The sequence below is a fragment of the Burkholderia semiarida genome, from assembly GCF_029268935.1.
Lineage (GTDB): Bacteria > Pseudomonadota > Gammaproteobacteria > Burkholderiales > Burkholderiaceae > Burkholderia > Burkholderia semiarida.
The window spans coordinates 727,193-782,308 of record NZ_JAHLCL010000005.1 but is presented as its reverse complement, the minus strand read 5'-3'; the positions used below and the strand labels follow the sequence as shown (position 1 = coordinate 782,308).

Annotated in this window: 56 protein-coding genes and 2 pseudogenes (2 of these 58 only partly in view); 28 read left to right on the top strand and 30 right to left on the bottom strand. The window is 68.2% G+C overall.

Features of this window, described 5'->3' with window-relative positions:
* On the bottom strand, positions 1-1,695 hold the 5' portion of the coding sequence (shc, locus tag KPB06_RS10290; protein WP_275905474.1) for a squalene--hopene cyclase. It extends 366 nt beyond the left edge of the window; the window shows 1,695 of its 2,061 coding nt (coding positions 1-1,695); it begins with the start codon at positions 1,693-1,695; its stop codon lies off the left edge, out of view.
* 52 nt (positions 1,696-1,747) lie between these two features.
* On the opposite strand from shc, the gene KPB06_RS10285 reads away from it, so the two are divergent.
* Positions 1,748-2,434 carry a TetR/AcrR family transcriptional regulator gene (locus KPB06_RS10285; RefSeq protein WP_275905475.1) on the top strand — a complete coding sequence of 229 codons (687 nt, stop codon included), beginning with the start codon at positions 1,748-1,750 and terminating at the stop codon, positions 2,432-2,434.
* Positions 2,435-2,478: 44 nt separating this feature from the next.
* Here the strand turns inward: KPB06_RS10285 and KPB06_RS10280 are convergent.
* Positions 2,479-2,619: pseudogene (locus tag KPB06_RS10280) on the bottom strand (NADPH-dependent FMN reductase); the annotation flags it as partial.
* Here KPB06_RS10280 and KPB06_RS34480 point away from each other — a divergent pair.
* Positions 2,608-2,685, top strand: a pseudogene (locus tag KPB06_RS34480) (transcriptional regulator); the annotation flags it as partial. The pseudogenes KPB06_RS10280 and KPB06_RS34480 sit on opposite strands and share 12 nt — an antisense overlap.
* A gap of 48 nt (positions 2,686-2,733) precedes the next feature.
* Here the strand turns inward: KPB06_RS34480 and KPB06_RS10275 are convergent.
* The 3 genes from KPB06_RS10275 to KPB06_RS10265 all read right to left on the bottom strand — a co-directional run bounded on the left by KPB06_RS10275 (position 2,734) and on the right by KPB06_RS10265 (position 4,985).
* Positions 2,734-3,099, bottom strand: a complete 366-nt coding sequence (locus KPB06_RS10275; RefSeq protein ID WP_104013092.1) for a hypothetical protein — start codon at positions 3,097-3,099, stop codon at positions 2,734-2,736.
* On the bottom strand, positions 3,096-3,863 hold the full coding sequence (locus KPB06_RS10270) for an alpha/beta hydrolase (protein WP_275905476.1): 768 nt from the start codon (positions 3,861-3,863) through the stop codon (positions 3,096-3,098). The genes KPB06_RS10275 and KPB06_RS10270 overlap by 4 nt, the downstream gene beginning before the upstream one ends.
* A gap of 228 nt (positions 3,864-4,091) precedes the next feature.
* Positions 4,092-4,985 carry a LysR substrate-binding domain-containing protein gene (locus KPB06_RS10265; RefSeq protein ID WP_099318248.1) on the bottom strand — a complete coding sequence of 298 codons (894 nt, stop codon included), beginning with the start codon at positions 4,983-4,985 and terminating at the stop codon, positions 4,092-4,094.
* A gap of 168 nt (positions 4,986-5,153) precedes the next feature.
* On the opposite strand from KPB06_RS10265, the gene KPB06_RS10260 reads away from it, so the two are divergent.
* The 4 genes from KPB06_RS10260 (at position 5,154) to KPB06_RS10245 (ending at position 8,745) form a co-directional block, all read left to right on the top strand.
* Positions 5,154-5,684 (top strand): hypothetical protein, encoded by a 531-nt coding sequence (locus KPB06_RS10260; protein ID WP_060009135.1) that lies wholly within the window; start codon positions 5,154-5,156, stop codon positions 5,682-5,684.
* Positions 5,677-6,003: a hypothetical protein gene (locus KPB06_RS10255; protein ID WP_059579280.1), complete on the top strand. Its 327-nt coding sequence runs from the start codon at positions 5,677-5,679 to the stop codon at positions 6,001-6,003. Before KPB06_RS10260 ends, KPB06_RS10255 begins: the two co-directional genes overlap by 8 nt.
* Positions 6,004-6,021: 18 nt before the next feature.
* Positions 6,022-6,867: an MBL fold metallo-hydrolase gene (locus tag KPB06_RS10250; RefSeq protein WP_275905528.1), complete on the top strand. Its 846-nt coding sequence runs from the start codon at positions 6,022-6,024 to the stop codon at positions 6,865-6,867.
* 312 nt (positions 6,868-7,179) lie between these two features.
* A complete protein-coding gene (locus KPB06_RS10245) occupies positions 7,180-8,745 on the top strand; it encodes a methyl-accepting chemotaxis protein (protein ID WP_059579277.1) in 1,566 nt (521 codons plus the stop codon).
* A 154-nt stretch (positions 8,746-8,899) separates the two neighbouring features.
* On the opposite strand, the gene KPB06_RS10240 is transcribed toward KPB06_RS10245, so the two are convergent.
* Genes KPB06_RS10240 through KPB06_RS10225 form a run of 4 tightly spaced genes read right to left on the bottom strand, consistent with a single transcriptional unit; the run spans position 8,900 to position 14,597 of the window.
* Positions 8,900-10,177: an MFS transporter gene (locus tag KPB06_RS10240; RefSeq protein ID WP_060009126.1), complete on the bottom strand. Its 1,278-nt coding sequence runs from the start codon at positions 10,175-10,177 to the stop codon at positions 8,900-8,902.
* Positions 10,178-10,205: 28 nt separating this feature from the next.
* The gene (locus KPB06_RS10235) at positions 10,206-13,028 is read right to left on the bottom strand and encodes a molybdopterin-dependent oxidoreductase (protein WP_275905477.1); all 2,823 of its coding nucleotides are present in this window, start codon (positions 13,026-13,028) and stop codon (positions 10,206-10,208) included.
* Entirely contained in the window at positions 13,009-13,863 is an 855-nt protein-coding gene (locus KPB06_RS10230; RefSeq protein ID WP_089466022.1) for an FAD binding domain-containing protein, read from the bottom strand. Before KPB06_RS10230 ends, KPB06_RS10235 begins: the two co-directional genes overlap by 20 nt.
* A 56-nt stretch (positions 13,864-13,919) precedes the next feature.
* Positions 13,920-14,597, bottom strand: coding sequence for a TetR/AcrR family transcriptional regulator (locus KPB06_RS10225; protein ID WP_059579268.1), 678 nt, complete (start codon positions 14,595-14,597; stop codon positions 13,920-13,922).
* Positions 14,598-14,930: 333 nt separating this feature from the next.
* Here KPB06_RS10225 and KPB06_RS10220 point away from each other — a divergent pair, with 333 nt between their 5' ends.
* The 3 genes from KPB06_RS10220 (at position 14,931) to KPB06_RS10210 (ending at position 17,546) form a co-directional block, all read left to right on the top strand.
* Positions 14,931-16,313, top strand: coding sequence for a sensor histidine kinase (locus KPB06_RS10220; RefSeq protein ID WP_089465948.1), 1,383 nt, complete (start codon positions 14,931-14,933; stop codon positions 16,311-16,313).
* Positions 16,314-16,610: 297 nt separating this feature from the next.
* Positions 16,611-17,000, top strand: a complete 390-nt coding sequence (locus KPB06_RS10215) for a BON domain-containing protein (protein WP_059579260.1) — start codon at positions 16,611-16,613, stop codon at positions 16,998-17,000.
* 27 nt (positions 17,001-17,027) lie between these two features.
* Positions 17,028-17,546, top strand: coding sequence for a DUF3331 domain-containing protein (locus KPB06_RS10210; RefSeq protein WP_226094161.1), 519 nt, complete (start codon positions 17,028-17,030; stop codon positions 17,544-17,546).
* 5 nt (positions 17,547-17,551) lie between these two features.
* Here the strand turns inward: KPB06_RS10210 and KPB06_RS10205 are convergent, their stop codons facing one another.
* The 3 genes from KPB06_RS10205 to KPB06_RS10195 form a co-directional block, all read right to left on the bottom strand.
* A complete protein-coding gene (locus tag KPB06_RS10205) occupies positions 17,552-18,001 on the bottom strand; it encodes a universal stress protein (RefSeq protein WP_226094162.1) in 450 nt (149 codons plus the stop codon).
* Positions 18,002-18,082: 81 nt separating this feature from the next.
* Positions 18,083-18,619: an RNA polymerase sigma factor gene (locus tag KPB06_RS10200; protein ID WP_275905478.1), complete on the bottom strand. Its 537-nt coding sequence runs from the start codon at positions 18,617-18,619 to the stop codon at positions 18,083-18,085.
* 96 nt (positions 18,620-18,715) lie between these two features.
* Positions 18,716-18,946, bottom strand: coding sequence for a DUF4148 domain-containing protein (locus KPB06_RS10195; protein WP_226224395.1), 231 nt, complete (start codon positions 18,944-18,946; stop codon positions 18,716-18,718).
* A gap of 479 nt (positions 18,947-19,425) precedes the next feature.
* On the opposite strand from KPB06_RS10195, the gene KPB06_RS10190 reads away from it, so the two are divergent.
* The 4 genes from KPB06_RS10190 (at position 19,426) to KPB06_RS10175 (ending at position 23,065) form a co-directional block, all read left to right on the top strand.
* On the top strand, positions 19,426-20,097 hold the full coding sequence (locus tag KPB06_RS10190; RefSeq protein WP_059638998.1) for a response regulator transcription factor: 672 nt from the start codon (positions 19,426-19,428) through the stop codon (positions 20,095-20,097).
* Positions 20,098-20,242: 145 nt separating this feature from the next.
* Positions 20,243-20,626, top strand: coding sequence for a response regulator transcription factor (locus tag KPB06_RS10185; RefSeq protein ID WP_089465946.1), 384 nt, complete (start codon positions 20,243-20,245; stop codon positions 20,624-20,626).
* Between the two features lie 133 nt (positions 20,627-20,759).
* The gene (locus KPB06_RS10180; protein ID WP_099318243.1) at positions 20,760-21,839 is read left to right on the top strand and encodes a sensor histidine kinase; all 1,080 of its coding nucleotides are present in this window, start codon (positions 20,760-20,762) and stop codon (positions 21,837-21,839) included.
* A 32-nt stretch (positions 21,840-21,871) separates the two neighbouring features.
* On the top strand, positions 21,872-23,065 hold the full coding sequence (locus tag KPB06_RS10175) for an MFS transporter (RefSeq protein ID WP_089465944.1): 1,194 nt from the start codon (positions 21,872-21,874) through the stop codon (positions 23,063-23,065).
* Positions 23,066-23,075: 10 nt separating this feature from the next.
* Here the strand turns inward: KPB06_RS10175 and KPB06_RS10170 are convergent, their stop codons facing one another.
* A complete protein-coding gene (locus tag KPB06_RS10170) occupies positions 23,076-23,558 on the bottom strand; it encodes a cupin domain-containing protein (protein ID WP_089465943.1) in 483 nt (160 codons plus the stop codon).
* 307 nt (positions 23,559-23,865) lie between these two features.
* Here KPB06_RS10170 and KPB06_RS10165 point away from each other — a divergent pair, with 307 nt between their 5' ends.
* The 3 genes from KPB06_RS10165 (at position 23,866) to KPB06_RS10155 (ending at position 27,047) form a co-directional block, all read left to right on the top strand.
* Positions 23,866-24,414: an RNA polymerase sigma factor gene (locus KPB06_RS10165; RefSeq protein WP_275905479.1), complete on the top strand. Its 549-nt coding sequence runs from the start codon at positions 23,866-23,868 to the stop codon at positions 24,412-24,414.
* A 20-nt stretch (positions 24,415-24,434) separates the two neighbouring features.
* Positions 24,435-25,277 carry an anti-sigma factor gene (locus tag KPB06_RS10160; RefSeq protein WP_275905480.1) on the top strand — a complete coding sequence of 281 codons (843 nt, stop codon included), beginning with the start codon at positions 24,435-24,437 and terminating at the stop codon, positions 25,275-25,277.
* Between the two features lie 306 nt (positions 25,278-25,583).
* Positions 25,584-27,047, top strand: a complete 1,464-nt coding sequence (locus KPB06_RS10155) for a catalase (protein ID WP_275905481.1) — start codon at positions 25,584-25,586, stop codon at positions 27,045-27,047.
* 119 nt (positions 27,048-27,166) lie between these two features.
* On the opposite strand, the gene KPB06_RS10150 is transcribed toward KPB06_RS10155, so the two are convergent.
* Positions 27,167-28,072: a ketopantoate reductase family protein gene (locus tag KPB06_RS10150; RefSeq protein ID WP_059579231.1), complete on the bottom strand. Its 906-nt coding sequence runs from the start codon at positions 28,070-28,072 to the stop codon at positions 27,167-27,169.
* Between the two features lie 255 nt (positions 28,073-28,327).
* Between KPB06_RS10150 and KPB06_RS10145 the strand changes: the two genes are divergently transcribed.
* Complete coding sequence (locus KPB06_RS10145; protein WP_059639005.1) at positions 28,328-29,620, top strand: MFS transporter; 1,293 nt, start codon at positions 28,328-28,330, stop codon at positions 29,618-29,620.
* A gap of 66 nt (positions 29,621-29,686) precedes the next feature.
* Here the strand turns inward: KPB06_RS10145 and KPB06_RS10140 are convergent, their stop codons facing one another.
* Positions 29,687-30,583 (bottom strand): LysR substrate-binding domain-containing protein, encoded by an 897-nt coding sequence (locus KPB06_RS10140; protein ID WP_059579224.1) that lies wholly within the window; start codon positions 30,581-30,583, stop codon positions 29,687-29,689.
* Between the two features lie 132 nt (positions 30,584-30,715).
* Here KPB06_RS10140 and KPB06_RS10135 point away from each other — a divergent pair, with 132 nt between their 5' ends.
* Positions 30,716-31,348: an FMN-dependent NADH-azoreductase gene (locus KPB06_RS10135; RefSeq protein WP_060309953.1), complete on the top strand. Its 633-nt coding sequence runs from the start codon at positions 30,716-30,718 to the stop codon at positions 31,346-31,348.
* A gap of 125 nt (positions 31,349-31,473) precedes the next feature.
* Here the strand turns inward: KPB06_RS10135 and KPB06_RS10130 are convergent, their stop codons facing one another.
* Complete coding sequence (locus KPB06_RS10130) at positions 31,474-32,091, bottom strand: LysE family translocator (protein ID WP_275905482.1); 618 nt, start codon at positions 32,089-32,091, stop codon at positions 31,474-31,476.
* A gap of 67 nt (positions 32,092-32,158) precedes the next feature.
* Between KPB06_RS10130 and KPB06_RS10125 the strand changes: the two genes are divergently transcribed.
* Positions 32,159-33,082 (top strand): LysR family transcriptional regulator, encoded by a 924-nt coding sequence (locus tag KPB06_RS10125; RefSeq protein WP_275905529.1) that lies wholly within the window; start codon positions 32,159-32,161, stop codon positions 33,080-33,082.
* On the opposite strand, the gene KPB06_RS10120 is transcribed toward KPB06_RS10125, so the two are convergent.
* On the bottom strand, positions 33,004-33,495 hold the full coding sequence (locus KPB06_RS10120; RefSeq protein ID WP_275905483.1) for a hypothetical protein: 492 nt from the start codon (positions 33,493-33,495) through the stop codon (positions 33,004-33,006). The two genes, KPB06_RS10125 and KPB06_RS10120, sit on opposite strands and share 79 nt — an antisense overlap.
* A 128-nt stretch (positions 33,496-33,623) precedes the next feature.
* On the opposite strand from KPB06_RS10120, the gene KPB06_RS10115 reads away from it, so the two are divergent.
* Entirely contained in the window at positions 33,624-33,956 is a 333-nt protein-coding gene (locus KPB06_RS10115; RefSeq protein WP_226094168.1) for a cupin domain-containing protein, read from the top strand.
* A gap of 173 nt (positions 33,957-34,129) precedes the next feature.
* Here KPB06_RS10115 and KPB06_RS10110 read toward each other — a convergent pair whose 3' ends face one another.
* Positions 34,130-34,429 (bottom strand): H-NS histone family protein, encoded by a 300-nt coding sequence (locus KPB06_RS10110; RefSeq protein WP_059579211.1) that lies wholly within the window; start codon positions 34,427-34,429, stop codon positions 34,130-34,132.
* 226 nt (positions 34,430-34,655) lie between these two features.
* On the opposite strand from KPB06_RS10110, the gene KPB06_RS10105 reads away from it, so the two are divergent.
* From KPB06_RS10105 to KPB06_RS10095, 3 genes are all read left to right on the top strand, one after another.
* A complete protein-coding gene (locus tag KPB06_RS10105; RefSeq protein ID WP_099318237.1) occupies positions 34,656-35,144 on the top strand; it encodes a RidA family protein in 489 nt (162 codons plus the stop codon).
* 791 nt (positions 35,145-35,935) lie between these two features.
* A complete protein-coding gene (locus KPB06_RS10100) occupies positions 35,936-36,187 on the top strand; it encodes a hypothetical protein (RefSeq protein WP_059639011.1) in 252 nt (83 codons plus the stop codon).
* A gap of 272 nt (positions 36,188-36,459) precedes the next feature.
* Entirely contained in the window at positions 36,460-37,551 is a 1,092-nt protein-coding gene (locus tag KPB06_RS10095; protein WP_089465934.1) for a helix-turn-helix transcriptional regulator, read from the top strand.
* Positions 37,552-37,586: 35 nt separating this feature from the next.
* Here KPB06_RS10095 and KPB06_RS10090 read toward each other — a convergent pair whose 3' ends face one another.
* Positions 37,587-37,781, bottom strand: a complete 195-nt coding sequence (locus KPB06_RS10090; RefSeq protein WP_081066444.1) for a hypothetical protein — start codon at positions 37,779-37,781, stop codon at positions 37,587-37,589.
* Between the two features lie 546 nt (positions 37,782-38,327).
* On the opposite strand from KPB06_RS10090, the gene KPB06_RS10085 reads away from it, so the two are divergent.
* The 5 genes from KPB06_RS10085 to KPB06_RS10065 all read left to right on the top strand — a co-directional run bounded on the left by KPB06_RS10085 (position 38,328) and on the right by KPB06_RS10065 (position 44,155).
* On the top strand, positions 38,328-39,314 hold the full coding sequence (locus KPB06_RS10085) for a TRAP transporter substrate-binding protein (RefSeq protein WP_089465933.1): 987 nt from the start codon (positions 38,328-38,330) through the stop codon (positions 39,312-39,314).
* Positions 39,311-39,883, top strand: coding sequence for a TRAP transporter small permease (locus KPB06_RS10080; RefSeq protein ID WP_059579196.1), 573 nt, complete (start codon positions 39,311-39,313; stop codon positions 39,881-39,883). The genes KPB06_RS10085 and KPB06_RS10080 overlap by 4 nt, the downstream gene beginning before the upstream one ends.
* 4 nt (positions 39,884-39,887) lie before the next feature.
* Positions 39,888-41,240 carry a TRAP transporter large permease gene (locus KPB06_RS10075; protein ID WP_006481162.1) on the top strand — a complete coding sequence of 451 codons (1,353 nt, stop codon included), beginning with the start codon at positions 39,888-39,890 and terminating at the stop codon, positions 41,238-41,240.
* 94 nt (positions 41,241-41,334) lie between these two features.
* Positions 41,335-42,426, top strand: a complete 1,092-nt coding sequence (locus KPB06_RS10070; RefSeq protein WP_275905484.1) for a lactonase family protein — start codon at positions 41,335-41,337, stop codon at positions 42,424-42,426.
* 169 nt (positions 42,427-42,595) lie between these two features.
* Entirely contained in the window at positions 42,596-44,155 is a 1,560-nt protein-coding gene (locus KPB06_RS10065; protein ID WP_275905485.1) for a methyl-accepting chemotaxis protein, read from the top strand.
* Between the two features lie 154 nt (positions 44,156-44,309).
* Here KPB06_RS10065 and KPB06_RS10060 read toward each other — a convergent pair whose 3' ends face one another.
* The 11 genes in view from KPB06_RS10060 to KPB06_RS10010 are tightly spaced (at most 37 nt apart) and all read right to left on the bottom strand, a layout consistent with a single transcriptional unit that may run on beyond the window.
* A complete protein-coding gene (locus KPB06_RS10060; RefSeq protein ID WP_059579186.1) occupies positions 44,310-44,561 on the bottom strand; it encodes a hypothetical protein in 252 nt (83 codons plus the stop codon).
* 32 nt (positions 44,562-44,593) lie between these two features.
* Positions 44,594-46,012 (bottom strand): FAD-binding oxidoreductase, encoded by a 1,419-nt coding sequence (locus KPB06_RS10055; protein WP_275905486.1) that lies wholly within the window; start codon positions 46,010-46,012, stop codon positions 44,594-44,596.
* 2 nt (positions 46,013-46,014) lie between these two features.
* A complete protein-coding gene (locus tag KPB06_RS10050) occupies positions 46,015-46,557 on the bottom strand; it encodes a hypothetical protein (protein WP_060309942.1) in 543 nt (180 codons plus the stop codon).
* A gap of 37 nt (positions 46,558-46,594) precedes the next feature.
* Entirely contained in the window at positions 46,595-47,674 is a 1,080-nt protein-coding gene (locus tag KPB06_RS10045) for an ABC transporter permease (protein WP_275905487.1), read from the bottom strand.
* On the bottom strand, positions 47,667-48,680 hold the full coding sequence (locus KPB06_RS10040; protein WP_059579610.1) for an ATP-binding cassette domain-containing protein: 1,014 nt from the start codon (positions 48,678-48,680) through the stop codon (positions 47,667-47,669). The genes KPB06_RS10045 and KPB06_RS10040 overlap by 8 nt, the downstream gene beginning before the upstream one ends.
* 11 nt (positions 48,681-48,691) lie before the next feature.
* On the bottom strand, positions 48,692-49,765 hold the full coding sequence (locus KPB06_RS10035; RefSeq protein WP_060009071.1) for a TauD/TfdA family dioxygenase: 1,074 nt from the start codon (positions 49,763-49,765) through the stop codon (positions 48,692-48,694).
* Between the two features lie 3 nt (positions 49,766-49,768).
* The gene (locus KPB06_RS10030) at positions 49,769-50,431 is read right to left on the bottom strand and encodes a class I SAM-dependent methyltransferase (protein WP_275905488.1); all 663 of its coding nucleotides are present in this window, start codon (positions 50,429-50,431) and stop codon (positions 49,769-49,771) included.
* 28 nt (positions 50,432-50,459) lie between these two features.
* Positions 50,460-51,704 (bottom strand): citrate/2-methylcitrate synthase, encoded by a 1,245-nt coding sequence (locus tag KPB06_RS10025; RefSeq protein WP_275905489.1) that lies wholly within the window; start codon positions 51,702-51,704, stop codon positions 50,460-50,462.
* Position 51,705: 1 nt separating this feature from the next.
* Positions 51,706-53,553, bottom strand: a complete 1,848-nt coding sequence (locus KPB06_RS10020; RefSeq protein WP_275905490.1) for an acyl-CoA dehydrogenase — start codon at positions 53,551-53,553, stop codon at positions 51,706-51,708.
* Complete coding sequence (locus KPB06_RS10015) at positions 53,553-54,647, bottom strand: hypothetical protein (protein ID WP_060009058.1); 1,095 nt, start codon at positions 54,645-54,647, stop codon at positions 53,553-53,555. The genes KPB06_RS10020 and KPB06_RS10015 overlap by 1 nt, the downstream gene beginning before the upstream one ends.
* Positions 54,644-55,116 carry the final stretch of an acyl-CoA ligase (AMP-forming), exosortase A system-associated gene (locus KPB06_RS10010; protein ID WP_275905491.1) on the bottom strand. The gene runs 1,111 nt beyond the window's last position, so only the last 473 of its 1,584 coding nucleotides appear in the window; its start codon lies off the right edge, out of view; it ends in the stop codon at positions 54,644-54,646. Before KPB06_RS10010 ends, KPB06_RS10015 begins: the two co-directional genes overlap by 4 nt.

Here is a 55,116-nt window from a genome sequence, read left to right as displayed (position 1 = left end):
CTCGCCCCAGCCGCCGTCCGCATGCTGCCGCGCGCGCAGCCAGTCGAGCGCGCGTGCGATATAGGGCTGTGACTTGGCCTCGCCGGCGAGCGCGAGGCCGGCCAGCACGCTCCACGTGCCGTACAGGTAGTTCGTGCCCCAGCGGCCCCACCAACTGCCGTCGGGCTGCTGCGTGCGCTTCACGTAGTCGATGCAGCGCGCGAGCGACGCGCGGTCAGCCGCGCGCTTCGTCACGCCGAAGCACAGCAGCACGCGGCCCGATACGTCCTCGGTCGGCGGATCGAGCAGCGCGCCGTGATCGGCGAACGGGATCGCGTTCAGATACATGCGGTCGCTGTCGGCGTCGAACGCCGCGAAGCCGCCGTTGCGCGATTGCAGCCCGCGCATCCAGTCGAGCGCGCGCGCGACGCGCGACGCGTACGGATTCGTGCCGTCCGCGTGGCGATGCGTGCGGCCGCGGCGATCGAGCATCGCGGTGACGACCGCCGTATCGTCGATGTCCGGGTAGTACGGGTTCGCGTACTGGAACGCCCAGCCGCCCGGTTCGACGCCGGCCGGTGCGTTCTCGATCCAGTCGCCGCGCAGGTCGTTCACCTGCCGCCCGGCCAGCCAGTCGTACGCGCGAGCAATGCGTGCATCGAGCTCGCGCAGCGCGCCGGCCGACTCGCCGGCTTCCGGTGCCGCGACGCCGCGCGCCTGTTCGAGCGCCATCGTGCTCCACGTGGTGTCCCACACCGGCGACAGGCACGGCTGGCAATACATGCTGCCGTCCGGCCGCGTGACCAGCAGCTTCTCCAGCGCGTTCTCGCAGTCGCGCCGCAGCGGATGGTCGTCCGGGTAGCCGAGCACCTGCATCATCTGATAGCTGTAGACGATCGGCGGGAAGATGCCGCCGAGCCCGTCCTCGCCGTTCATCCGTTGCGCGCACCACGCTTCCGCGTGCCGGATCGCGCGCTGCCGCAAGCGCTTCGGCAGCAGCGGCTCGATAGGGCGGACGGCGCGGTCGAGCGCGAGGAACAACCGGCGCATGCCGCGCGCGGGCGGGAAGTACTGGCGCTCTTGCTCCGGCGGCGTGACGAACAGCTCGCGGATCGACACGTTGCGCGGATTGCGCGCACGCGCCTTCAGCGAGCACAGCACCAGCAGCGGTACCATCGTCGTGCGCGCCCAGTACGCGACCTTGTACATCGAGATCGGCACCCACTTCGGGAACAGCACGAATTCGACCGGCATGAACGGCGCCGCGCGCCACGGCACCTGGCCGAACGTCGCGAGCAGGATGCGCGTGAACACGTTCGCGCGCGCCGCGCCGCCGAGCTTCAGGATCGCGTCGCGCGCGCGGATCATGTGCGGCGCCCGTTCGCTGTCGCCGGCCGCCTTCAGCGCGAAGTACGCCTTCACGCTGCACGACACGTCCGGCGCGCCGTCGACGTACAGATCCCATGCGCCATGCGTGTTGAGCCGCTGGTTCGCGCGCAGGTAGCGCGCCATCTTCTCTTGGCGCACGTCGTCGATCTTGTCCATGAAATGCATCATCAGGATGTATTCCGCGGTGATCGTCGCGTCGGATTCGAGTTCGAAACACCAGCTGCCGTCGGGCTGCTGAAGGCGCACGAGTGCGTCGCGTCCGCGGGCGATGGCCGTGTCGAGCGCGGACCAGGGGGAGGGGGCCGATTTGTTCATGCGGCGGATCATACCATCCAGCAGGAATGTTTATATCGAGACGCGCGGTGCTACCATCCGCGTCATGAAAAAACGCCTCGAACCCACGCCGCGCGACGTGTCCGCGCCTGTCGAACCGGCTGGAACGCCCGATGCACGCGCGCCTGTAGGATCATCGGCGCCGCCCGCTACCGCTGTGGCCGGCGTGCGGCGAAAAAAAGCGCCGGACCAGGTGCGCGCGCAATTGCTGGCGGCCGCGTCGGAGATCGCGACGCATCACGGCGTGGCCGCATTGACGCTCGATGCGGTGGCCGAGCGTGCCGGCGTGACGAAAGGCGCGCTGCAATATCACTTCGCGAACAAGCAGGGGCTGCTGGATGCGCTGTTCGGGCAGGCGACCGAACGGTTCGGCGCGCAACTGGCCGCGCGGATGGCGGCCGATTCCCGCGGCGACGGCGCGGCGGCGCGCGCGTATCTGCACGCGGTGCTCGATGCCGCCAATCCGGCTGCGAGTATCGACGTGCTGCGCGTGCTGGTCGCGTCGATGATCACCGAGCAGGACACACGCGCTCGCTGGTCGGTGCCGATGCGCGAATGGACGCGACCCGATCCGGTGCCGCTCGAGCGGGCCGCGACGCTGATGATCTGCCGGCTCGCCGCCGACGGGTTGTGGATTTCCGAACTGCTCGACAGCGTCGAGCTGTCGGCCGAATTGCGCGCGGAGATCGTTCGACAGCTCGATGCGATGAGCAAGGGTGTGCTTCCGAAGTGATGCGCGGCGCGGGAATCGATCGTCGAATTCGGAGAAGCCTGGCGTCAGTCGCCGCGTGACTGGCCGGCACGAAGCTGGCCGGCAATCATCGCGACGCGTGCGCCATAGCGGCGGGCCGTTTCGAGATCGCCCGGCGACATTTCTTCAGGCGACGCATCGGCCGGCGTCTGCGCCATCGGCGCAATCTTTCGCCGCGCGTGCGGGCTTTCATGGACTGGATCGCGGGTGTGTTGGAGCCCTATCTGGATTAGCGGAGGGGAGCGGCGGTTCGAAGTACCGGCGGATGCGATCGCTTTGCGTCACGCAAACTTGCCGAAATCCACGGGTTCGTTGATGAATCTTCCAGTCGCCAGCAGCGCCCGCTCGATGTCCGCGACGATGACCCGGTTGTTCACCGGCGCGGTGGCACACCAGCCCCAGATATCGTCGTCGATTTCATAGTCGCCGCGATCATACGTCCAATAGCTGAAATAGCGGTCCTGCGACAAGGCGACGTGCGGGTCGTCGAGGCCGTCCGGATGCGCGAGCCGGACGGCATGCAGCGCATCCCGGAGGATCTCGGCGATATCCGGAAAGTCGGCTGCGCGGTGGTCATCGAGTATTTCGACCAGCAGATCGCTACCGTGATAAACAGGCCGAACCCGGAATCGAATCAGGTGCGTCATCGCGCGTTTTTCCGTTGCGAAAGCGCAGGATGACCCAGGCCGCCGCCATTCGACTCCCGAACGAATGCCGAAATGGCTTCCACGACCCCGCTTGCCAAAGGAAGATCCGGATCCGAGTACGCGGCAAGGTTGTCGTCCCGCGCGTCCGCGTGGACGGTTTTGAGCACGTGATTGGCATTCGCGACAATTGTCAGCCGGGCGCGTGGATTCGCGTCCTTCAACCGCTGCGCATCCTGCACGCCCACCTGAATATCCCGCGCGCCCTGCACGATCAGTACCGGCTTCGTATAGCCAGTGAGAATGGCGGCCGGATCGATGGCCAATTCGCTCATCAGGAACCGCTGAACCTGCGGCCTGAACAACGGCATGAGCGCGGGATCGATGTCGGCCGCGTCGACCGTCTTCCCGGCTTCGAGCGATTCGAGTATCGACATCGCGTTGCTCAGTACACCGGCATTCGCAGGGTTCGACTGCAGCTGCTGCGCCAATACCTGTCCGAGCGGCCGTCCCGGTGTTGACACGAGGATCAGACCGCAAATATCGGCGGTCTGCCGCGCCGCCAACAACGCGACCCATCCTCCCTCGCTATGCCCGAGCACCCATACGCGGTGCGCACCGGTCCGCGTCCGGATGGCGGCCACCCACGCGCGGACGTCTGCTGCGTAGTCGTCGATCGTGACGTCGTCTGCATCCGCGATCGCCGAAGCGCTACCGTACATGCCGCGCTTGTCGATGCGAACCGACGCGATGCCTCGATCGAGCAATCCTTCGGCTAGCAAACGATAGGTCGATGCCCGAATGCCGTAGGGATTGTTGCCGTTCCGGTCAGTCGGGCCCGATCCCGGCAGATCAGCACCACCGGAACATCGGCCGTCGCAGGAGACAACAGCGTGCCGCGCGGCGGGCCGGCGGGCCCCGGGGCTTCGATATCGGTCTGCATCATCCGTAAAGAGCTTTCCTGATCCGTGTCGCGATGAACGTCGGGCGCGGCATCAACGCACCAACCCTCGCGCCTCGCCCAGCACCCACTCCGCAAACGCCCGCACCGGCGCCGCGCTCAATTCGATCGGCTCGGGCAGCACGAGGCAGAAGTGCTTGGTAATCGCATTGCCGTCGGGCCAGGGCGCGACCAGCCGCCCTTGTTCAAGTTCGGACCCGACGTAAAGGCGCGGCACCAGGGCGACGCCCAGCCCGGCCAGCGCGGCCTCGATCAGCATCGAATGGAGATCGTATCGTGGGCCGACCGCCGAATTGGTCAGCTCGATGCCGGTCTCCTGCGCATAGATTTGCCACGCGTCGGGATTCTGCCGCCGGTGAAGGCGCGGCAGCGCATCCAGCGACGGGTGCGCGCCGACGCCTTCGAGAAGCGCCGGACTGCAGACGGGTACCAGCACCTCTTCCAGCAGCGGATGCAGATGCATGCCGGCCCAGGCCGGATGTTCGAAATGAACGGCCGCGTCGAATCCGCTGCCGGCCAGGAGGAAGGGCTCCATCCGTTCGGCGATATGCACGGTGACGTTCGGATGGCGATCCTGAAAGCGCTTGAGCCGCGGGATCAGCCAGCGGGTCGCGAAGGTCGGAATCGCGGCGATGTCGATGCTCGCGCCTTCGACGGGCTGCCCCATCAGATACAGGCTGTCCCGTTCGAGCCGATCCAGAATCTCGCGCACCTGTACCGCGTATCGCGTGCCGTTGGGCGCGAGCCGCACCCGGTTGCCGACGCGTTCGAACAGCGTCACGCCGAGGAATGCCTCCAGCCGGCCGATCTGGCGACTGACGGCGCCCTCGGTGCGCGCCAGCTCGTCCGCGGCGCGGGCGAAGCTGCCGTGTCGGGCCGCCGCCTCGAAGGCCAGGAGCGCGGAATTGCTCGGGATCTTGCGTCGCATCGGAGTCTCGCGGTCGGAGCGCGTTCGACCGTCAGCTTGAACAAATATCACTGAAGGCTGACTTTAAGTCGATATCTACGCGGAAAACAGCAGATTAGCATTACGTCACTGCACTGAATATCCCGCATTCGAAGCGCGGGATGCCGATCCGTCACACAGGACAATCCGATGATCTACACCGTGGAATGCACCTTCGCCGACCCTGCCGGCGAAGCCGAATGGAACGACTTCTACAGTCTCGAAAAGCTGCCGGCCCTCATCTCGGTCAGCGGCTTTCACACGTCGCAGCGTTTCAAGGCGATCGGCGCCGGCTGCCCCGTTTATCTGGCCGTTCACACGATCGATGGTCTCGGCGTGCTGACCGGCGATGAATATCGGCGCAAAGGCGGCGGCAATTTCGCGCGCTGGCAGCAACACATCACCGACTGGCACCGCAATCTCTACAGCGATATCGGTCGTGCGCCGGCGGTCAATGCCGACGAACTGCTCGCGCTGAGCGCCAGCGGACCCGACCCGTTGATCGGATTGGGCCTGAAGCCGCTGGCCATGCAGGCCGTGGCGCTCGAGCGGTATCCGGCGCGCCGCTGGCTCGCGGTCGTGCCGCGGAGCGATGCCCCCGTCGCCGGGAACGTGCCGGCCGGCCTCGACCTGTACGCACCGATCACGGAGCAACTCGCAAAAGGGGCACGTGATGCCTAACGTGACTTTCCATATCGATGCACGACGCATGCCGCCTGACGCACGCCTTGACGAACTTTCCGGCGACTGCATCGAACTCTGTACGGATGTTCTTCAGGCGGAGCCGCGGAACGTCCACGTCATCTACGTGGCGGTTCGGCACGGATGTGGGCATCCCGTTTTCGCGGAAATCCGGTATCGCGAGGCGTCGCTTCGCTCGCCCGCGGTCATGCATGCATTCATGGAGGCGCTGGATCGCGCCGTCGTGCGCCGCACGGGCCTGACGGCACGCATCCGTTGTTTCGGTCATGCCGAGCCGAACCTTCACGCCCGAAACTAGCCACTCCGGAGAAGCATGGTGTCCAACATGACGTTTCCCGGCCGGCGTGTCGGGGATTTCACGATCACCGCGATCAGCGACGGCTACCTCACGGCCGGCCTCGATGTCCTGTCGAATATCGACGTGGCCGACGCTGCCGGAATGCAGCGTGCGGCCGGCCAGCAGCAGCCGTCCGCCGTGCATATCAATTGCTACGTGGTGCGCGGCGCGGGCCGCACGATTCTCGTCGACGCAGGGGCTGGCGGCATCAAACAATGGGGCGGCCGCCTGAAGGACAATTTGCGGCTCGCCGGTTTCGAGCCTGCCGCGATCGACACCGTCCTGCTCACGCACGCCCATCCCGATCACGTCGGCGGGCTCGTGAATGGGGCCGGACAGGTTGCGTTTCCGAATGCGGAGCTGGTCGCGCATCGGCGCGAGGTCGAATTCTGGCGTGACGACGGCAATCTGAGCCGCGCCAGCGAGCGCGCCCGCGGCAATTTCCGGATCGCGCGTCAGGTATTCGACGCTTACGGCGACGCGCTTCGGGTCTTCGATGCAGGCGAGGTGCTGCCGGGGATCACGGCCCTGCCGCTGCCGGGGCATACCGACGGACATACCGGATACGTGCTCGAATCCGGCGATCAGGGCCTGCTCGTGTGGGGCGATATCGTGCATTTTCCGCACATCCAGATCAAGCGGCCGGACGTGTCGATTGCGTTCGACCACGATGCGTCGCAGGCGGCGGCGACGCGTTCGCGGCTGCTCGACCGGGTCAGCTCGGAACGGCTGCTGATCGCCGGCATGCATCTGGGAGAAGCGGGGTTCGCGCGAATCAGGAGAACCAACGGCGAATTCGGCCTGTTTTACGAGACCGGCGCGTGACGCGATGCCGGCGACCGGCGGACGATGGTGAAGGACGCGTGGGAAAACGTTTGGCGGACCGCCGCGCACCCGCGCGACCCGTCGGCCGACGAGATCCGTTCGAGGTCCGGCGACGGCCGGTAGCCGTGCTGCATCCGCCTCTCTCTGTCGCAATCGTCCAGATTCGCGTCGCGTGCGGATAAAAGCCGCCCGTTTCCCGCGCCGTTAACGTGTTCGCAGCCCCGCGCCGCGCATTGCGCGATGGCGCGCGTCGTTCGTGTTCCGGAATTCACCTCCGCCGCTGGCCGTGCCGGGCCGGCTCAAGGGAACGTCATGCGAAAACAATTCACTATCCGTGGTGGCCTCCTCGCGACCATCGCCGGCTATACCGTGCTGCTTGTGCTGGTGGTCGGCGCCTGCATCGCGGCCCTCTACATGGGCAACGGCTCGCTCGAGGCGATGTATCGCGACGATACCGCGTCGCTGCTGCACCTGAAGACCAGCTCCGAGCGCATGCTCGTGCTGCGCGAACGCATGAGCGACGTCGCGCAGATCATCAGCGCCGGCCAGCCCGCGAAGGCTGAAGTCGCGCAGCTCCACACGCTGCTCAGGCAGAGCAATGACGAACTGGACGCGTACGCGCGTCTGCACGCGCGCGACGCCGGCGAACAGGCGCTGTTCGACACGCTGCAGACTCATCGTCGCGCGCTGCTCGACCGCGTGTTCCTGAAGGCGCTGTCGCAGCTCGACGGCGACGACGCATTCAACTTTCTCGACACGCAGCGCACCGCGCCGCCCGCGCTGTTCGCGGCCTACCAGGCGGCGATCGACGCGCTCGAATCGTTCCAGGTCACGCGCCAGAAGGCGCGCTACGATGCGGCCGGCGTCAATTTCCACCGAATCGTGTGGGGGATGGGCGTGGTCGCGGTGCTGGCGCTCGTCGTCGGCTTCGTTGCGCAGCGCGTGCTCGCGAAGGCGATCATCGAGCCGATCAACCTCGCGGTCGATCAGTTCGAGAAAATCTCGAAAGGCGACCTGACCGGCGCGGTCGTCGTGCCGGGCGAGAACGAGATGGCGTATCTGCTGAACGCGCTGAAGCGGATGCAGGACGGCCTCGTCGATACCGTGAGCCAGGTGCGCGCGAGCACCGAGACGATCGTCGGCGACGTGCGCACGATCGCGAGCGGCAACGTCGACCTGTCCGCGCGCACCGAGCAGCAGGCCGTATCGCTGCAGCAGGCGGCCGCGAGCGTCGAGCAACTGACGGCGGCCGTGCGCCAGAACGCGGACAACGCGCGCGATGCGCGCACGTACGTCGAGGGCGCGGCCGGCATCGCGTCGCGCGGCGGCGAAGCGATGCAGCGCGTCGTCGAGACGATGTCCGAAATCTCGCAGAGCTCCACGCGCATCTCCGGCATCGTCGGCGTGATCGAGAGCATTGCGTTTCAGACGAACATTCTCGCGTTGAACGCCGCCGTCGAAGCCGCGCGCGCGGGCGAGCAGGGGCGCGGGTTCGCGGTCGTCGCGACCGAGGTGCGCGGGCTCGCGCAGCGCTGTGCCGCCGCGGCGAAGGAAATTCGCGAGCTGATCGGCCATTCCGCGCGACGCGTCGAAGACGGCAGCGGCCTCGTCGCGCTGGCCGGCTCGGCGATGGCCGAGCTCGTCGCGGCGGTCGAGCGCGTCAACGCGATCATGGGCGAAACCAGCCAGGCATTCGACGAGCAGTCGTCGGGCATCGAGCAGGTGAACGCCGCGGTGATCCAGATGGAGCAGACGATGCAGCGCAATGCCGCGCTGGTCGAGGAGGCGGCGGCCGCGGCGCTGTCGCTCGACGAACAGGGCGCGCGGCTGAGCGCGGCGGTCGCGCAATTCCGTCTGCGCGAAGCGGCGCTCGCGTGACGGGCCGCCTTGTTGCGGCGCGTCCTGCAACGCGTAGTCGAAGCGGTACGCATGCCGAACCGCTACGGGCTCGTCGGGCTCACGTTCTTTTCACATTCGGTGCACGACGACGATCCGTTCGCGGGCGCGACCTCGGCGCCACGCCGCCCGGGACTCAAAGCGACCGCGCCTTCGTCTCCGGCAGCAGCAGCACCGCCAGCAGCACCACGCCGTAGGCCGCGCCGGCGAAGATCGCGATCGCGGACGCGAGCCCCAGCGAATGGCTCAGCATGCCGACGAGGCTCGGAAACAGCGCGCCGATGCCGCGGCCGAAGTTGTACGTGAAGCTCTGCGCATTGCCGCGTACGGTCGACGGATACAGTTCCGTCAGGTATGCGCCGACCCCGCTGAAGATCCCGCAGGACGAGAAGCCCAGCGGAAAGCCAAGCCACAGCATCTGCGCATTCGAAAGCGGAAGCGTCAGGTACAGGTACACCGATGCGAGCGACAGCACCGAGAACAGCATGAAGTTGCGTCGGCGCCCCCACCAGTCGGACAGATACGCGCCGACGACATAGCCGCAGAACGACCCGACGACGATCACGAACAGGTACGCGCCGGTGTCGAGCACGGACAGGTGCCGCTCGATCTTCAGGAAGGCCGGCAGCCACGTGGACATCGCATAGAAACCACCCTGGATGCCGGTGCACAGCAGCGCGGCCAGCACGGTGCGGCGCGCGTGCGAACGCGAGAAGATCGTCCACACCGACGGCTGGCCCGCGCCTTGCCGGCGCGCGGCGTCGGCCTGCACGAACGCTTCCGGCTCCGCCACGTGCTTGCGCACATACAGCACGAGCAGCGCCGGCACGATGCCGACCCAGAACAGGCTGCGCCACGCGAGCGACTCGGGCAGCACCGAGAACGCGATGCCGTAGAGCACCGCCGCGCAGCCCCAGCCGACGGCCCAGCCGCTCTGCACGAGGCCGACCGCCTTGCCGCGATGGGCCGGTGCGACGGTCTCGCCGATCAGCACGGCGCCCACCGCCCATTCGCCGCCGAAGCCGAGTCCTTGCAGCGCGCGCAGCACGAAAATCTGTTCGAAGTCCTGCGCGAAGCCGATCGCGAGCGTGCAGACCGAGAACCACAGGATCGTGCCTTGCAACACCTTGACGCGCCCGTAGCGGTCCGCGAGGATGCCGGCGATCCACCCGCCCACCGACGAGAAGATCAGCGTCACGGTGCTCAACAGCCCGGCCTTGCCGCGATCGAGGCCCCACAGGTCGATCAGCGAGGCCAGCACGAAACTGAACACCATGAAATCGAACGCATCGGTCGCCCAGCCGGCGAATGCGGCCTTGAAGGCGCGCTTGCCGGCCGGATCGAGTTCCGCGTACCAGGACGAGCGCCGTGCGGCGCCCAGCGATGCTTGATCGGCTTGTCTCGTTGTCGTCATCGTTCTTGTTCGCCAGGTAGGAACGCCGCTATCGAAGCGCGGCAACCGAGGTGCGGGCGGCGAGCGCGCGCAGCACGACGTCCGGCGTGGCGGGGGCTTCGCGGATGCGCACGCCGGTTGCATGATGAATCGCATTCAGGACGGCCGCCGCCGTCGGAACCAGCGCCGGCTCGCCGATGCCTTTCGCGCCGTACGGGCCGATAGCCGTCGGCGCCTCGATGAAGATCGACTGCACGTCGGGCATGTCGTGCACCGTCGGAATCACGTAGTCGTGCAGATTGTTGCCCTCGCCGGGGCGGTACTTCTCCATCAGCGCCATGCCGATGCCTTGCGCGACCGCGCCTTCGATCTGGCCTTCGAGCAGTGTCGGATTCACCATCCTGCCGACGTCGTGCGCGGCCACGACCTTCACCACGCGCACGCGCCCGCTGTCGCAATCAACCGCGACTTCCGCCATTTGCGCGCCGAACGCGTAGGTCGCGTACGGCGTGCCTTGCCCCGCCGCATCGAGCGACGTGGTCGGCGGATCGAAGCTTTCCTCGGCCGCGATCGCGTAGCCGTGCGCGTCGACCGGCAGCGCACGCAGGTCGAGCGGGCGGCCGTCGACGGCGATGCCGCACGCATCGGCCGAAATGCGCGCATCGGAAGCCGCGCCGGCGAACGCGAGCAGCCGGCGGCGCAGCATCGTGCCGGCGAGAAAGGCGGCGCGACCGGTGACGAGGGTCTGGCGCGACGCCGACGTGCGGCCGCAATCCGGCGACAGTGCGGTGTCCGGCCCGACGAAGTGCAGGCGGTCGACCGGCACGCCGAGTGCGTCGGCGGCGATTTGCGGAATGACGGTGTTCGCGCCCTGGCCGGCGTCCACCGCGCCCTGGTGCAGGACGATCGTGCCGTCGGGCCGGATGCCGAAGCGCACGGTCGACGGGTTCGGCAACGCGGTGTTGCCGCAGCCGTAGAAGAAGGCGGCCACGCCGACGCCGTGGCGCAGATGCCCCGGCGACGCCGCATTGAGCGTCGCGAGCCGCGCGTGTGCGTCGCGCCACGCGGGGCGCAGCGCATCGAGGCACGCGACGAGCCCCACGCTGTCGTCGAGCACCTGGCCCGTCGGCAGCGCGTCGCCGGGCCGCAGCGCGTTCATCGCGCGGAATTCGAGCGGATCGATGCCGGTCGCGAACGCGAGCTCGTCGATCAGCTGTTCCTGCGACATCGTCGTCTGCGGCACGCCGAAGCCGCGAAAGGCGCCGGCCGGCGTGACGTGGGTATGAATCGCGCGCGAGCGCGCCGTGTAGTGGGGAATCACGTACGGCCCGCCGGCATGCACGGGCACGCGGTTCGCGACGGCCGTTCCCCACGACGCGAACGCGCCGGTGTTGTAGTCGCCGTCGAACGTCACCGCGCGCAGCCGGCCGTCGGCATCGGCCGCCATGCTGGACGTGATGCGCGCCGGATGGCGCTTGGTCGACGTGGCCATCGATTCCTCGCGCGAGAACACCATCGCGACGGGCCGCCCGAGATGCCACGCCGCGATCGCGAGCAGCGGCTGGACCGTCATGTCCAGCTTGCCGCCGAAGCCGCCGCCGACCGCGGTCGCGACCACGCGCACCTGTTCGGGCGGGATCGCGAGAATGCGCGCGAGATCGGCGCGATGCGGATGCGGCGCTTGCGTCGACGAATGAATCTCGACGGTGTCGCCCACGCGCCTCGCCCAGCCGGCCTCCGGTTCGAGATACGCATGCTCGACGAAACTCGATGCGAACGTGGCCGTGACGACGTGGCGGGCGTCCCGTAACGCGCGCTCGGCATCGCCGCGGCGCACGAGCCCCTCGATCAGCACGTTGCCGGGGCGATCGGCGTGCAGTTGCGGGCTGTCGTCACGCCTCGCATCGTCGACCGCGAGAACCGGCTGCAGCGGTTCCCACCGCACCGGAAAGCGATCGAGGTCGAGCGCGGCGATCGCCGCGCGCTCGCCGACCACCAGCGCGACCGCTTCGAGATGGTGGCGCGCCTCGTGCTCCGCCAGCACGGGCTGGTCCGCATACGGGGTCGCGACGCCGTGCACGTTGAGGCCGGGCACGTCGGCGTGCGTGAGGACGCGATGCACGCCCGGATGCGCGTCGACGAATGCGGCGAGGTCGCCGAACGTGAAACGCGCGCGGTGATGCGGACAACGCACGGCGCGCAGGAACAGGCTGTCGGCCGGATATGCATCCGCGCCGAAGCGCTGGCTGCCGTCGATTTTCCCGGGGCCGTCGAGGCGCGTGAGCGGGACGCCGACGGACGGCCCTTCGGCCGGCGCGGGCGTCCGCCCGCGCGCGGCCGCCCCGCAGCCGACCTCGGTCACGGCATCGACGATCTTCTGGTAACCCGTGCAGCGGCACAGCACGCCGTCGATCGCGGCCCGCGCGCTCGCACGGTCGGTGACTTCGCCGGCGTCGATCGCGGCCGCCGCCGCGGTGAGCATGCCCGGCGTGCAAAAACCGCATTGCACCGCCTGATGGGCGAGCAACGCGTCCTGCAGGCGGCTGCCGCACCGCGTGCCGTCGGCCAGGCCTTCGACCGTGACGATGCGCCGCCCCGCGACCTGCGCGACGGGAATCAGGCACGCGTAGCGCGCCTCGCCGTCGACGATCACCGTGCAACTGCCGCAATCGCCCTGGCGGCACCCTTCCTTGGTGCCGAACTGGCGCAGGTCCGCGCGCAGGTGGTCGATCAGCCGCTGCGCGCGGTCTGCCGGCAGGCCGCGCCGCGTACCGTTGAGTTCGAACCAGTCCGGCTCGGGGCGAGCCGGAGCGCTGTCGTCCGCTGTCGTATCGCGTACGTCGGCAAGCGGGTCAGGCGGGGAGTGGGCCACGGGCGTTCTCCTCGATGCAGCATGTGAAGGCGCGCGACACGGCCAGCCGCGCGAGATGAAGGCGATGCACTGCCGTCGCGCGGCAGTCGTCGACCGGCGTCAGCTCCGCGAGCGGCGCCGCTGCGATCGTGTCGGCCAGGTCGTCGCACCGGCGGCCGGCCAGCGCGGCCTCGAGCGCCCGCATCCGGCGCGCGACGCCGGATGCGCCGCCCACGGCGACGGCCGCTGCCGCTATCGTGCCGGCGGCATCGACGCGCAGCCGCGCGGCAGCCGATACGACGGCGATCGCCGGGCCGTCGCGATTCGTGTATTTGATGAACGACGTGCGATCGTGCACGGGCGGTTGTACGAACAGCACGGCAACCAGCAGTTCGTCCGCATCGCGCGCGACCACGCGGTTGCCGAGCAGGAATTCGGCCAACGGCAAGCACCGCACGCCGCGCACGCTCGCCAGTTCGACGTGCGCGTCGAGCGCGAGCAGCGCGGGGATGCCGTCCGCGACCGGCGACGCGTGGCACACGTTTCCGCCGATCGTTCCCTGCACCCGAATCTGCCGCGGCCCGATGGTGGCGGCGGCTTCCGTGAGCGCCGTCGGCAGCCATGCCGTGCGCGCGATCGCGGCCCACGTGCTGGCCGCGCCGATCCGGACGACGTCGTCGCGCAGCGCGATGCCGTGCAGCGCGTCGATGCGGCTGACGTCCAGCCATGACGACCGGGCAGGCACGAGCGCGAGCTCCGCGAAGACGTCCGTGGCCCCGCACACGATGCGCGGCCGCGGTTCGGCGGCGAGCGCGCCGAGTACTTCGTCGAGGGTGTGGGCGCGAAGATAGTTCATCACGACGGTGTGGGAATCTTCATGATTACGCGCGCCGATCTCGGCACGCAACGCATTCAATCGCCGGTCGATGCATCCTTGCGGACGACCCGCAGCACGCTGTCGATCACGAACGCTTCCCAGCGGCGCATGGCATCCGGCGCATTCAGTTCCTCGCCGAGGAATGCGGACAGCGTATAACGGTTCGACGTATAAAAATACGCGGCCGAAATGATCAGCAGGAATACGTCGCGTGCGTTCAACCCGCTGCGGAACAACCCCTGTTCGACACCGCTGTCGAGAATCCGTGTGACGATCTGCACCGCGTGCGACGAATATTCGCCGCGCCGCTCGAGCTTCGACAAGTGCTTGCCCTGGTGCAGGTTCTCGGTATTGAGCAGCGTGATGAAATCGGGATTGCGCCAATAGTAGTCCAGTTTGAAGCGGATCACGGACTTCAGCGCTTCGACGGGATCGGAAGGATCGGGCGCCATCCTGAGCTCCGCCTCGTCCATCCGCCGGTAGATGCCCTCGAGCACCGCGACGAACAGCCCCTCCTTGCTCCCGTAGTAGTAGTAGATCATCCGGTCATAGGACTTCGCCAGCCTGGAAATCCGCTCCACGCTGCCGCCTTCGTAGCCGTAGCGCGCGAACACCTTGGTCGCCGCGCGCAGGATCTTGTCGCGGGTTTCCTGTGCCGCTGCCTCCCGGACACCGGTTCCGCGCACCGCCTTGCCTTTTGCTGCCTGAGTCATACCGTTCCTACACCGGCACGGCCGCATGGCCATGCCGCATGAAAATACCCGAGATGGCGGCATTCCTTGAATTTGATACAGGGAACGCTACATGAATGTGAGGATTCTACTGATCTCGCGAGCGGTGCGCAACAAAAGATAAATATCGATATAAATCAATGCTTTATCGTTGTGGTTTGGGGGTGGTTGGCCGCCGGACAACGCACCGTAAACGTATCTTCACATTTTTATTTCGAGAAAGTGCTGCTAACATTCGTTTGTGGAGTACTCACTACATGAAACATAGAATTCAGGTCGGACGAGGCCGAAATCCGGTACGCGGGAGATAGACGCATGAACAACGAACTCGACGATTCCTGCAGCGCTTTCGCTGCGCGGACGGTGTGGAAATCGGCCGCCGACGCGGCCGGTCCCGACATGAGCCCGGTCCTCGACGAACTGATGGGTCGATCGCTGCTCGCGCCGGACATGCACGTGTTGCGTCACGTGTCGCGCGCGATGGCCGACGAGGTGCCGCCGGCGGCGCGCATCGGCGCGCTGCTCGATGCCGCGATGCACGGCGCGGCGGCCACGTGGGGGGCGATCGCGGTCCTGCGCGAAGGCGGCTGGGAGCGGGCCGCCGACGCGACCGCGCCGAATGCGCCGCGCCGGGAGCGACCGCCGGCCGATCGACTGCCGGTTCCGATCGTCGCCGCCGCCGTGCACCTGCGCAACGGGCTCGTGCTGCGCGATGCCTGCGCGGCCGACCAATGGCGCACCGACGACTACGTGCGCCGGCGCAAGCCGCGCGCGGTGATCTGCGTGCCGATCCGATGCAACGGCGCATTGCTCGGTGCGCTGTATCTCGAACACGGCGACTTGCCGGGCATCTTCACGCCGGCGAAGGTCGCGCTCGTGGAGATGATCGCGCTGCACGCGGGGTTCGTCCTGGAGAACCTGCGGTTGCGCGACGAGCTTGCCGTGCAGCACGCGCGGCTGTCCACGATGGAAGCGGCGATGCGTGACGCACAGTCCGAGATGGATCGCGTCGGCCGGCTCACCGCGTACGGCGAGCTGGCGGCGTCTATCGTGCACGAGGTCGCGCAGCCGGTCACGGCGATCGACACGTCCGCGCGCGCCGGGCTGAACTGGCTCGATCGCGGCGTGCCGAATATCGACGCGGCCCGCGAGATGCTCGCGCACATCTGCGCATGCGCGGTGCGTGCGCGGACCATCATCAGCGCGTTGCGCGCGAAGGCGCGGCAGGCGGCGCCGGTGTTCGCCGAGTTCGATCTCGCGGATGCACTGCGCGAGACGGCCGACATCCTGGAAAGCACGCTCGACGCGATGAAGGTGCGTTTGCGGATCGACGGATGCGCGGCGCCGCTGCCGATGCACGGCGAACGCACGCAGTTGCAGCAGGCGATCATCAGCCTGCTGATGAACGGCGCCGAGTCCATGCTGCGCACGCCCGAGCACGAGCGTGTCATCGTACTGACGTGCGAGTCGGACCGGAACCGGGTGTGCATCCGGATCGACGATCGCGGCGACGGCTTCGATCCGCAGCTGGCCGCGCGTCTCTTCGAGCCGCTGTTCACCACGAAGCCGCACGGAATGGGCATGGGATTGTCGATCTGCAAATCCATCGTCGACGCGCATCACGGTCAGCTCGCGCTGACGCCGCGGCAGGACGGCGGAACGCGGGCAACGGTGACGCTTCCGCTGTTTCCGATGTGAGCGCGCCTGGTTCGACTGCGAGCGGATGCACATGAACGGACCGGATGCCTATACCAACGTATGCGATACCTCATGCCGATGCATCACCCCGAACACCTGCAGATGCTATGGAGCGCGTCGACGCATCCCCTTATGCTCGATCCACCGGTACACGGATCGCAACGGCGACGGTTCCGCGGCATGCGTCGTGCCCGATGCGCGAAGCTGCGCACGCGCGATCCGTTCGCATCGTGACGATGCAGGTCACCGGCACATGCGTAGTGGTCGACTCGATACCAGACATCCAAGGAATCCATCATGAAACTCCGACACATCGTCGTAACCGGCGGCCTGGCCGTCGTCCTGATCGCAGGCGTCAACCTGCGCGCGTTCGCCGACGAGCGGCTCGATACGGCCGGCGCGAACGCCGCGGTCACGTCGACGCCGGCGGCCGGCACGTCGAAGAAGGCGGTACGGGCAGCCAACCGCACGTTCTCGCGCACGGTCGAGAAGGCGTTGTACCGGACGAAGGGGCTGGAAGGCATGCCGATCGCGGTGTTCGGCAACGCGGCGACCGGACGCGTCACGCTGTCGGGCCAGATCACGAGCGAAGACCAGGATCGTCTGGCGGTCGAGGCGGCGCGCAAGGTGCGCGGCGTCACGTCGGTCAACAGCCGGCTCACGCTGCGCGAGGAAGGCGGCGCCTGAGCGACGCGCGGGCGCATCGCCGGCGGCATGCGTGCGCCCGCTTTCATACGACTGACCCGATCGGTGGGAGAAAGGGTGATGGCGACACTGCCTGAAGCAGACATCATGATTCGCACGTTGATCAATGTCCTCCATCCTTCGCTGGAGCAACGCGACGTGTGCCTGCAGGCGCAGCGCACGCGATACAAGTCGCGTCGTCTCGGCTTGCGCCTGGACGACGACGATCGCGCATTCGCGCGAGACGAGCCGCTTTCCGCGATCGCGGTGATCGAGCGCCTTTCGTCGTCGTTGATCAGCGTGTCATGGAGCGATGCGCGTTCGGGGCGATACACCGAGCAGATCTGGTGCAGGAGCCGCGCGCGCGCGCCGGCGGTCTGCGCGTTGACGGGGCGCGCGATCGAGCGCGGTGACCGCGTGTTTCGTCCGCGCGCGAGCGATGTCTGCCTGAGTGCCAATCGGCAGCGCATGATCCTCGCCGCGACCATTGCGCCATGCAGCGACGCACCGGTGCACGACGCGGTCGAGAGGGTCGAGGCGGCCGCGTGACGGGCCTAGGCCGCATCGACCGTCACGACGATCAGGGACACGCCGCGAAGGCGCTCGGCCAGATCGAAATGGACGGGGCGCCCGCGCCACCAGCGCGCGATTCCGCTGCGGGCCCGGTGCCCGACGACGACGAGGTCGGCGCGCGTCGTCATCGCATGTGCGGCGACGGCATCGGCCGCACGTCCGAAGCGCACGAAGCCGCGCGCGACGATGCCGTCGTCGGCGAGCGTGCCGAGCGCGCGTTGCAGTTCGTCGCGGGCGAACTCCTCGAGACGACGGTGCGCGAGATCGCTGAGCAGCCCGGCCGACTGCGCGTTCGCGGTTGCCGGGTCGACCACGGCCACGACGTCGACCGCGGCGGACAGCGCGCGCGACAGCGCCGAACATCGCGCGAGCGCGGCCTGGGCCTCATCGGTTCCGTCATAGACGAGTAGCATCCTGGAAAGCGCTGACATGTGGGTTTCGAGTCGTGAAGGGCCGGGTGCCTCCGTCGTCGCGGAGGCGCTTGCCTACACTGAACACGCGACGCGCGCGGTTTATTCCGCGGCCGGTCGTGCAAGCCGCGCGTGCGCCGTGCCGGATGCATCGAGCGCGACGCGAATCGCTTTGCGCGCCCGCGATATCCGGCTCATGATGGTGCCGACCGGGACGTCCAGTGCGGCGGCGGCTTGCCGATAGCTGAGTCCGTCGATGCTGACGAGCAGCAGCGCGCTGCGCTGCGATGCCGGCAACCGCTCGACGGCGGCGAGGATCTGGCCGACGGCGACGCGCGTCTCGGATGCGGCGCGCGGATCGGCGACCGTCTCCGCCGCTGCGTGGCTCCATTCGAGCAGCAGGCGAACGCGATGATTGCGCCGGCGCAGTTCGTTGAGCCAGATCGAATGGATGATCGAGAAGACCCAGCTGACGGGCGATGTGCCGGCCCGCAACTGATGCGCGCGTTCGAGGGCGCGAAGGCAGGCGCGCTGCACGAGCTCGTCCGCGTCGTGTCGATTCGCGGTCAACCGCATCGCGAACGACCGCAGGCGCGGCAGCAGGTCGGGAAGCATCGTTGCAAGTTCGGTTCGCTTCATGGGAAGGCGGCGTGCCCGAAGTCGCGGGGGCAACGCGGTGACGGCGCGGATGCCGGCGGTGCGCGCCGGTACCCGGCCGGTTGGCAGGACGGGCGATCAATGCCCGGAATAGAGCTTCCTGAGCGCGTCGAGCTCGCCGTTCTGACGCGCGAGCGCGAGCTCGTGGCGGACTTCCGAGCGGGTCTTCGGCATCGCGGCGACGGGCGCCCATTGCGTGGCAGCCGGTGCGTCGTAGCCGGCGGCGGCCGATTCGGCGGGGGACGCCGCGTACACCGATGCGGTGGTTGCAAGGGCGGCGAGCACGAAGGTGATTTTCGAGGCATTCATGTGAATCTCCTGGAGCGGGATGGATGGGAACGTCGTCGCGGCACCCGATGGCGACGCCCGCAGAGGCCGCCGCGTCGTGGTTGGCGTCAGGTGCCGCCGTGTGTGTATTGAGCGCCTGGCAGGTATCTCGCATGTGTCCGGTGCGCGCCGTTTTGCAAGGTCATGTATCGATGCGAAAACCCGATACATCCGGATACAGATGCGCGCGACGGCGGGCGCAAGCGGAGCGGGTCGGGCAGGCGCCGTTCGCGTTCGTCTGCGCGCTGGCGCCGCCGTACGCGCGAGTGCCGCGCGCGTGACGAAGTCGAGGCGGGGCATGAACCGCGGGTGCGCGGCCCGCGGTTGCCGCGGCGGAGGGCGGCTGGAATAATCCGCGGGGGGTGCGTGTTTTCAAGGGTGCCGCGCGCCGCGCGGCGTGCGTCGCGATGCCGTCGAACCGACCGCGGCCGCTCCAGCACATTCACAAGCGAAGAATTGCAATGCCCGAGATCAGAATGCCAAACGTGGCGCCTTCATCCGAAGACCAAAGCGGCCGTGTCGTCTACGTCGTCGACGACGACGAATTCGTGCGGGCCGCGTTGACCGGCCTGCTGCGCTCGATCGACCTGGAGGTGCACGCATTTGCGTCGACCGAAGCATTTCTCGCGGCGCCGAAGGGCAGCGGCCCGTCGTGCCTCGTGCTCGACGTGCGGTTGCGCGGGCAAAGCGGGATCGCGTTCCAGAAGTCGCTGGTCGAGAACGGCGGTCCGCAGATGCCGATCATCTTCATGACGGGGCACGGCGACATCGCGATGACGGTGAAGGCGATGAAGGCGGGCGCGGTGGATTTCCTGACCAAGCCGTTTCACGACCAGGAAATGATCGATGCAGTGGTGGCGGCGCTTGAGCGCGACGCGAAGCGCCTGGAGGCCAGCCAGTCGCTGCTCGACCTGCGCGCATGCTGGGAATCGCTGACGCCGCGCGAACGCGAGGTGCTGCAACACGTCGCGACGGGGCTGATGAACAAGCAGGTGGCGGGGAACATGGGCATTGCGGAGATCACGGCGAAGATCCATCGCGGCCAGGCGATGCGAAAGATGAAATGCCGTTCGGTCGCCGAACTGGTGCGCAAGATGAGTGCGCTCGGCATCGAGCTGCCCGCCGGCGATTAGCGTGAACCGGCCCGGGCCGAGCGCGGTCGGCGCAAGGCCGACCCATACGTAGATATGGTGGCGGCGCGGCAGCGCGCGGGTATGCTGGCGATCTGGATCGCAGTATGTGGGACGGGCCGGTCCGTTCCCCTCGCCATCAGCACGGATGCCTCTTTCACTCTCAGCCACCGATCTCGTAGCGATTGTCGACGACGACCCGTTCGTGCGCGCCGCCGTGAGAAGCCTCGTGCGGTCGCTGGGCGGGAACGCGTGCGAGTTCGCGTCGGGAGCGGCATTCCTCGCGTCGGACGTGTCGCGCCGCGCGGGTTGCCTGATCTGCGACGTCCAGATGCCGGCGATGGACGGCATCGACCTGCTGGCGCGAATCGACGCGCTGGGCCTGCGCATTCCTACCCTGTTCGTCACGGCGTTCGCGACGGCGCGCGAACGCGAGCGCGTGCGCGCGAGCACCGCGCTGTGCCTGCTGGAAAAGCCGCTCGATGCGCGGGAGCTCGAAACGTGGCTCGCGCGCGCGCTCGGTTGCGTCTGATCGGCGGCCGTGCCGCGCTGCCAACCTAAACCTTCGTAGGGGATGAATGGCCGCTTGTTTGATGGTGCGCGGCCCCGCTGCGTGTTTTCATCTGTCTCGTACCGTCCGCGGCGACGGCGACAGGAGAACCAAGATGGCGAACTTTCCGACTTTATCGTCAGAAGCCTTGTTTGAGTCCAGGCTCACGCGCGCGCTGCGCACCCTCGTCCGCACGATCTTCGCGCATGCGCGCGAGTTCGTCGTCTGGCCGGTGCGCTTCATGCTCGCAACCGGTGTGCTGCTGGCTGCGGCGGCGATGTACGACGTGCGCGCGATGCTCGCGCGCGCGTGGCAGACGGCGGCGACGCACGAGCTGTTGATCGCCGCTGCATTCGCGGGCCTGGTTGCACTGGTCGCGGCGGTACTGGGGCTGAAGCTGCTCCGCCTGATGAGACTGGACGCGACCGTCGGCCGCCTGGCCGATGCGATCGGGGACAACGGCATCGAATCGCTGCCCGACACGTTGATCCAGCGTGGTGCGCCGTCGGTGGCGAAACTCGCGCGCGCGATCGACGGCGCGCACCGCCAGCACGCCGAGCGCATGACGGAATTGCTGCACGTGCTGGCCGCCTATGCGCATGATCTGCGTACGCCGCTCACGCGGTTGATGCTGCGCAGCGGGATGCTGGAGGACGGCGCGTTGCGCGACGCGATCGAGCGCGATCTGGCGGAGATGAATGAGCTCGTCGAGGCGAGCCTTGTGTGCGCACGGCTGCAATGCAGCGTGCCGGAGCCGCCGCGCCGCGTCGACGCCGATGCGCTGCTCGGTGCGCTGGTCGGCAACTATCGCGACGCCGGCCAGCGCATCGGCCTCGACGGACGCGTGGGCCTTCCGCTCGTGACCTTCCCGCATGCGCTGCGCCGTGTGCTCGTCAACCTGATCGACAACGCATTGCGTTATGGGGACGACGTTCGCGTATGCGTGCAGGTCGACGCGCGGCGCGTGATGCTGACGGTCGTGGATTCCGGGCCGGGCATCGTGCCGGCGGAGCTCGAGGCGGTGTTCAAGCCGTGGTACCGCGCGCCGCAGACGGCCGCGCGTGCGCCGGGCTCGGGGCTCGGGCTCGCGATCGCGCGTCGGTTGACGCGGGCGATGCAGGGCGAACTGCAATTGAACAATCGCAGCACCGGCGGCCTCGAGGCGACAGTGACGCTGCCGCTTGCGGTCGCGTGAGCCGATACGGCATGTCGAAACGAACAGGGGGCGTGATGGCCGGTGCGGATACGATGTCCCCGCGCGTCGCGTCGTTCGTGCTGCTCGGCGCGCTGCTGACCGCGTGCGGATACGGCGCGACGTTCCTGCTGTCGATGCATTTCCGCTCGGCGGGCGGGGGCGAGATCGATACCGGCATCGCGCTCGTCCAGGCGCTGGTCGGTGCGCTGCTCGGCTTGCCGCTCGTCGCGTGGCTGGCCCGCTGGATCGGCACGGCCCGCACCACCGCGCTGGCCGCGCTGATGGTCGGCGCGGGCGTCGTCGGCTTCGCGCTGATCGGGCGCACCGGCTCGTTGAGCGCCGTGCCCGGGCTGCTCGTCGGAGTCGGCTGGGGCGGCTTCTATCTGGCCGCGCCGATGATGCTCGCCGAGCGCACCACCGATCACGAGCGCGAGCGCTGGTTCCTGCGGTTCGGGTCGTTCCAGATGGCCGGCGTCGGCGGCGGGCCGGCGGTTGCGGCGCTCGCGATACGCAACTGGCACTGGACGACCGGCACCGTGTTTTGCACCGTCGGCGGCTTGTGCGCGATGGCCGCGCTGATGCTCGAGTATTTCGGCCGCCTGTCGCCGGCGTCGCCGCCGGCCGCACGGCCGGCGCGCGACCGGTGGGTTCGCGAGATGGCGGCGATCGCCCGCACGAACGCGATCTATCCGATCGCCATCATCGCGCTCGGCTCGAGCGTGTTCTCGGGGCTGATGACGTTCCAGATGTCGATGGCGACGGAAACCGGCGTGAAGGCCGGAACGTTCTTCGGCCTGTATTCGGCGACGGTCGTCATCATTCGCTGGCTGCTCGGCGCGCTCGTGATCCGGATGCGCGTCGACGCGACCACGCAGATCCTCCTCGGCTTCATGATCCTGAGCGTCGCGGTGACGTTCGCGGTGCCGCACAACGCGCTGCTTCACTCGGCCAGCGCCGTGCTGCTCGGCACCGGCTACGGCCTGATCTATCCGATCGTGCAGGCGCAAGCCGTCAACAGCGCGCACACGCGGCACCGGCACGCGGTGCTCACGTGGTTCGTCGCGTCCTATTTCGTCGGCGTGTTCGGCTTCCCGGCGCTCGGCAGCCTGGTGCTGGTCAACCTGGGCCGGACGATGCTGCTCACGCTCATCGCCGCATGCGGATTGGCGGCGCTGGTACTTTCCATCGTCGAACACCGGAAGCGGATGGCGCCGGCGGCGTGCTGAGCCCCGTGCGCTATCGCGCCGCTGCCGGAGGTTGCGAGGCGGAGGGGGCGGGTTTCGCGTCGTCGGGGTTGTACGTGGCGTAGAGCTTGGTATAGCCCGGCGTGTCGAAATGCCCGGTCCATCCCTTCGGCAGCGTGACCGCTTCGCCGGTCTTCACGACCATCACCGAACCGTCGGACGACGTCAGTTTCACGCTGCCGGACAGGAAGTACAGGAATTCGTTGTACGGCAGCCCTTGCGGACCGGCGATTTCCTCGTGCGAGGGCCCGGATCGGTACACGCCGGTCTGGAAGGCCGTGTCGGTGGACGTGAACGTCACGGCATCCGCATCGTGCCCGGGAGCGGCATCCTGCTTCGCCGCGTCGCCGCGCGCGAAGATGGCGCCGGCCAGGTCGGAGGCCGACGCCTTGATCGGCTTGATGGTCTGCGCGCACGCTGCATTCGAGATCGCGATGCCGGTGAAGACCAGCGTGGCGAGTGCATGTCGGTACATCGGTAGTCTCTCCGTGGAAGTTGTCCTGGACGAACACGCGAAAGGGTGCTCGCCGTTGCAGCGCCATTCTCCTGGAAAAACCTGTGCGTGGGCGAACCCGTGTCGGCCGCGTGCCGACCGATTTGTATCGTATTGCGTACGTGCGCGGCATGGATACATCGCGATGCAGATGGAATATCCGGGCTGTCCAGCTGTTTACGGGCTGGAGGGGCGCTGCCCGGTCAATTTCGCCAACACCCATGCACACACGTCAGATACTGCAGTCGATCAACGCCGGCCCGGCGAAACCGCGGGGGGCTCGACGTCGATGACCGCCGCCGAACTGTCCGCGCTGCTCCCCGCAATGCTGCCGCGGCTGTGGATTTTCGCGCTGCGCCTCGCCGGCGATCGGCACGATGCCGAGGATCTCGTGCAGTGTGCGTGCGTGCGCGCACTCGAACGCGCCCATCAGTTGCAGCCGGAAACCGCGCCGCTCAGCTGGATGTTCTCCATCGTCCAGTCCACGTGGCTCAACGAGCTTCGCGCGCGCAGCGTGCGGCGGCGCGCGGGCATGGACTGGGACGATGAACTGCTGGAAACCGTGGCCGATCCCGCGGCGTCAACCTTCGAGCAGCAGGCGCTCGATGCACAGATCGTCCGGGCGGTGCAGCAGTTGCCGGAAGCGCAGCGCGTCGTCATGTTGCTGGTCGGCGTCGAGGGTTTCACGTACAGGGAAGCGGCCAACGTACTCGACGTACCGCTCGGCACGGTCATGAGCCGGTTGTCGCGTGCACGCCAGGCGATCGGTGCGCTGTTCGGCGAGCAAGGCGCACCGCGTGCAACGCGCGCGGCGAATGCCGAAGACCAGGGGGCATGAAAATGGACGACATCCTGCTCATGGCATACGTGGATGGCGAACTTGCGCCGCATGAACGCGCAGAAGTCGACAGGGCGATCGAAACGTCGGCAGAGATCGCCGCGCGCGTTGCGTTGTTCGAAGCGTCGGTGTTGCCGTATCGGCGTGCGTTCGAGCGACAGCCGGTGCCGCCCGTGCCGCCGCGCCTCGTCCGCGAGGTCGACGGGCTCGCGCACGCGCATGCCGCGCCGGCGGCGCCGTTCGCGAACGCAGACGATCGGCGCGCCGCGGTGCCGGCCTCGCCGCCCGGGCGCTCACCCATGCGCGCGATGGTGCCGTGGCTCGCGGTGGCCTTCGTCGCCGGCGCGTTCAGTTGCGGCGCCATCCTGCGCCACGCCCCGGACACGGCTGTGCGCGATGTCGCGGCACAGCGCGAATCCGTGACCGCGCAGGCGACGATGTCGCCATGGATCACGGCGGCCGTGAACTACCAGCAGCTTTACACGCGCGATACGGTGGCGTCCGACGCATCGGATCTCGCTGCCGTCGCGCGTACGGTCGACAGCGTTCACCGTGTCGACGGGCTGCCGATCCGGATTCCGGACTTGCGCGCGGCCGGTCTGACGTTCAAGCGCATCCAGCGCCTGAACTTCAACCGCAAGCCGCTCGTGCAGATCGTCTATCTGCCCGAGAAGGGCCTGCCCGTCGCGCTGTGCGTGATGAAGGACGAACGACCCGATACCGCGCCCGGCCGTCGGCAGGTCGGCAACATGGACGTCGTGACCTGGCGCCGGGCCAGCCTGGCCTACGCGCTGATCGCGGCGGCCGGAGAGACGGACCTCGGCGCGCTCGGCGAGCGGATCGCCGCCGATGAACGATCGTAAGCAACACGAATGGGCACGCCGAGGTTGCCGGCACCGCGATGTCGCGATGAGGCGATCCCGTGCGGCGCGCGACGCCGCCGCTACGGCTTCACCGCATCGCGGGTGCGTGCCGGCATGGTCCGAACAGGCGTGACGGCGCGGCGCGTACAAACGGATACACGCCAGACAAATCCCGGATACATCGCCCGTTTCTAATCGATGCATGGATCGGCCGACGGCCGTCCTCACGACGCGCGATACCTGAACCCGTGGCGGGATGCGCGCGACTGACGAATCGAAACCGCAGACGGTTGGGGGAAACTGGACATGTCAGAGAATCGGGTTCCGCGCGAACTTGCGCATGCGAACGGCGCACCAGTCAGCAACAACGTGAACATCCAGACGGCCGGCCCGCGCGGCCCCGCGTTGCTGCAGGACGTCTGGCTGATCGAGAAGCTCGCGCACTTCGATCGCGAAGTGATCCCGGAGCGCCGGATGCATGCGAAGGGTGCCGGCGCATACGGCACCTTCACCGTGACGCACGACATTTCGCGGTATACGAAGGCGAAACTGTTCTCCGGGATCGGCAAGCAGACGCCGATGTTCGTCCGCTTCTCGACGGTGGCCGGCGAGCGCGGCGCGGCCGATGCGGAGCGCGACATCCGCGGCTTCGCGCTGAAGTTCTACACCGAGGAAGGGAATTGGGATATCGTCGGCAACAATACGCCGGTGTTCTTCTTTCGCGATCCGCTGCGCTTTCCCGATCTCAACCATGCCGTCAAGCGCGACCCGCGCACGGGCATGCGCAGCGCGGAAAACAACTGGGATTTCTGGACGCTGCTTCCCGAGGCGCTGCACCAGGTGACGATCGTCATGAGCGAGCGCGGTATTCCGCGCTCGTACCGGCACATGCACGGCTTCGGCAGCCATACCTACAGCATGATCAATGCGTCGAACGAACGGACGTGGGTGAAATTCCACTACCGCTCGCAGCAAGGCATCGAGAACCTGACCGATGCGCAGGCCGAGGCGCTGATCGCGAAGGACCGCGAAACCCATCAGCGCGATCTGTACGACAGCATCGAGGCCGGCAATTTCCCGCGCTGGACGCTGTACATTCAGGTGATGACTGATGCGCAGGCGAAAGCGTTCCGGTTCAACCCGTTCGACCTGACCAAGGTATGGCCGAAGGCCGAATTTCCGCTGATCGAGGTCGGCGAATTCGAACTGAACCGCAATCCGGACAATTTCTTCGCCGAAACGGAGCAGGCCGCGTTCTCGCCCGCGAACGTCGTGCCGGGCATCGGCTATTCGCCCGACCGGATGTTGCAGGCGCGCCTCTTTTCCTACGGCGATGCGCAGCGATACCGGCTCGGCGTGAACTTCGCGCATATTCCGGTGAACGCGCCGAAGTGCCCGTTCCACAGCTATCACCGCGACGGCGCGATGCGCACCGACGGTAATCTCGGCGGCGCGCCCGCGTACTGGCCGAACAGCAGCGGCGCGTGGTCGGACCGGCCGCAACTGGACGAACCGCCGCTCGAACTCGACGGCGCGGCCGCGCACTGGGATCATCGCGTCGATGACGACCATTACCAGCAGCCCGGCGATTTGTTCCGGCTGATGGACGCACGGCAGCGGCAGCGTTTGTTCGACACCACCGCACGGCAGATTGCCGGCGTGTCGCCGGCGGTGCGGCAGCGTCACATCGACAACTGCTCGCGGGCGGACCCGGCGTACGGTGCAGGCATCGCCGCCGCGCTCGAGCGATTGTTCGCCGAACGGGGATGACCGGCGGTATCCGGCGCTGCGCAACGGCAAACGCCGCGACCCGGTGACGAAGCGGGCTGACCGGGGAGCGGTGCGGAGAACCTGCACGGCGCAAGCGGGTTTGCATCGACCGCCGCCCGTCACGCGCGGGCGGCGGCCTTCGCTTCGAGCATCTTCACGAGCAAATGGAGCGTCCGGTTGACCGGCGTATCGATGCCCGCGGCCAGCCCGCGCCGCACGATCGCGCCATTCAGGTGGTCGATCTCGCACGGTTTGCCACGCGCGAGATCCTGCGCGGTGGATGAATACTGGCCGGCGGGAATCGTCGCTTCGATTTGCGCGACGATCTCCGCCGGCCCCTCGGTGAAATGGACGCCTTCGGCGGCCGCCACGGCGAGACACTCGGCGACGGCCGCGCCCATCGTCGCGCGCAGCGCGTCGCGATGCGGCATCTCGCCGAGCGGCAGATGCACGATCGCGGAAATTGCGTTGTACGCGCAATTCAGCATGAACTTGCGCCAGAGCGTCGCGCGCACGTCGTCGTCGATCCGGGTCGGAATGCCCGCTTCGCGCAGCACGTGCGCGAGCCGCTCGCTGGACGGCGACGCCTCGATCGCGAGATCGCCGCGGCCATGGTGCAGCAAGTAGCCCGGGCCGGCCATTTCGCTCGCCACGTAGACGGCAGCCGAAATGACGGGGCGGTCGAGCTCGGCGCGCAGCAGCGCGGCGTTGTCCACGCCGTTCTGCAGACTGACCACGATCGCGTGCGGGGCCAGCACGTCGCGCAACGCGCGTGCCACGTCGGCGGTATCGCCGGACTTCACGCAGACGAGGACGACCTCGGCCGATCGGGCCGCGTCGGTCTGGATCGATGCGTCGACCGGCACGCGCTGGTCGAACGTGCGCGTATGCAGGCGCAGGCCGTGGGCGCGGATCGCGTCGACGTGAAGCGGCCGGCCAATGAACACGACATCATGGCCGTGCAGCGCGAGCATGCCGCCGAAGTAGCAGCCGACCGCGCCGGCGCCGAGAACCGCAAACCGCATGATTGCTCCAGATGGGAAACCGTCGACGTGTCATGCATGCGGTATCCGCATGTGACGGGCCGGGCCAACGGGCCCACCCATTGGTATAGAACACGCGAGTCGCGCCAACTATTCCCGATGGGGCGGCGACCGGTCTCGAACCGTGTGCCGAATCATCGTCACGCAATGGAATGACCGCTACTGCTCAGGTGTTGTTAGCCAGTAGCACGCCGTCGGCGTCTCCCGCTTCCCCTTCCTCCGGACCTTTTTCAGAAGATGAATTCCACCCATCCGCTTTCGCTTCCGGCCGTACCGAACCGCCCGCTGACCGGCAGCGATCACCGAACGCTCGTGCTCGCGGCGCTGGGCGGCGCGCTCGAGTTCTACGACTTCGTGATTTACGTGTTCTTCGCGGCCGTCATCGGCCAGCTGTTCTTTCCGCCGGCGATTCCCGACTGGCTGCGCCAGCTGCAGACCTTCGGCATTTTTGCCGCCGGCTATCTCGCGCGGCCGCTCGGCGGCGTGGTGCTGGCTCACTTCGGCGATCTCGTCGGCCGCAAGCGGATGTTCACGCTGAGCGTGATGCTGATGGCGCTGCCGACGCTCGCGATGGGCCTGCTGCCGACCTACGCGTCCCTCGGGATCGCCGCGCCCGTGCTGCTGCTGGTGTGCCGGCTGTTGCAGGGGGCGGCGGTGGGCGGCGAAGTGCCTGGCGCGTGGGTGTTCGTGGCCGAGCACGTGCCGCCGCGCCATGTCGGCTACGCGTGCGGGCTGCTCACGGGCGGCCTGACGCTCGGCATCCTGCTCGGCTCGCTGATCGCGTCCGCGATCAACCATCACTATTCGCCGGCCGCGATCGACGCGTATGCGTGGCGGCTGCCGTTCGTCGTCGGCGGGTTGTTCGGCGTGCTGTCGGCGCTGTTGCGGCGCTGGCTCGACGAAACGCCCGTATTCGTCGAAATGAAGCGGAACCGGGCGCTCGTCGCCGAGGCGCCGTTGAAGACGGTACTGCGCGACCACGGCCGCGCGGTGATCGCGTCGATGATCCTCACCTGGACGCTCACCGCGGCGATCGTCGTCGTGATCCTGATGACGCCGACGCTCGTCGCCAAGCGCTTCCATATCGCGCCCGCGCTCGCGCTGCAGGCCAATTCGGCCGCGACGTTCTGCCTGACGATCGGATGCGTCGTCGCCGGGTCGATCGCGGGGCGAATCGGCACGGCGCGCACGATCTTCGTCGGCTGCCTGTTGCTGGGTGCATCGTTCTGGTTGATGGCCGCGCGGCTCGCCGTCGATGCGTCGCTGCTGCTGCCGCTTTACGCGGCTTGCGGCTTCTTCGTCGGTGCGGTCGCGGCCATTCCGGTCGCGATGGTGCGCGCGTTTCCGCCGGCCGTACGCTTTTCCGGCATCTCGTTTTCGTACAACGTCGCGTATGCGCTGTTTGGCGGCCTCACGCCGGTGTTCGTGTCGTTGATGCTGAAGACGAATCCGCACGCGCCGGAATTGTACGTAGGCGTGCTCTGTGTCGCCGGCGCGCTGACGGGTTTCGCGTTGCGTCCCGCGCGGTAGCACCGCGGCCGCGCCACGCACGACGCGCGGCCTTCCGCATGTGCCGGCGCCGCGGCCCGTGGGCGTTCATGCAGGCGTGACACCGTGACGATGGCGGCGCTTGCCGGCGCCCGTGCGGGCCGCCGTCTCGTCCAGAATCGTCGCGGCGAATTCGACGGCCGCCGGCATCCGCGGGTCGTGCATCATCACGAATTCCATATCGGGCAGCCGCGGCAAGCCCTCGGGCGGCCCCAGTTCCCGCAGCGTGTCGTCGATCGCGCTGCGCGGCATCGGCGCGATCGCGATGCCGGCCCGTGCGAACGCCAGCACGCCGGCCACGCTCGGGCTTTCGCACGCGATCCGGTAGCGCATGCCGGCCAGCGCGAGCGCCTTGATCGCGGCGCCGCGGTATGGGCACGGATCGGGGAAGCACGCGAGCGGCACGTCGCCTTCCGGAAGCGGCTCGTGGCGCGCGAATGCCCAGGCGAGCGGCTCTTGCCACAACGTCGTGCCGTGGCCCGCGTGCGAGCAGCGGCTCCCGATCACGACATCGAATTCGCCGCGTGCGTGCCGGCGAAACAGGCTGTCGCCGATATCGACGGCGAGATCCAGCCGCAGGCCGCGCCGGGCGGCGCCATGGCGGCGCATCAGGTCGGGCAGCCAGCCGCCCGCGAAGTCCTCCGATACGCCGATCCTCAGCTTGACGTCGGCCGCTCGATCCGTTCCGAGCCTTGCCCGCGCTTCCTCGCTCAGGTTGAGCATCGCGCGCGCGTAGCCGAGCAGCGTTTCGCCATGCCCGGTCAGCGTGACGCTGCGCGTATTGCGCACGAGCAGCGCCTGGCCGACCTGTTCTTCGAGGCGAACGATCTGCGCGCTGACCGCGGACTGGCTGAGATTCAGCCGGCGCCCGGCGCCGGTGAAGCTGCGCACGTCGGCGACCGCGACGAACGTATGAAGGAGCGCCGTGTCGAGGGGAGGATTCATTCATCACCCGTTTGGGTTAATTCGATCAATTAATATCGCTTCCAGATTATAGGCCGACCCGGTAGGCTGCGAAGCACGGTGGGCGAGCGCGCATGGGGCGCGCCGCCGTCACTCCTGACAAGGACCGGCTCCATGACACGCGTGCTCTATATCGAAGGCTCACCCAACAAGGCCTATTCGGCATCCATCGAGGTGTGCGATGCATTTCTCGACACCTACCGGCAGGCTCATCCCGATCACGAGATCCGGAAGCTCGACATCTGGGATCTGCCGATGCCCGAATTCGACGGGGCCGCGCTCGCCGCGAAATATGCGGGATTGAGCGGCACGGCGTTGACGCCGGAGCAGGCGGCCGCGTGGCGGCAGATCGAACGGCTCGCGGCGCCGTTCCACGAAGCGGACAGGTTTTTGTTCGGCGTGCCGCTGTGGAATTTCAGCATTCCGTACAAGCTCAAGCATCTGATCGACGTGATCTCGCAGAAGGACGTGTTGTTCACGTTCGACGAAACGGGTTTTACCGGCAAGCTGGCCGGGAAAAAGGCGGCGGTGGTCTACGCGCGCGGGCTTGCCTATCAGTCGCCGGGGTCGTTTACGCCGGCCGCCGAGTTCGATCTGCAGCGCCCTTACATGGAAACGTGGCTCAAGTTCGTGGGCGTGACGGACATCACCGGGATCGTCGTCGAGCGCACGTTGTTCGGCCCGGACGGGAAGGTCGATCGGAGCCGGGCGATCGACGAAGCACGGGCGATCGCGCGTACGTTCTGAGGTTGCCGGCGCCGTGCATACGGGTGCCGTGCATACGGGCGTCGTGCATACGGGCGTCGTGCATACGAGCGCCGTGCATACGCGCGTCGGGCAATCGGCGCCGCGTATGCGCCGAGGGGCGAGCGTCAGCGCGCGCCACGTGCGATGGCGAGCGCGACGCCGAAGCCCACCAGCAGGCATCCGAACGTGCGGTCGATCCAGTGCCGCAGCGACAGCAGGCGATCGCGAACACGCGTGGCCGAGAAACAGATCGCCACGAGGCTGAACCAGCCGGCGTGTGCACCCGCGATGAATGCGCCGTAGCCGATCTGCACGATCAACGGCGTGTCGGGCCGGACGGCCTGCATGAACAGGCTGACGATGAATACCGTGGTTTTGGGGTTCAGCGCATTGGTCAGGAAGCCCGTGCGCAGCGCGGCGAGATCGGACAGCGGCGCGACGGCGGCGTCGGCTTGCGCATCGCCGGCTTTCGTCATGAGCATTCTTGCGCCGAGGTAGATCAGATAGATCGCGCCGATCAGCTTGACGGCATTGAAGAGCCACAGCGACTGACGGATCAGGAGCCCGACGCCCAGCAGCGTGTAGCTCACGTGGACGATCACGCCGAGCCCGATCCCGCATGCGGTGAGCACGCCGGCACGACGCGACAGCATCAGGCTGTTGCGCGTGACCATCGCGAAGTCCGGGCCGGGGCTGATGACGGCCAGCAGCGTAATGGTGACTACGACTATCAACTCGGTCATGGCGTCGCTCCCGCGATCGATGTCTTGGTGGCACAATCCTACCCACCATGCTTCATCGGGAAAAACGATGCTTTCTGACCGGAATGGTGAGTCTGAATCACAATCGATCCGTACCGGCTTGCCGTCGCTGATGGCGCTGCGTTGTTTCGAGGCGGCGGCGCGCCACGAGAATTTCACCCGCGCGGCCGACGAGCTGTGCCTGACCCACGGCGCGGTCAGCCGCGCGGTGCGTCTGCTCGAGGACGATCTGGGCGTGGCGCTGTTCGAGCGGCGCAGTCGTCGCGTGTTCCTGACCGAGGCGGGCCGCACGCTCGCCCAGGCCGTCCACGATGGCCTGGGGCTGATGCGTCACGCCGCCCACACGTTGCGCGCCGAGGCCGCCCGTACGCGGCGGTCGGTCCTGTCGTGCGAGCCGACGCTGCTGATGCGCTGGCTGATCCCGCGCTGGCCGGATTTCCAGGCGCGGCATGCAGGCATCGACATCCATCTGGCCGCCGCGGGCGGGCCGTTCTCGTTCGACGGCGGTATCGACATGGCGATTCGTCGCAACGATTTCGCGTGGCCGGCGGCGTATCACGCCGAGCATCTGTTCGCCGAACGGGTGGGGCCGGTTTGCCGGCCGGACAAGGTCGGCGCGTGGTTTGCGTCGCGTCGCGGCGCCCGTGCGCTGAAGCACGACGCAGTGCTGCTGCATGCGCGGACGCGGCCGGACGCGTGGAATGCATGGGCGGTGGCCGCGAATCAGCCGGCCGCGGGCCGGCGCGGGCAGCGGTTCGATCACTTCTACTTCAGTTTGCAGGCGGCCGTCGCGGGGCTCGGGGTGGCGATCGGGCCGTGGCACCTGGTGCGCGACGATATCGAAAGCGGTGTACTGGTTGCCCCGATGGGATTTGTCGAGGATGGATCGGATTACTACCTGTTGACGCCGGCGCCGGTGGCGGACGGGAGTGCGCAGGCGGCGTTGCTGGGGTGGTTGAGGGGGATGGTCTGACGCGAGCCGCCGGGCGGGATTTCAAACGACCGGCGAAGACGCGTGCCCGGATGCGCGACGCGCCAATCGATGCCGGGCGCCGCGAGGGCCGGCACTTCGTTGGCGCCCGTATCGATATCGACGGCCCGGACAATATCGTCGCTGATCGAACAAACGCAACCGCGAATCGAAATAAAGAATGAATGTACGGGCCGATGCTTGCTCATGCCGGGCAGCGAACGGAAAATGCGTCGATCGACACACGTTCGCAAGCCCGTTATTCGCGTGAACAGCCCAGGCTCGACGCTGCGCAGGCCGGCCGGATGTCGGCCCGCTTTAACCGAAATGGCCCGTGGTGACATGCACGTCGCTAAAAGAATGCCGGTGCGTGCTTTATCGCTGCAACGAATGAGCGCCGGTGAAATCGCCGTCATTCTTCATCTTTTTGACGCGGCTTTTAACGACATTCGTGCAAACCCGGGCGACGTCAGCGTGCAGCGGACATTGCCCGGCGCCTTTAAACCCGTATCCTTTACCCGACAGTCAATGACGAGGCGAAGCCATGCCACTTCAAACCGGTAATTTATTCAGCGTCGAAGGGCGGCGCGGCGGCGACGAGCGAATCGACATGCTCGTGACGGGCGCGCGCGTGAATGTCGAGCGAATCGTATCGATGGGGCACGCGAGCCCGGACGGATTCTGGTATGACGACGCGCGGGCCGAATGGGTCGTGCTGCTGTCCGGTGCGGCCGTGCTCGAATTCGAAGAAAATGCAACGCGGCTCGACATGCACGCCGGAGATTACGTGCTGATCGAGCCGCATTGCCGCCATCGTGTCACGTGGACGCATGACGAAGTGCCAACCGTCTGGCTTGCCGTCTATTACGAACGCTGAAGAAAAGGATTGGCGTGCGGCACGCGCGGTCGATAGACCGGTGCGCGACACGCCGATCGGGCAAAACCTCGTCTACCGGTGCGGCCTGGGAATACCGCCGGTATCGATGCCCCAATCAATGCCGCAATCGCCGGACAGCGCGTTCAATCGCGCGCCGGCACAGGGCGGGAATCTTATTCCTGGATCAGGAATCGATTGCGATTCTTCGCATCCTTGATCCATGCGGGCGCGCGACCGCGGCCCGACCAGGTCGCCCCGGTCTTCGGATCGCGATACTTCGCCTGCACGGGGGCGCCCGCCTGTTTGGACGGCCGACCGCGGCGCGTACCGAAAATGTCTTTTTCGGTAATGCCGTATTCCGCGACTTTGGTGCGGATGTCGTCGACGATCGCCTGGAATTCCGCGACGCGCGCTGCTTCGGCTTTTTCGGCCAAAGCATCCATTTGGGCTTTCAGTTCCTTGTAAGTTGCCATATATCACTCTTCAGGTTGTGTCCATACATGATAGCGGTTTCAGCCCGAATGATGAAGAAAATTGCGCCGACTACGAATTCCATTGTCGATATGGCAATGCGCGACTGCTTCGAACACCTGAGAAGTGGTTCGATTGGATCGTTTGCGTCCGATCCTCTCATGCGGGACAAGCTTCGGAGACTCAATTATTCTTTATCTCTTTTCAGAAGGATTGGGGAATTCACTGATGAACAGGGATGACAGACTGAAACAGGTCGCCGCCGATTTCGGATTCGATCCGGACGAAACGATCCGTATTGGCGGAAAGTACACGCCGGTTCTGGTCGATGGCAGGACGGCCTACATTGCCGGCCAGATTCCGCGAATCGGGGAAGTCGTGCATTTCGTCGGTATCGTGGGCGAATCCGTTTCGCTGGACGACGGCCGCCGCGCGGCCGGTATCTCGGCGCTGCGTGCGCTGTCGCTGATCCGCAACCAGTGCGGCACGCTCGATGCGATCGCGACGGTGCCGCGCATGACCGTGTACGTGCGAAGCGCACCGGGCTTCACGATGCAAAGCGAAGTGGCCGACGGCGCGTCGGACGTGTTGTACGCGGTGCTCGGCGACGCCGGTGTCCATACGCGCTCGTCGGTCGGCGTGCTGCAATTGCCGAAGGGCGCGGCGGTCGAAGCCGATTTCATCTTCGGGCTGAATCGCGGCGCCGCTGTCGGTTGATCCGGAGTGGCCGGGCCGACGGAACGAGCCGCTTTGCGGCGATCTTCCATCCTTCGCGCCCGGCAACCGTCTTCGAATACGAACCGGGTTGACGGGGCAGCGACGAACCGGTGTTCCCAGGTTGCTTCGGTGAACACACCATCGGACGTCGCCGCGAGATAGGCGTTGTCGCCGGAGATCGCGGCGCAACTGCTGGTCGGCACGACACGCCGCAGGCGACGGCGTACGGTTTTGCCGTCTCGAGACGGTGCGCGTGCCGAGCGCCGCCGGATCGGCCAGCGCCTTCCGCGGATCGCCGACCGTGATCGTGAAGGGCGACGCGGGAGGGAACACCGTGCCGCAATCGGCCATCGCGTCGGCGTGCGATCGGGGTTCGAGCAGGTCCGCGCGGAAAGAGCGGATCGTGCCGGGCTTGCCGGCGCTCCATTCGTCAGATGTGAAACCCGCGCGACTCGCCGCAACGCGCGCCATCGTGTTGTCGGGAATCTGTCGCGCCGTGACGCACCCGCCGTTTTTCCACCCCGTCATTTCCGGAAGCCGTTCCCGGCCCATATCGGCCGGCATCCCCACTTTTGGGGATGCCGGCGCCGAGCGGTACGCCTACGATGGTCAACAAGGCACCGGAGACCGGATATCACCAGAACAATCGAGCAGGCCTGCCGTTTCGCGGCGATCGACGCGGTCGTCGCGTGCGCCGATGCGCCACGTGCGCGGTGCGTGGTTGGCGCCGCGGGTGATCGCGCATGGATCGCGGTAGGTCTGATGTCGTATTTCGGGGAATGTCAATCACTATGCTCGCACGAGACTATGTGGAACGAGAGCTCTCTCACATCCAGAGAATGGTGGCGCTGCTGGACAGCGAGACGGACGTCGACGACGTGTCGATGTCGGGCCCGGGTCGCGTCCGGCATCCGCGCTACTGGCGCGGGCGTATCGAGGAACTGCTGTCGACGCCCAACGTGCCGCGTCACGTCAGAAAGCTGAGCGAAGCCGTGCTCGCGAAGATCGACGCGATGGAAGCGCGGTTCGCGGCGATGAAGTAAGCACATCGTCGGGCAGGTCAGCGAAACGCGGTCCATCGCGTCGTCGTCGCTGCTTTACCTGGCCGCCATCCCGCTCGGCCTGCACCGCGCAGGCAGTCGCCTGAGTCGACACGGATTGCGTCGCCGTGTCGAAAACGACCATTACGTCTGACGAGAAGCGGAAACAGACGTGGTATTTCGACCAAACCCGCATCGCCGATTTGAACAACCAGACCGATTGAGTAAGATTCGCGAACGGCGTTCGACATAAACGCACGGCGCGGGGTGGTCAGATGCAGACGAACGGGTTGATTCCATCGGCATGGATCGATGACGTCTACGCCGCGGCGTTGGGCGATCAACGATGGGAAGCGGTGCTGGACGGGCTGCGTTTGTCGGTCGGCGTACGCATGGCGACGCTGCTGTCGTTCGACGATGCGGCGCGGGTGCCGGCGATCGAGCGGGCGGCCGGCGACGATTCGTCATGGGTGGCCGCGTGCCACCGCAGCTACAACACCGAGTTCTACCTGTACGACCCGGTCGTGCCGGTTGCCGCCGACTGGCCGGCAGGGCGCTGGTTCGAGGACGTCAAGCACCTGTCGGTGCGGCAGCGCACACATGGCGTGTTCTATCGGGAATTCCTGCAGCCGTTCGGGCTCGGCAGCATCTCGGGCCTGTACATCCACCGCGGCGAGCGCGCCGGCGCGTTCCTGAGCGTACAGAGCGGGCCCGACGCGCAGGGCCTGTCCGACGACCAGCGCCGCACCATCGAAATCATGGGCGCGCACATCAGCCGGGCGCTGCGGATCCACGCACGCATCGGCGAGCTCGAGGCGCGCGTGGCCGCCGCGGAATCCGCGCTCGACGCCGTGCCGGTGCCGGTGTTCCTGCTCGGCGCGCGACGCGAGTTGCGTTATACGAACCGCGCGGCCGATCAGCTGATCGCCGCGGAACCGGCGCTGCGGATCGTGAACGGGCGCTTTGCGCCGGAAGGCTGCGTCGACGATGCGCAATGGCGACATGCGTTCGCGCGCGGCGGGCTGTTGCTGCGGCGCGCGACGGGCGAGCCGCTGCCCCTCGCGCTGATTCCCGTTCCCGAACAGTCGCGCCTCGCGCGTGAACGGCCCGGGGTCGCGGCGCTGATGACGGCCGCCGACCTGCGCTCGCCGGCGGCGCGCGCGCAGCGCTTGCGGGTGTTCTACGGGCTGTCGTCGGCCGAGGCCGATCTCGCCGTGCTGCTGTGCTGCGACGGGCGCTCGCCGCAGGAATGCGCGACGCTGCGCGGCGTATCGATCGGCACGGTCCGCGCGCAGATCAAGTCGATCTACACGAAAACCGACGTGGCCCGCGCCGCGCAACTGACGTCGCTGGTCATGCAGACCTGAGCGACCGATGCGCGCCGGCGCGGCCGCGTCGGGCTCTATCCGCCGCCGATTCCCTGCAGTATCTTGCCGGTCCCGCCGCAGACGGTGCACGGCTGGCCCTCCACCCGGCCGGTGCCGCGGCACACGCGGCACGTGTCCTCGCCGACGCCCGGCGCGTCCGCCGGGCCTTCGTCGCCGGCGTTCGGCGGGGTAGCCGGGTCGGGTATCGCTGATGGCTTCGTGGTCGACATCACAGGCTCCTTTCGCGTGGCACGCTGTCCGGGCGAGCATCGCGCGTACCTGCCTGCCGGGCCGCGCGCGACGGCGACGGATCGCTCGCGTGTCATAGCGCCGCTCCCGCGTGGACCCCGTACGGATTCGGCCGATCCATTCCAGGGAGCCCGACGAGCGCCTCGCTGCCGTAGGCGCGCCGGCCGGATCGATCGAATGCGTCGCCTGATCAGTCATCCTATAACGTGGAGATGCGAAGCGAAAGAAGGCTGTCGGATGCGGGGAGGCTGCGGTGCCAGCGTCCGACCGCCTGCTGATTCGCCGCCGGAAAACGTTTCTCGAAACAATTGAGATACTGGGAATACAGTTCCCCGATTTCTGCAAAAGACCCGTGATGGTAAAGGTTATAGGGGTATGCACCGAGTGAGTTAAACGATTAACCGACGTACATTCGCTCAACACATCATACGACGTATGACTCCGCGGTCCGACGAAGCGCCCCGGCGACGCAGGTGCGTGCCGACGGATCGCCGCACAACAACGATCGACCATCAAGGAGACTCACCATGAAGCACCGATTCACCGGCTCCCGTACCGCCCTGGCGGTTGCGCTGATGACCGGCTTCGCGATGTCCGCGCACGCGCGCGTGTTCCGCTCGGCGGACGTGCACGGCGACAACTTCCCGACCAACATGGCCGTGAAGTTCATGGGCGAGGCATTGTCGAAGCAGACGGGCGGCAAGGATTCGATCAAGGTGTTCGGCAACAGCGCGCTCGGTTCGGAGAAGGACACGGTCGACCAGGTGCGGATCGGCGCGATCGACATGGCGCGCGTGAACGGCGCGTCGTTCAACGAGATCGTGCCGGAATCGCTGATCCCGTCGTTTCCGTTCCTGTTCCGCGACGTCGACCATTTCCGCAAGGCGATGTACGGCCCGGCCGGCCAGAAGATCCTCGACGCGTTCACCGCGAAGGGGATGATCGCGCTGACGTTCTACGAGAGCGGCGCGCGCTCGATCTACGCGAAGCGCCCGGTGCGCACGCCGGCCGACATGAAGGGGCTGAAGGTGCGCGTGCAACCGTCCGACCTGATGGTCGACGAGATCAAGGCGATGGGCGGCACGCCGACGCCGATGCCATTCGCCGAGGTGTACACGGGGCTGAAGACGGGCCTCGTCGACGCGGCGGAAAACAACCTGCCGTCGTACGAGGAAACCAAGCACTACGAAGTGGCGCCCGATTACTCGGAGACGCAGCACGCGATGACGCCCGAAGTGCTCGTGTTCTCGAAGAAAGTCTGGGACACGCTGTCGCCGCAGGAGCAGGCGGCGATCAGGAAGGCGGCGGCCGATTCGGTACCGTACTACCAGAAGCTGTGGACCGCGCGCGAGGCGTCCGCGCAGCAACTGGTGACGAAAGGCGGCGCGAAGATCGTGCCGGCCGCGCAGGTCGACCGCGCGGCGTTCGTGAAGGCGATGCAGCCGCTGTGGACCAAGTATGAAAAGACGCCGCAGATGAAGCAGATCGTCGACGAGATCGAGGCAACCAAGTGACGCGTCGCACTTCCCTGAACGGCGCGGCGGCCGCGGGCTCGCCGGCTGCCGCCCCGGACGGCGCGGGGCCCGCGCGGCCGCACGCCGCGCCGCTGTTGCGCTGCGTGAACGACGTGCTGTTCCGCGTGCTGGCGGGAATCGCGTCGGCGTGTCTCGCGGTGCTCACGGTGCTGGTGTTCTACGCGGTCGTGATGCGCTACGTGTTCGACAACGCGCCGGATTTCGTCGAGCCGATCGCGCTGTTGCTCGTGATCGTGATCGCGATGTTCGGCGCGGCGATGAAGGTGCGCGACGGCGGGCATATCGGCCTCGATTCGCTGGTGCGCCGGCTGTCGCCGAAGGCGCGCACGGTCGTCATCGCGATTCAGCACCTGAGCCTGATCGCGTTCGCGATCATGATCGTGATCGGCTGCGGCAGCATGGCCGCCGAGACGATGGGCGACCGCATCCCGATCATCGGGCTGCCCGAAGGCGTGCGCTACCTGATCACGATGCCCGCGGCGGTTGCGATCATCCTCTTCTCGCTCGAGCACCTGCTCGCGCTTCGTCGTTCTTCGTCGGGACAATAACGCCATGGAACTCGCGATCCTGTCCGTCAGTTTTCTGATTTTTCTCGTCCTCGGCGTGCCCGTGTCGTTCGCGCTCGGCATTGCGTGCGTACTGACCTACATGGTCGAAGGCCTGCCGATCGCGACCGCGATGCAGGCGATGATCTCGGGGATGAACGCGTTCTCGTTCCTCGCGGTGCCGTTCTTCATCTTCTCCGGCGAACTGATGCTGCACGGCGGCATCGCGGACCGGATCCTGCGCTTCGCGCAGGCGACCGTCGGCCACTTCCGCGGCGGCCTCGGGATGGCGAACGTCGTCGCGTGCACGCTGTTCGGCGGCGTGTCGGGCTCGCCGACCGCCGATACGTCGGCGATGGGCGGCGTGGTGATTCCGCTGATGAAGCGCGAAGGCTACAGCGCCGCGTACGCGGTCAACGTGACGACGCATGCGTCGCTCGCCGGCGCGCTGATGCCGACGTCGACCAACATGATCATCTACGCGTTCGCCGCGCAGGGCATCACCGGGATGCTGCACGGCCAGCCTGTGAGCGGCGTGTCGATCGGCGACCTGCTGTTCTCGGGCCTGTTGCCGGTGTTGTGGGTGATGGGCTTCGTGCTCGCCGCCGCATACTGGCAGGCCGTGCGTCACGGCTATCCGCGCCGCGAGGACGGCTCGTCCGCGCTGCCGCGGTTTCCCGGCTGGTATGCGGTGCTGCGCAGCTTCGTCGGCGCGGTGCCCGGGCTGATGGTGATCGCGATCATTCTCGTGTGCGTCGCGAAGGGCATCGCCACCGCGACCGAAGCGGCCGCGATCGCCGTGGTCTACTCGCTCGTGCTGACCGCGGTGGTCTACCGCACGCTGACGGCCGAGAAGCTGCGCCGCGCGCTGTCGCATGCGGCGCGCACGACGGGCGTCGTGCTGCTGCTGATCGCGGTGTCCAACATGCTGCGCTTCCAGATGTCGTACCTGGAGATTCCGGATGCGATCGAAGGGCTGCTGAAGCAGTCGACCGCCGCGCCCTGGCTGATGCTGCTGTACATCAACATCATCCAGGTGTTCCTCGGCACGTTCGTCGACATGGCCGCGCACATCCTGATCACGACGCCGCTGTTCCTGCCGATCGCGATGGCGTGCGGGGTCGGGCCGGTGCAGTTCGGCATCATGCTGCTGCTGAACTGCTCGCTCGGCCTCGTGCACCCGCCGATCGGCTCGGTGCAGTTCGTCGGCTGCGCGATCGGCAACGTGTCGATCGGCGAGACCACGAAGATGGCGTGGCCGTACTACCTCGCGATCTTCAGCGCGATCAATATCGTCACGTACATGCCGTTCTTCTCCACCTGGCTGCCGAGCCTGATCAGCGGCCACGCGGTGTTCTGATCGCACGCTTCGCCCGTCGCGGCGCCGGACGACCGAGGTGGTCCGGCGCCGCGGTTGCATCCGCGCTTCACTTTCTTCACTTCACGTCACTTCCATGAAAACGACTCTCCTGCGGCGCGCCGTGGCGGCGGCCGCGTTGACGATGGTGGCTTCGTTGGCACACGCGGCGACGTATGCGTACGTGTCGAACAGCGACAGCCGCGACATCTCGGTGTTCGGCGTCGATACGGCGACCGGTGCGCTGACCGCGATCGAAACCGTGCCGGTCGGCGGCGCCGTGATGCCGATGGCGCTGTCGCCCGATCATCGGCGCCTGTACGCGGCATTGCGTTCGACACCGTATCGCGTCGTCAGCTTCGCGATCAATCCGCTCGACGGGCAGCTGAGCGAGCTGGGCCGCGCGCCGCTCGCGGACAGCATGGCGTACGTGTCGACCGATGCGTCGGGCCGTTACCTGTTCTCGGCGTCGTATGGCGGCAACCTGCTCGCGGTGAACCGGATCGGCGCGGACGGCGTGGCCGGCGACGTGCAGCAGACGGTGAAGACCGGCCCGATGGCGCATGCGATCCGCCCGTCGCTGGACGGCCGCTATGCGTTCGCGTCGGTGCTCGGCGCCGACGCGTGGCTGCGCTTGCCGTTCGATGCGTCGACCGGCACGCTGACCGACACGGGCGAGCCTGCGTATCGGCTGCCGGAGAAATCCGGTCCACGCCATTTCGTGTTCTCGTCGAACGGGCGGTTCGCCTACCTGATCGACGAACTCGACGGCAAGCTGCACGTGCTCGCGCTGTCGCACGGCGGCGCCGATGCGCGGGCGATCCAGACCGTGTCGATCCTGCCGCCCGATTTTCACGGCGACAAGCCGTGGGGCGCCGACCTGCATCTGACGCCGGACGGGCGCTTCCTGTACGCATCGGAGCGCACGTCGAGCACGCTCGCCGCGTATCGCGTCGATGCGAAGTCGGGCACGCTCGCGCGGATCGGCACGTTCGCGACCGAACCGCAGCCGCGCGGCTTTGCGATCGATCCGTCGGGCAGGTATCTGCTCGCGGCCGGGCAACTGTCGCCGACGTTGGCCGTGTACCGAATCGATCGCGTTACCGGGCATCTCGACGCAATCGGCAAGTATCCGGTCGGCAAGGGCGCAAACTGGGTCGAGATCGTCACGTACGACGGGACGAACTGATTCGGTGTGCGGCGCAACGGGCGGCATCGATCGCGTGCCGCCCGTTTCGCGAACGGAATGCAACCGCACTCGCGCACTCGCCCGCGCCGCGAACTACCGGTCGATCGACTCAAGTTGGAGCAGCCGCCGTCGTTAACCGATAAGGGATAACTTCGGGAGTCGATTCGCCATGCGTGATCTGAAAGTGAAAAGCAGTCTGCTTGCCGTGCTCGCCGCGTTCGCCGCGATGATCGTCGTCGGCGGCATCGTCGGGATCGTCGCGCTCGGCAGCGCAAACACGAACGCGAAGCGCCTGCACGAAATCGCGACGCAGACGTCGCTCGTCAACGACGCTTACAAGGACAGCACGCGTACCCGCTCGGCGCTCGTCCGTGCGTATTCGGCGCTGAAGGAGCACGACGATCCGGCGCAGCGCGACTCGGCGCTGCAAAGCGCGCAACGCACGTTCGATCTTTCCGCGAAGGAAACGCAGGCGTTCAAGGATGCCGCACCGGTCGGCAACCTCGGCGCGGACCTGAAGCAGGCGCTCGTCGAGTCGTCGACGCATCTCGCGAGCGTGCTCGCGCGTGCGGCCGACGCGCTACGCAACGGCGACACCGCCGCGTATGCGGCGATCAACGACAAGGAGATCACGCTCGCCGGTCAGGTGTATTCGGCGAACGTCGAGAAATTCCAGCGCATCGCCAACCAGCTCGCGCAAGACTCGATCGACGCCGACAACGCCGCCTATACGCGCATCATCGCGATGGTCGGGATCGGCGTCGCGCTGGCGCTCGCGCTGATCGTCACGACGCACTTCGCGCTGCGCGCGATCGTGTCGCGGCCGCTCGCGAACGCGGCCGCGCTGCTCGACCGCATCGCGTCGAACGACCTGACCGTGACGGTGCCCGATGCCGGCCGAAACGAAATCGGCCAGCTGTTCGCGGCGATGAAGAGGATGCAGGCGGGGCTCGCGGCGACCGTCACCGGCATGCGCGACAGCAGCGATGCGATCCATACGGCCGCACGCGAGATCGCGGCCGGCAACCTCGACCTGTCGAGCCGTACCGAGCAGCAGTCGGCGTCGCTCGAGGAAACGGCCGCGAGCATGGAGCAGTTGACGTCGACGGTGCGCCAGAACGCGGACAATGCGCAGCAGGCGAGCACGCTCGCGGCAAGCGCGGCGGACTTCGCGCAGCACGGCGGCGAACTGGTCGGCCGCGCGGTCGACATGATGGGCGTGATCAACGCGAGCTCGCAGAAGATCGCGGAGATCACCGGGATGATCGACGGGATCGCCTTCCAGACCAATATCCTCGCGCTCAACGCGGCGGTCGAATCGGCTCGCGCGGGCGAACACGGGCGCGGCTTCGCGGTCGTCGCGGGCGAGGTGCGCACGCTGGCGCAACGCAGCGCGAGCGCCGCGCGGGAGATCCGGCAGTTGATCGGCGCGTCGATCGACGACGTGCGCGACGGCAACGCGCTCGTGACGCAGGCAGGGCGCGCGATGGACGAGATCGTGTCGTCGGTGCGACGCGTGGCGACGATCATGACCGAGATCACGACGGCCACCGTCGAGCAGAGCGCGGGCATCGACCAGGTCGGCCAGGCCGTCACGCAGATGGATCAGATGACGCAGCAGAACGCGGCGCTGGTCGAACAGGCCAGTGCCGCCGCGACGGCGCTTGAGCAGCAGGCCGGGTCGATGCAGGTCGCGATGTCGGTCTTCCGGGTGGCGCGGGCGGGGTGAGCCGCCTGCCGACGCGGTCGTGTTCGGCGCGCCGCGTGAAGCGGTGTGGGTCATCGGCATCGGCGCCGGTAGCAGCAGTCCCGCTTGTATCGACATCGACGACGACCGTGTGCGGCCGCTCGTCACGACCGCACGGAGCGACGCGAACGCTCACCTAACCCGGTGGTGCATCGCGCTCGGCATCGCCGTCCGATGCGTCATCGCCCGACCGATCGTTGCGCCAGTGCGCAAGCTCGCGCCACAGCGCCGGCCGCGCATGGTCACGCGGCGGCAATTCAATGACATACGCGACGCCACGTACGTTGACCACCGCACCCGAGTCGGGCAGCGCGGGAATGCCCGCGGACGACGGATCGTCGTCCGGCTCGGCGGCGACGGTTGGGCAGGGCGGGCATGGCGACATCATGCGAATTCTCCGTGGGGTGTCGAAGCGGTGCATCAGTAACGGACCCGCCCGACCAGGCCGAGCGGATCGATCGCGTGCTGGACGGCGCCGGCGAGTTGCCGTTGCGCGGCCGGCACGTGCTTGCGGTAGTACGCGATATTGACCGGCCCGACGCCATGCTCGGCGCTGAAGCAGCCGCCTGCCTGCACGACGCGGTCGTACAGCGCGCCGCGCAGCGCCACCTGCTGCAGCGGCCCGTAGCGATGCGCGTCGGCATGCGGGATCGACACGACGAGATGGCAGCCGCCGTCGCCGAAATGTCCGAACGCATGACAGCGCAGCGACGGATGCGCGGCGGCGAGCCACCGCTCGGCGTCGGCGACGAATCCGGCCAGCGCGCCGCGCGGGAACGACACGTCGAACGACAGCGGCACGCCGTCCTGCGCGACCGCGGCCGGCAGCGCGTCGCGAATCCGCCAGAACCGTTCCGCCGGCGCGCACGCCGCGTCGAGCACCGCGCGATCGCTTGCGAGCGCGTCGAGCGTCGCGACGGCGCGCTCCTCCAGCAGCGCATCGAGCCCCGGCATGCCGGTCGCGATCTCGACGAGCGCGTAGCAGGCGGCCGTGCCGGCCTCGAACGGCGCGCGCAATGCGGGAAACGCGGCGGCGACGCAACCGACCGCCGCCGCCGACATGAATTCGAACGCCGACAGCATCTCGCCGAATGCGCGTTCGAACGCGAGCAGGCCGGCGAGCGCGGCGTCGTACGACGCGAACGCGACGAACATCGCGCACGACGACCGTTCGAGCGGCGCGAGCGCGAACGATACGGCGGTGACGAGCCCGTTCGCGCCATTCGCGCCGATGAAGCATTGCGCGACGTCGAAGCCCGCGTTGCGCTTGCGCAGCGGCGCGAGCGCGTCGATCGCGGTGCCGGCTTCGTCCGCCAGCACGACTTCGACGCCGAGCACGTGACGGCGCACGTCGCCGTACTTGATCAGGCGGCTGCCGCCCGCGTTCGCGCCGACGAGGCCGCCGGCCGCCGGATCGCTGCCGAGATCGATCGGCACGCAGAGCCCGGCTTCGCCCGCGACGCGATTGATGTCGGACAGCCGCACGCCGGCCTCGACCGTGATGCTGCGGTTGGCCGGATCGAACGCGCGAACGGCACGCATCCGCTCGAACGACACCACGCATTGCGTGCCGCTGCGATCGGGCACGGCCGCGCCGACGAGGCCCGTGCGCGCACCTTGGGCGACGAGCGCGATCCGGTGCGCGACGGCGGCGCGAACGAGCGCGCGCACGTCGGCGGTCGATGCCGGCCGCGCGACGCCGAGCGGCACACCGCCGTGATGCAGGACGTCGGTCGCATACGGCTCGCATGCGGCGCCTTCGAGCCAGCCGTCGCCGAGCGCCGCGGCGAGCGCGTGCCGCGGCGCGGCGTGTGCCGCGTGTGCGGGCAGCGCGTTCATCGTCAGCTTGCCCGCGCGAGCTGCTTGCGCAGCCGGCCGCGTACGACGACCAGCGCGATCAGCGGCACGACGCCGCCCCACAGCGGGCTGTGGCGCATCGCAATCGACACCGCGAGCGCGACGACGGTGACGGCGAGCAGCACGAGCGACAGCGAACGCGCCCGCGCGCGATCGACGAGCGTGCCGTCGACGAAGCCGCCGTCCGACCACGCGGTATGCACGATGCCGACCACCAGCACGCAGACGAGCATCGCGGCCGGCCCGAGTTCCTCGCCCCACAGACGGCTACCTGTCGGCGAAACCAGCGCGAGCACTGCGCCGATCACGAGGAACAGGTCGACGCCGAGCGCGATGCTGTTGCGCTCCGCGCGGCGCATCAGCCACGCGCCGTGCACGAGCGCGAGCACGCCGCCGATCAGGAACGCGTGGGTCCAGCGCAGGTCCGGCTGTTCGGGGCCGAGCCGGCCGTAGAACAGGAACACGATCGCCGGCAGGAAGTTGCTCGCGTGCAGCAGGTAGCCGGTTATGGGATGGGTCGATTTCATCTGTGTCTCTCCTTCGTCGAAACAGCGGGGCGACGCGTCACGCGTCGTGCCAGCGGAACAGCCGCGCGGCGGCGAACAGGAACAGCGCGGTGCACGCGGTCATGCCGAGCAGTTGCGGCGCGAGCTGCGCGTACGGCGCGCCGTCGACCAGCGCGCCGCGCAGCGCGACCGCGAACTGGTTGGTCGGCAGGAACGCGAGCCCGGCCTTCAGCCACGCGGGCGCGGCGTGCATCGGGATCGTCAGGTCGCTGAAGAACAGCAGCGGGTAGTAGGTGACGTTGCACGCGAGCTCGGCGGCCGCGAGCGAGCGCGTGCGGCTGGCGAGCAGCACGCCGATGCTCAGCACCATCGCCGCGCCGAGCAGCACGATCGGCAACGCGCGCAGCCCGTCCGGCGTCGCGATCGGCAGCGCGATGCCGAACGCGACGCGCGCGACCGTCAGCAGCACGAGCGCCGACAGCGCCATCATCGCCATCCGCGCGACGATCAGCGCGGCGAGGAACACGCCGCGCGACACCGGGAAGCACACGTACAGCTTGAACGTATTGCGCTCGCGCAGCGCGGCGATCGCGGTGGTCGTCGAGTTCAGGCCGATCGCCATGAACGCCATCACCAGGATGCCGGTCGCGAAGAACGCGCCGTAGTCGAACGGGCGGCGCGTGGGCGCCGCGTTCTCGAAGCGCGCCTGCGCGGCCGGCAGCCCGAGCCGCTGCGCGGCGCAGCGCGCGAGCGCGATCTCGACGACTCTCGATGCCGCCTTGACCGCGAGCGAGCCGTTGAAGTCGTAGCGGATCGTCGCCGGCGTGCGCTCGTCGGCGCCGAGCACGACGGTCACGCGCTCGGCCGGCGCGCCGCGGCCGCCGAAGGTCGCCTTCACCGTGTCGCTGTGCGACAGGCTGGCGACGATCTGCGCCTGGCACGTCTGGTTGTACGGCGTCGCGCCGCCGGGCAACTCGAACGCGATGTCGGCCGTGCCGAGCGAACCGGAGCCGCCGAACGCGAACAGCATCACGCTCAGCAGGAACACGGGGAACACGAGCGTCCAGAACAGCGACGAGCGGCTGCGCAGATAGCCGAGCAGCTCGTTGCGCACGAGGATCAGGAACACCTTAGTCATGGCTCGGGCCCTCGGTGCACAGGCGCAGCAGGTCGCCCGGCGTGCTCGGCGCGAGCGCGAGATGCTGGATGCCCCGTTCGCCGACGATCCGGTGCACGTTCGGATGCAGCGTCGCATCGCCGAATGCCTCGACCACGTGCGCGGCCGACACGCGCACGCCGGTCACGCCGGGCAGCGCCGCGAGCCGCTTGCGCAGCGCGCGCGCATCGGCTTCGTCGCGGCAATGCAGGACCGCGCGCGCATCGCCGACGAGCTCGGCGCGCAGCGTGTCCTGGTCGCCCTGGTAGCGCACGCCGCCGTCGCGCACCCACACGAGATCGTCGACCACGCTCAGTTCTTCCTCGGAATGGCAGATCATCGCGATGCTCGTACCGCTTGCGCGGTGGCGCAGCAGATCGATCACGACGCCCGCGTAGCGGCGGTCGAGGCCCGTGAACGGTTCGTCGAGCACGGCCAGCTCGGGCCGATGCGCGAGCGCGACGTAGAGGTCCACGCGCTGGCGCTGCCCCTTCGACAGCGCGCGGCACGGCTTGTCGAGCAGTTCGGCGATGCCGAGCGCGTCGGCGATCGCCGCATCGGTGTGCGCGTACATCGCGCGGTGCAGCGCGACGATCTCCGACACGCGCAGGTGATCGGGATACTCGACCTTCTGCAATTGCGCGCCGATCCGCTGCAGCGAGCGCGAATCGCGCATGAAGCGTTCGGCCGGCACGTCGAGCACGCGCACGTCGCTGCCGCCGCGCCGGAAGCCGAGCAGCGTTTCGAGCAGCGTGGTCTTGCCGGAGCCGTTCGGCCCGACGATCGCGGTGATCGCGCCGAGCCGGAACCGCACGTGGCGCGCGGAGAAGCGGAAATCGCCGGCCGCGACGTCGATCGCGCGCGCGCCGAGCGCCGCGCCCGGCGCATGCGCGTCGGGCAGCGGCGGCGTGCCCGCTCGCCGCGGCCGGTCAAACGCGGCGGGCGGGCCGAACATCGCGCGCACGGACGCAAGAAACGAAACGCTCATCGTCGGCATCCTCAGTCGAACAGCATGACCTGCGTGTCGCGCACGCCGCGGTATGGGTTGCGGCCGTGCGCGACCAGCATGTTGTCGACGACGAGCACGTCGCCGGCCTGCCACGGGAACGCCCGTTCCTCTTCGTCGAGCGCGTCGTAGATCGCCACCAGATCGTCGAACGGCATCGGCGAGCCGTCGCCGTAGCGGATCTCGTACGGGAACGCGGCGCGCGTGCCGTACATGCGCTGCAGGTAGCGATAGCTGAGCGCGCCCATCGAGCGCGGGTTCGGGTGCTGCGCGCTCGCCTGGTTGAACCACACCGTCTCGCCGGTGCGCGGATGCGTGCGCAGCGCGCTGCCGACGTGCGACACGGTCACGCTGCCGTCGTCGAGCCAGCGGCAGCCGACGCCGCGTTCCGCGCACAGCCGTTCCACTTCGTCGCGCGCCGTCGTGCCGAATGCGTCGTCCCACGGCCGGTGGTACGCGGCGAACGGCAGGTTCGGGTTCGCGGCGAGGCCGTCCGCGCGGTCGCCCGGCGCCGCGAAATTGCGCAGGTACATCACGCCGCGTTCCGCGAACCGCGCGCGCAGCGCGGCCGGCACGCGCGCGGTCACGCGGCGCATGTCGCAGATCGGCGTTTCGCCGCCGGCGTCGGCCGGCTGCCGGCAGTAGAACGCGACGAGGCGCGGGAATGCGGGCATGTAGGCCATCTCCTGGTGCAGCCCGATCTTGAACGGCGGCGGCATGCGGGTCGACTCGTAGACCTGGCCGTCGATCTGCCGGCGCGGCGCGGCGCCGGCCGTGTAGCCGTTCGCGTGCGCGGGGTAGAGCGCGCCGAGGCGGCCGAACGCGGCGGTGTCGGGCACCGCGAAGCCGCGCCACAGCAGCGCGCCGCACGCATCAAGCAGCGTGTCGATCGTGTCGAGCCGCGAGCGGTACCACGCGACGAACGTCTCCGGCGACGTCGCGAGTTCGGCGCTGCGCGGGCTCACGCACAGCGGCAGCGTCGCGCCGGGCGCGACCGGCGCGCAGTGCACGTCGTCGGCGCCGAGCCGCACGGCGGCATGTGCGGCGAGGAAGGCGAGATCGGTCATCGCTCAGGCCAGCGCCGGTTTCTTCAGCAGGATTTCGAAGCCGAGCGCGCCGAGCCCCGCGCTCGGGCTGTAGATCGACGCAACCTGCGTCAGACCGGCTTCTGCCACCAGCGCATGCGCCTCGTCGAGCGTGATCTTTTCCTCGACGTGGGTCGGCGGATAGTCGGCGGCCGCGCGCATCTCGGTGAAGCGGTCGAGCAGGTGCTGCGGCGCGTCGCGGCGCATGTCGTGCACGAGCGCGATGCCGCCCGGCTCCAGCACGCGGTACATCTCGGTGAGGCTCAACGCCTTGTCGGGCAGATGGTGCAGCGTCGCGCGGCCGACCGCCATCGTCAGCGTGCCGGCGTCGAACGGCAGCGCGAGCGCGTCGCCGACGCGCATCTCGATCGTGTCGTCGAGCCCGAGTTCGCGAATGCGCGGGCGGCCTTCGTCGAGCATTGTCGGATCGAGGTCGATGCCGACGTAGCGCCAGCCGCGCATCGCCGGATCGGTCGCGAGCCGCACCGGCACGACGCCGGTGGCCGTGCCGATGTCGGCGATCGTGCCGGGCGTCATCCCGCGCGCGAGCTGGCGGATGCGGCTGATGAACAGCAGGTCCCACGGTTCGAGCGTTTCGGTGGCGAAGCGATCGTAGTCGTTCGCCGGGCGCAGGTTCTTGAGCAGCATGACGTTCCTTGTGCGAAAGGGTGAGGGTTCACAGCCAGCCGACCGGCACGGCGGCCAGCAGCCGTCGCGCGGTCGCGCTGTTGACGCCGAACGCCGGGCGGCGGCGCCGTTCCACCGCATGCGCGGCCATCGCCGCGATGCGCGCGCCGAGCCCGACGCCGACGCCCCACGACGGCGCGGCGACGCCGAGTTCGAGCAGCGTCGCGGCGGTCAGGAAATCGATGTTCGGCCGCAGCGCGCGGCGCGCGTCGGCCTGCGCGCAGCACGCGTCGAACAGCGTCACGTAGCCGCCGCCGAAGCCGCAGGCCGCGAACCGGCCGCGCATGTGCGGCGGACGCGGATCGGCGACGAACAGCGGATGGCCGAAGCCGTACAGCGTGCGTTTCGCGTCGAGCGCCGCATCGATCGCCGCGCGCCCGGCTGCGTCGAGCGCGGCCGACGGTGCGCCGGCGCCGCCGGGCACCGATCGCGCGAGCGCCGCGAGCCACTGCATCGCTTCGAGCGCGGCGCCGACGTGCGACGGCCCGCTCGCGAGGAAGCCGGACGCGATCGCCTGCGTCAGCGTGACGCCGGTGCCGATCGCCACGCGCGGCGCGAGCACGGTCGGCGTGATGTAGCCGAAGCCGGCGTGCCACGCGACGAGCAGCATGTCCATCACGGCTTGCGCCGGCGCGTCGTGGCGCGTCGCGCCGGTCAGCACGAGCATGCGTTGCGCTTGGGTCCGTGCTGCATCGAGCGCCGTGCCGCCGCCGGCGCGCGGGCCGGCGGCGAACGGCCGGCCCTCGATCGCCGCGTGCAGCAGGAACGGCGCGGCGGCCGCGCACAGCAGCATCGTGTCGAGATCGGCATCGTCCAGCGCCGGGCCGCGCATGCGTTCGAGCACGTCGTCGAGGCCGCGCAGCAGGCCGGACGCGGCCGCGAACACCGGCGCGACGCCCGCCGCACCGAGGTCGGCTGAAACCGACTGGGCGACCGAGCCCGGCGCCAGCGCGTCGGCGAACGCCGCGAGCCGCTCGGCGATCGCGGCCTCGTGCGCGCGATGGTCGGCGCGGCCGGGCGCGACGTCGAACCACAGATGCGCGAGCGCGCCTTCGAACGTCGTCGCGCCGATCAGCGCGTTCAGGTCGAGATCGCGCACGCGCAGCGCTTCGGGGTCGAGCGTCGCGCCGTCGATGTCGGTGCCGCGATGGCGCGTCGCCGGGCGGCCGAGCAGGTTGCGCGGCGCATCGGCGGTCGGGGCGGCTGGGATGCCGGAATCGAGCGTCGTGTCCATGTCATTCCGCCGCGGCGAGTTCGTCGCTACTGACGCTGATCGCCGCGTGCGCCATCGCGGCGATCACGGCCGCGTGCTGGTCGACGACGGGCAGCACGTTCGCGAAGTAGTAGCGCGCGCTTTTCAGCTTGCCGCGATAGAACGCGAGCTCGGCCGGCATGTCGGCCGTTTCCGGCGCATCGAGCCGGCGCGCGGCGATCGTCGCCGATTCGAGCAGCACCCACGCCGACGTGACCACGCCGAACATCTCCAGAAAGCGCGTGTAGAACTGGCTGCTGCGATGCGTGTGGCCGTCCTGCACGTCGCGCGCGATGTCGTCGAGCGCGGCGGCGATCCGGTCGGCGCCCGCGCGCAGCGCGTCGAACAGCGGCCGCAGCTCCGCCTGCGTGCCGGCCTGATGCTGCTGGGCGAGGAAGGCGTCGAGTTCGTCGCGGTAGTACTGGATCAGCCGCGAATGGCGGCCGAAGCCGAGCTTGTCGCGCACGAGGTCCTGCGCCTGGATGTAGTTCGTGCCTTCCCAGATCGACAGGATCTTCACGTCGCGCGCGTTCTGCTCGACGGGGCTCGCGTCGGTATAGCCGAGCCCGCCATGCACCTGGATCGCGGTCTCGCAGATGCGCCATGCCTGGTCGGAGATGAACGCCTTGCAGATCGGCGTCAGCAGCAGTTGCAGCTTGCGGTGGCGCTCGATCTCGGCCGGGTCGGCGTCGGGCGTCGCTTCGAGCATCGCCGCGCGCGTCGCGGTCGCGGCGAGCTTGCCGAGCAGGCCGCGGCAACCGTCGACGCGGCTTTTCATGTCGACCAGCATGCGCTGCACGTCCGCATGCTCGACGATCGCGACGCGCGCGGCGTTCGTGTTCGACGCGCGCTCGATCGGCCGCCCCTGCAGCCGGCGGCCCGCATACTCGACCGCGTGCAGGTACGCGCTCGACGCGACGCCGACGCCGAACATCCCGGTGCTCATCCGCGCCTGGTTCATCAGCGGCATCAACTGCAGCAGGCCGACGTTGCGCCGGCCGCCGAGCAGCCAGCCTTTCGTCGTGCCGTTCGCGCCGAACACGAGATGCGTGTTCGCGCAGCCCTTGAGCCCCATCTTGCGCGGCAGGCCGATGCAGTCGACATGGTTCGGCCGCAGCTCGCCGGTCTCTTCGTCCGGCCAGAAGCGCGGCACGACGAGGCACGACAGCGAGAATGAATCCGGCGATGCGGTATCGATGCGCCCGAGCACGAAATACAGCGTGTTTTCCGTCAGCTCGTGCATGCCGGCCGAGATGTAGACCTTTTCGCCGTCGATCGCGTAGATATCGCGTTCGAGCGGCGTCGCGCGCAGCGCGACCGCGGTGAGGTCGGTGCCCGCCTGCGGTTCGGTCGCGCAGAAGCACGCGTCCCAGCGGTACGCTTCGAGCGGCGCGATCAGCGCCTTCTGATGCGGCATGCCGTGCATCTGCAGCAGCTTGACCGCGGGGCGCGTGAAGCCGCCGTACGTCATGAACGACGGATTCGCGCCCATGAACATCTCGTAGATCATCTGCGTGACGATCGGCGGCAGCCCGTGCGCGGTGCCGAACAGCGTGTTCGACCACTCGTCGCGAAAACGCGCCCACAGCGCATGGAAATGCGAAGGAATCCGTACCTGGCCGTCGTCGAGCAGCGTGCAGCCCTCGACGTCCGCCTGCTGGTAGCTGCGCCCGAGGTCGAGCGCGAAGTCGCGCGCGCGTTCGAGCAGCGCGTCGACGGACGCACGATCGTGCGCGCTGTACGGTCCGTGTTCGAGAAAGTGCCGATCGGCCTCGAACAGTTCCCACAGAAAGAAGCGCAACTCGCGCAGGCTGACTTTGTATGCGCTCATCATGCGTCTCCTTCGATATCGAGCGCGGCGTCGAGGCCGCCGGCCAGATCGACGACGGCCGCCGCCGCCGCGCCATGCAGCGCCGCGTCCCATACGAGCACCGTGCGGCGTTCGCCTTCATCGAGCGCGCCCGCGAGCCGGATCAGCGCGGCGGCCGATTCGGCCGACGACAGATGGCCGGCCCCGTCGTGCTGGATGCGCGCGCCCACCGGGATCGACGCGGCGTCGGCCACGCGCGCCGCGAAGCCGGGATCGAAGCCGGGCGGCACGCACCAGTCGATCTGGTTCGCGCGCAGGTTGGCCTGGTCGAGCGCGCGGCGGATCGCGCGGGCGGCGACCGGCGCGAGCGTGTCGCGCAGCGCGGCCGGCGCATCGGCCCACGGATCGGCGACCGATGGCCCGAACTCCATCGCGACGGCGCGCACGCCACCCCACGCGGCCGGTTCCGGCGCCGGCCCCGCGCGCGACACGAGCAGCGCGGCGGCCGCGTCGCCGTAACCGACCAGATCGCCGAACTGGCGGAAGAACGGGTAGAGCCACTTGTCGCTGAGGATCACGAGCGCCTGGTCGCCTTCGTCGAGCAGCAGCCCGTCGAGCAGCATCAGCGCCGAATACCAGCCGAGCGTGCCGTTCTGGCCGAGCGCGAACGGCGTCACGCGCTGCAGCCCGAGTTCGTACTGCATGCGGCCGACGACCGAGTCGCCGATGCCTTCGTTGAGCGCGCAACTGGCGACGATCAGATGCGTCGTGCGCGCGAGCGCACCGGAGCCGAGCTGGTCGCGCAGGTCGAGCGCCGCATCGGCGGCGAGATCGGCGAGGCTGCGCCCCGGCGGCGCGACGCGCAGCGCGGGCCGGCCGCCCGGCGCGAGGCGCGTGCCTTCGTCGGGCGTCAGCGCGCCCATGCCGCGCGGCCGCGCAAAGCGCGCCTGCGGCAGCAGCAGATGGCGGTAGCCGGGATGGCGCTCCTGCGCCTGGATCGCGCTGAACACGACGGCGGGCGGCAGCACCACGACGCCGCCGGACAACGCGAGCGTGCCGGGCGCGGCGACGCGCGGCGCGCCGACACAGGGTTCATCGAGCGTCGACGGGGTCATGCGGCGGTCTCCTCGAGGTTCGGGCGCGCGAACGCGTCGCGATACTGCGCTTTCAGCGCCGGTCGGTCGATCTTGCCGTTCGGGTTGCGCGGCAACGCCGGCAGCGGCTCGACGACGAGCGGGTTCATGTAGGTGGGCAACGCGTCGCGGCACGCGCGGGCGATGTCGATGCGGCACGCGTCGGCGTCGAGCGTCGACACGACGCACGCGGCGATCGCCTCGCCGAGCGCCGGATGCGGAACGCCGAATACCGCGGCCTCGCGGATGTGCGGCAGCGCGAACAGCACGTCCTCGACCTCGGTCGGGCTCACGCGATAGCCGGACGTCTTGATCATGTCGTCGCCGCGCGCGACGAAGTACAGGTAGCCGTCCGCGTCGCGCCGCACGATGTCGCCGGACCATACGGCGACGTCCGGGCGCGGGATTTCGCCGTGCCGGCGCGGCAGCGGGCGAAAGCGCTGCGCGGTCA

Coding starts and splice junctions, on each gene's coding strand:
- KPB06_RS10145 (WP_059639005.1), top strand. CDS start 28,328: ATGAATTCCACCCATCCGCTTTCGCTTCCGGCCGTACCGAACCGCCCG.
- KPB06_RS10190 (WP_059638998.1), top strand. CDS start 19,426: ATGCCCGAGATCAGAATGCCAAACGTGGCGCCTTCATCCGAAGACCAA.
- KPB06_RS10215 (WP_059579260.1), top strand. CDS start 16,611: ATGAAACTCCGACACATCGTCGTAACCGGCGGCCTGGCCGTCGTCCTG.
- KPB06_RS10015 (WP_060009058.1), bottom strand. CDS start 54,647: ATGACCCCGTCGACGCTCGATGAACCCTGTGTCGGCGCGCCGCGCGTC.
- KPB06_RS10135 (WP_060309953.1), top strand. CDS start 30,716: ATGACACGCGTGCTCTATATCGAAGGCTCACCCAACAAGGCCTATTCG.
- KPB06_RS10075 (WP_006481162.1), top strand. CDS start 39,888: ATGGAACTCGCGATCCTGTCCGTCAGTTTTCTGATTTTTCTCGTCCTC.
- KPB06_RS10045 (WP_275905487.1), bottom strand. CDS start 47,674: ATGACTAAGGTGTTCCTGATCCTCGTGCGCAACGAGCTGCTCGGCTAT.
- KPB06_RS10220 (WP_089465948.1), top strand. CDS start 14,931: ATGAACAACGAACTCGACGATTCCTGCAGCGCTTTCGCTGCGCGGACG.
- KPB06_RS10170 (WP_089465943.1), bottom strand. CDS start 23,558: ATGTACCGACATGCACTCGCCACGCTGGTCTTCACCGGCATCGCGATC.
- KPB06_RS10200 (WP_275905478.1), bottom strand. CDS start 18,619: ATGAAGCGAACCGAACTTGCAACGATGCTTCCCGACCTGCTGCCGCGC.
- KPB06_RS10230 (WP_089466022.1), bottom strand. CDS start 13,863: ATGAACTATCTTCGCGCCCACACCCTCGACGAAGTACTCGGCGCGCTC.
- KPB06_RS10165 (WP_275905479.1), top strand. CDS start 23,866: ATGACCGCCGCCGAACTGTCCGCGCTGCTCCCCGCAATGCTGCCGCGG.
- KPB06_RS10120 (WP_275905483.1), bottom strand. CDS start 33,495: ATGACGGCGATTTCACCGGCGCTCATTCGTTGCAGCGATAAAGCACGC.
- KPB06_RS10020 (WP_275905490.1), bottom strand. CDS start 53,553: ATGAGCGCATACAAAGTCAGCCTGCGCGAGTTGCGCTTCTTTCTGTGG.
- KPB06_RS10255 (WP_059579280.1), top strand. CDS start 5,677: ATGCCTAACGTGACTTTCCATATCGATGCACGACGCATGCCGCCTGAC.
- KPB06_RS10025 (WP_275905489.1), bottom strand. CDS start 51,704: ATGGACACGACGCTCGATTCCGGCATCCCAGCCGCCCCGACCGCCGAT.
- KPB06_RS10100 (WP_059639011.1), top strand. CDS start 35,936: ATGCTCGCACGAGACTATGTGGAACGAGAGCTCTCTCACATCCAGAGA.
- KPB06_RS10035 (WP_060009071.1), bottom strand. CDS start 49,765: ATGACCGATCTCGCCTTCCTCGCCGCACATGCCGCCGTGCGGCTCGGC.
- KPB06_RS10090 (WP_081066444.1), bottom strand. CDS start 37,781: ATGTCGACCACGAAGCCATCAGCGATACCCGACCCGGCTACCCCGCCG.
- KPB06_RS10060 (WP_059579186.1), bottom strand. CDS start 44,561: ATGATGTCGCCATGCCCGCCCTGCCCAACCGTCGCCGCCGAGCCGGAC.
- KPB06_RS10115 (WP_226094168.1), top strand. CDS start 33,624: ATGCCACTTCAAACCGGTAATTTATTCAGCGTCGAAGGGCGGCGCGGC.
- KPB06_RS10265 (WP_099318248.1), bottom strand. CDS start 4,985: ATGCGACGCAAGATCCCGAGCAATTCCGCGCTCCTGGCCTTCGAGGCG.
- KPB06_RS10285 (WP_275905475.1), top strand. CDS start 1,748: ATGAAAAAACGCCTCGAACCCACGCCGCGCGACGTGTCCGCGCCTGTC.
- KPB06_RS10040 (WP_059579610.1), bottom strand. CDS start 48,680: ATGAGCGTTTCGTTTCTTGCGTCCGTGCGCGCGATGTTCGGCCCGCCC.
- KPB06_RS10055 (WP_275905486.1), bottom strand. CDS start 46,012: ATGAACGCGCTGCCCGCACACGCGGCACACGCCGCGCCGCGGCACGCG.
- KPB06_RS10240 (WP_060009126.1), bottom strand. CDS start 10,177: ATGACGACAACGAGACAAGCCGATCAAGCATCGCTGGGCGCCGCACGG.
- KPB06_RS10150 (WP_059579231.1), bottom strand. CDS start 28,072: ATGCGGTTTGCGGTTCTCGGCGCCGGCGCGGTCGGCTGCTACTTCGGC.
- KPB06_RS10095 (WP_089465934.1), top strand. CDS start 36,460: ATGCAGACGAACGGGTTGATTCCATCGGCATGGATCGATGACGTCTAC.
- KPB06_RS10050 (WP_060309942.1), bottom strand. CDS start 46,557: ATGAAATCGACCCATCCCATAACCGGCTACCTGCTGCACGCGAGCAAC.
- KPB06_RS10260 (WP_060009135.1), top strand. CDS start 5,154: ATGATCTACACCGTGGAATGCACCTTCGCCGACCCTGCCGGCGAAGCC.
- KPB06_RS10105 (WP_099318237.1), top strand. CDS start 34,656: ATGAACAGGGATGACAGACTGAAACAGGTCGCCGCCGATTTCGGATTC.
- KPB06_RS10205 (WP_226094162.1), bottom strand. CDS start 18,001: ATGTCAGCGCTTTCCAGGATGCTACTCGTCTATGACGGAACCGATGAG.
- KPB06_RS10085 (WP_089465933.1), top strand. CDS start 38,328: ATGAAGCACCGATTCACCGGCTCCCGTACCGCCCTGGCGGTTGCGCTG.
- KPB06_RS10275 (WP_104013092.1), bottom strand. CDS start 3,099: ATGACGCACCTGATTCGATTCCGGGTTCGGCCTGTTTATCACGGTAGC.
- KPB06_RS10245 (WP_059579277.1), top strand. CDS start 7,180: ATGCGAAAACAATTCACTATCCGTGGTGGCCTCCTCGCGACCATCGCC.
- KPB06_RS10070 (WP_275905484.1), top strand. CDS start 41,335: ATGAAAACGACTCTCCTGCGGCGCGCCGTGGCGGCGGCCGCGTTGACG.
- KPB06_RS10225 (WP_059579268.1), bottom strand. CDS start 14,597: ATGACTCAGGCAGCAAAAGGCAAGGCGGTGCGCGGAACCGGTGTCCGG.
- KPB06_RS10160 (WP_275905480.1), top strand. CDS start 24,435: ATGGCATACGTGGATGGCGAACTTGCGCCGCATGAACGCGCAGAAGTC.
- KPB06_RS10180 (WP_099318243.1), top strand. CDS start 20,760: ATGGCGAACTTTCCGACTTTATCGTCAGAAGCCTTGTTTGAGTCCAGG.
- KPB06_RS10195 (WP_226224395.1), bottom strand. CDS start 18,946: ATGAATGCCTCGAAAATCACCTTCGTGCTCGCCGCCCTTGCAACCACC.
- KPB06_RS10210 (WP_226094161.1), top strand. CDS start 17,028: ATGCGTGCGCCCGCTTTCATACGACTGACCCGATCGGTGGGAGAAAGG.
- KPB06_RS10110 (WP_059579211.1), bottom strand. CDS start 34,429: ATGGCAACTTACAAGGAACTGAAAGCCCAAATGGATGCTTTGGCCGAA.
- KPB06_RS10130 (WP_275905482.1), bottom strand. CDS start 32,091: ATGACCGAGTTGATAGTCGTAGTCACCATTACGCTGCTGGCCGTCATC.
- KPB06_RS10125 (WP_275905529.1), top strand. CDS start 32,159: ATGCTTTCTGACCGGAATGGTGAGTCTGAATCACAATCGATCCGTACC.
- KPB06_RS10065 (WP_275905485.1), top strand. CDS start 42,596: ATGCGTGATCTGAAAGTGAAAAGCAGTCTGCTTGCCGTGCTCGCCGCG.
- KPB06_RS10185 (WP_089465946.1), top strand. CDS start 20,243: ATGCCTCTTTCACTCTCAGCCACCGATCTCGTAGCGATTGTCGACGAC.
- KPB06_RS10030 (WP_275905488.1), bottom strand. CDS start 50,431: ATGCTGCTCAAGAACCTGCGCCCGGCGAACGACTACGATCGCTTCGCC.
- KPB06_RS10155 (WP_275905481.1), top strand. CDS start 25,584: ATGTCAGAGAATCGGGTTCCGCGCGAACTTGCGCATGCGAACGGCGCA.
- KPB06_RS10140 (WP_059579224.1), bottom strand. CDS start 30,583: ATGAATCCTCCCCTCGACACGGCGCTCCTTCATACGTTCGTCGCGGTC.